48 protein-coding genes and 1 pseudogene (2 of these 49 cut by a window edge) are annotated in these 57,180 nt (G+C 65.8%); 31 read left to right on the top strand and 18 right to left on the bottom strand.

What is annotated here, in order from left to right; genetic code table 11:
• The 4 genes from DCG74_RS30445 to DCG74_RS30430 all read left to right on the top strand — a co-directional run.
• On the top strand, positions 1–549 hold the end of the coding sequence (locus DCG74_RS30445) for an O-antigen ligase (protein WP_172785300.1). The gene continues 738 nt to the left of window position 1, outside the view; 549 of the gene's 1,287 nt are visible here — the last part of the coding sequence; the start codon falls outside the window, past its left edge; its stop codon occupies positions 547–549.
• 84 nt (positions 550–633) lie between these two features.
• A complete protein-coding gene (locus tag DCG74_RS30440) occupies positions 634–2,547 on the top strand; it encodes an SDR family NAD(P)-dependent oxidoreductase (RefSeq protein ID WP_172785299.1) in 1,914 nt (637 codons plus the stop codon).
• Positions 2,548–2,549: 2 nt separating this feature from the next.
• Positions 2,550–3,782: a glycosyltransferase family 4 protein gene (locus DCG74_RS30435; RefSeq protein ID WP_172785298.1), complete on the top strand. Its 1,233-nt coding sequence runs from the start codon at positions 2,550–2,552 to the stop codon at positions 3,780–3,782.
• Positions 3,779–4,726 (top strand): NAD-dependent epimerase/dehydratase family protein, encoded by a 948-nt coding sequence (locus DCG74_RS30430; protein ID WP_172785297.1) that lies wholly within the window; start codon positions 3,779–3,781, stop codon positions 4,724–4,726. The genes DCG74_RS30435 and DCG74_RS30430 overlap by 4 nt, the downstream gene beginning before the upstream one ends.
• Here DCG74_RS30430 and DCG74_RS30425 read toward each other — a convergent pair.
• Together DCG74_RS30425 and DCG74_RS30420 are read right to left on the bottom strand one after the other, a co-directional pair.
• A complete protein-coding gene (locus tag DCG74_RS30425) occupies positions 4,714–5,733 on the bottom strand; it encodes a glycosyltransferase family 4 protein (protein ID WP_172785296.1) in 1,020 nt (339 codons plus the stop codon). The genes DCG74_RS30430 and DCG74_RS30425 overlap by 13 nt on opposite strands.
• Positions 5,730–6,689, bottom strand: coding sequence for a lysylphosphatidylglycerol synthase transmembrane domain-containing protein (locus DCG74_RS30420; RefSeq protein WP_172785295.1), 960 nt, complete (start codon positions 6,687–6,689; stop codon positions 5,730–5,732). The genes DCG74_RS30425 and DCG74_RS30420 overlap by 4 nt, the downstream gene beginning before the upstream one ends.
• 236 nt (positions 6,690–6,925) lie before the next feature.
• Here DCG74_RS30420 and DCG74_RS30415 point away from each other — a divergent pair, with 236 nt between their 5' ends.
• From DCG74_RS30415 to DCG74_RS30365, 11 genes are all read left to right on the top strand, one after another.
• Positions 6,926–7,915, top strand: a complete 990-nt coding sequence (locus DCG74_RS30415; RefSeq protein ID WP_172785294.1) for an SDR family NAD(P)-dependent oxidoreductase — start codon at positions 6,926–6,928, stop codon at positions 7,913–7,915.
• A 7-nt stretch (positions 7,916–7,922) separates the two neighbouring features.
• Complete coding sequence (locus DCG74_RS30410) at positions 7,923–9,335, top strand: mannose-1-phosphate guanylyltransferase/mannose-6-phosphate isomerase (RefSeq protein WP_172785293.1); 1,413 nt, start codon at positions 7,923–7,925, stop codon at positions 9,333–9,335.
• Between the two features lie 181 nt (positions 9,336–9,516).
• Positions 9,517–10,521 carry a Gfo/Idh/MocA family protein gene (locus tag DCG74_RS30405; protein WP_172785292.1) on the top strand — a complete coding sequence of 335 codons (1,005 nt, stop codon included), beginning with the start codon at positions 9,517–9,519 and terminating at the stop codon, positions 10,519–10,521.
• A 51-nt stretch (positions 10,522–10,572) separates the two neighbouring features.
• Entirely contained in the window at positions 10,573–11,724 is a 1,152-nt protein-coding gene (locus DCG74_RS30400) for a DegT/DnrJ/EryC1/StrS aminotransferase family protein (RefSeq protein ID WP_172785291.1), read from the top strand.
• Between the two features lie 189 nt (positions 11,725–11,913).
• Positions 11,914–13,443 carry a murein biosynthesis integral membrane protein MurJ gene (gene murJ / locus DCG74_RS30395; RefSeq protein WP_172785290.1) on the top strand — a complete coding sequence of 510 codons (1,530 nt, stop codon included), beginning with the start codon at positions 11,914–11,916 and terminating at the stop codon, positions 13,441–13,443.
• 131 nt (positions 13,444–13,574) lie between these two features.
• Entirely contained in the window at positions 13,575–14,027 is a 453-nt protein-coding gene (locus tag DCG74_RS30390; RefSeq protein WP_172785289.1) for a DoxX family protein, read from the top strand.
• A 987-nt stretch (positions 14,028–15,014) separates the two neighbouring features.
• The gene (locus tag DCG74_RS30385) at positions 15,015–15,452 is read left to right on the top strand and encodes a DUF1127 domain-containing protein (protein WP_246708804.1); all 438 of its coding nucleotides are present in this window, start codon (positions 15,015–15,017) and stop codon (positions 15,450–15,452) included.
• A 116-nt stretch (positions 15,453–15,568) separates the two neighbouring features.
• On the top strand, positions 15,569–15,868 hold the full coding sequence (locus DCG74_RS30380; RefSeq protein ID WP_172785288.1) for a putative quinol monooxygenase: 300 nt from the start codon (positions 15,569–15,571) through the stop codon (positions 15,866–15,868).
• Between the two features lie 59 nt (positions 15,869–15,927).
• On the top strand, positions 15,928–18,237 hold the full coding sequence (locus DCG74_RS30375; RefSeq protein ID WP_172785287.1) for a xanthine dehydrogenase family protein molybdopterin-binding subunit: 2,310 nt from the start codon (positions 15,928–15,930) through the stop codon (positions 18,235–18,237).
• Between the two features lie 126 nt (positions 18,238–18,363).
• Entirely contained in the window at positions 18,364–18,813 is a 450-nt protein-coding gene (locus tag DCG74_RS30370; RefSeq protein ID WP_172785286.1) for a cytochrome c, read from the top strand.
• A 241-nt stretch (positions 18,814–19,054) separates the two neighbouring features.
• Positions 19,055–20,338: a cystathionine gamma-synthase family protein gene (locus DCG74_RS30365; protein ID WP_172785285.1), complete on the top strand. Its 1,284-nt coding sequence runs from the start codon at positions 19,055–19,057 to the stop codon at positions 20,336–20,338.
• An 87-nt stretch (positions 20,339–20,425) separates the two neighbouring features.
• Here the strand turns inward: DCG74_RS30365 and DCG74_RS30360 are convergent, their stop codons facing one another.
• Positions 20,426–20,845 carry a CHRD domain-containing protein gene (locus DCG74_RS30360; RefSeq protein WP_172785284.1) on the bottom strand — a complete coding sequence of 140 codons (420 nt, stop codon included), beginning with the start codon at positions 20,843–20,845 and terminating at the stop codon, positions 20,426–20,428.
• Between the two features lie 148 nt (positions 20,846–20,993).
• Here DCG74_RS30360 and DCG74_RS30355 point away from each other — a divergent pair, with 148 nt between their 5' ends.
• Entirely contained in the window at positions 20,994–21,917 is a 924-nt protein-coding gene (locus DCG74_RS30355; protein ID WP_172785283.1) for a cytochrome c, read from the top strand.
• Between the two features lie 38 nt (positions 21,918–21,955).
• Here the strand turns inward: DCG74_RS30355 and DCG74_RS30350 are convergent, their stop codons facing one another.
• Positions 21,956–22,201, bottom strand: a complete 246-nt coding sequence (locus DCG74_RS30350; protein ID WP_018642903.1) for an Lrp/AsnC family transcriptional regulator — start codon at positions 22,199–22,201, stop codon at positions 21,956–21,958.
• Between the two features lie 96 nt (positions 22,202–22,297).
• The gene (locus DCG74_RS30345; RefSeq protein ID WP_246708803.1) at positions 22,298–24,223 is read right to left on the bottom strand and encodes a PAS domain-containing sensor histidine kinase; all 1,926 of its coding nucleotides are present in this window, start codon (positions 24,221–24,223) and stop codon (positions 22,298–22,300) included.
• Positions 24,224–24,575: 352 nt separating this feature from the next.
• Here DCG74_RS30345 and thiD point away from each other — a divergent pair, with 352 nt between their 5' ends.
• The 4 genes from thiD (at position 24,576) to DCG74_RS30325 (ending at position 28,686) form a co-directional block, all read left to right on the top strand.
• A complete protein-coding gene (gene thiD / locus DCG74_RS30340) occupies positions 24,576–25,376 on the top strand; it encodes a bifunctional hydroxymethylpyrimidine kinase/phosphomethylpyrimidine kinase (RefSeq protein WP_172785282.1) in 801 nt (266 codons plus the stop codon).
• A 313-nt stretch (positions 25,377–25,689) separates the two neighbouring features.
• Positions 25,690–26,502, top strand: a complete 813-nt coding sequence (locus DCG74_RS30335; protein WP_172785281.1) for a UDP-2,3-diacylglucosamine diphosphatase — start codon at positions 25,690–25,692, stop codon at positions 26,500–26,502.
• On the top strand, positions 26,502–27,545 hold the full coding sequence (locus DCG74_RS30330; protein WP_172785280.1) for a glycosyltransferase family 1 protein: 1,044 nt from the start codon (positions 26,502–26,504) through the stop codon (positions 27,543–27,545). The genes DCG74_RS30335 and DCG74_RS30330 overlap by 1 nt, the downstream gene beginning before the upstream one ends.
• Positions 27,546–27,702: 157 nt before the next feature.
• Positions 27,703–28,686 carry a threonine/serine dehydratase gene (locus DCG74_RS30325; protein WP_172785279.1) on the top strand — a complete coding sequence of 328 codons (984 nt, stop codon included), beginning with the start codon at positions 27,703–27,705 and terminating at the stop codon, positions 28,684–28,686.
• A gap of 269 nt (positions 28,687–28,955) precedes the next feature.
• On the opposite strand, the gene DCG74_RS30320 is transcribed toward DCG74_RS30325, so the two are convergent.
• Positions 28,956–30,764, bottom strand: coding sequence for a caspase family protein (locus DCG74_RS30320; protein ID WP_172785278.1), 1,809 nt, complete (start codon positions 30,762–30,764; stop codon positions 28,956–28,958).
• 166 nt (positions 30,765–30,930) lie between these two features.
• On the opposite strand from DCG74_RS30320, the gene DCG74_RS30315 reads away from it, so the two are divergent.
• Positions 30,931–31,374, top strand: a complete 444-nt coding sequence (locus DCG74_RS30315) for an RbsD/FucU family protein (RefSeq protein WP_172785277.1) — start codon at positions 30,931–30,933, stop codon at positions 31,372–31,374.
• A 131-nt stretch (positions 31,375–31,505) separates the two neighbouring features.
• Entirely contained in the window at positions 31,506–31,865 is a 360-nt protein-coding gene (locus DCG74_RS30310) for a hypothetical protein (protein WP_246708802.1), read from the top strand.
• Between the two features lie 11 nt (positions 31,866–31,876).
• Here the strand turns inward: DCG74_RS30310 and DCG74_RS30305 are convergent, their stop codons facing one another.
• Positions 31,877–32,230: an ADP-ribosylation/crystallin J1 gene (locus DCG74_RS30305; RefSeq protein ID WP_172785275.1), complete on the bottom strand. Its 354-nt coding sequence runs from the start codon at positions 32,228–32,230 to the stop codon at positions 31,877–31,879.
• Positions 32,231–32,354: 124 nt separating this feature from the next.
• Positions 32,355–33,785: a hypothetical protein gene (locus DCG74_RS30300; protein ID WP_172785274.1), complete on the bottom strand. Its 1,431-nt coding sequence runs from the start codon at positions 33,783–33,785 to the stop codon at positions 32,355–32,357.
• Positions 33,786–33,860: 75 nt separating this feature from the next.
• Here DCG74_RS30300 and DCG74_RS30295 point away from each other — a divergent pair, with 75 nt between their 5' ends.
• Positions 33,861–35,057 (top strand): major facilitator superfamily domain-containing protein 6, encoded by a 1,197-nt coding sequence (locus tag DCG74_RS30295; protein ID WP_172785273.1) that lies wholly within the window; start codon positions 33,861–33,863, stop codon positions 35,055–35,057.
• Here DCG74_RS30295 and dgcA read toward each other — a convergent pair.
• A complete protein-coding gene (dgcA, locus tag DCG74_RS30290; protein WP_172785272.1) occupies positions 35,027–36,022 on the bottom strand; it encodes an N-acetyl-D-Glu racemase DgcA in 996 nt (331 codons plus the stop codon). The two genes, DCG74_RS30295 and dgcA, sit on opposite strands and share 31 nt — an antisense overlap.
• Positions 36,023–36,153: 131 nt before the next feature.
• Here dgcA and DCG74_RS30285 point away from each other — a divergent pair, with 131 nt between their 5' ends.
• From DCG74_RS30285 to DCG74_RS30275, 3 genes and pseudogenes are all read left to right on the top strand, one after another.
• On the top strand, positions 36,154–37,287 hold the full coding sequence (locus DCG74_RS30285) for an ABC transporter permease (protein WP_172785271.1): 1,134 nt from the start codon (positions 36,154–36,156) through the stop codon (positions 37,285–37,287).
• Positions 37,288–37,289: 2 nt separating this feature from the next.
• Complete coding sequence (locus DCG74_RS30280; RefSeq protein WP_172785270.1) at positions 37,290–38,060, top strand: ABC transporter ATP-binding protein; 771 nt, start codon at positions 37,290–37,292, stop codon at positions 38,058–38,060.
• Between the two features lie 29 nt (positions 38,061–38,089).
• Positions 38,090–38,961, top strand: a pseudogene (locus DCG74_RS30275) (MlaD family protein).
• Positions 38,962–39,324: 363 nt separating this feature from the next.
• Here the strand turns inward: DCG74_RS30275 and DCG74_RS30270 are convergent.
• Positions 39,325–45,033: a negative regulator of septation ring formation gene (locus tag DCG74_RS30270; RefSeq protein WP_172785269.1), complete on the bottom strand. Its 5,709-nt coding sequence runs from the start codon at positions 45,031–45,033 to the stop codon at positions 39,325–39,327.
• 396 nt (positions 45,034–45,429) lie between these two features.
• Here DCG74_RS30270 and DCG74_RS30265 point away from each other — a divergent pair, with 396 nt between their 5' ends.
• The gene (locus tag DCG74_RS30265) at positions 45,430–45,804 is read left to right on the top strand and encodes an Hpt domain-containing protein (protein WP_172785268.1); all 375 of its coding nucleotides are present in this window, start codon (positions 45,430–45,432) and stop codon (positions 45,802–45,804) included.
• Positions 45,805–45,969: 165 nt separating this feature from the next.
• Positions 45,970–46,290 (top strand): 2Fe-2S iron-sulfur cluster-binding protein, encoded by a 321-nt coding sequence (locus tag DCG74_RS30260; protein ID WP_008143731.1) that lies wholly within the window; start codon positions 45,970–45,972, stop codon positions 46,288–46,290.
• Positions 46,291–46,318: 28 nt separating this feature from the next.
• Here DCG74_RS30260 and DCG74_RS30255 read toward each other — a convergent pair whose 3' ends face one another.
• Positions 46,319–46,786: a thioesterase family protein gene (locus DCG74_RS30255; RefSeq protein WP_172785267.1), complete on the bottom strand. Its 468-nt coding sequence runs from the start codon at positions 46,784–46,786 to the stop codon at positions 46,319–46,321.
• A gap of 182 nt (positions 46,787–46,968) precedes the next feature.
• On the opposite strand from DCG74_RS30255, the gene DCG74_RS30250 reads away from it, so the two are divergent.
• From DCG74_RS30250 to DCG74_RS30240, 3 genes are all read left to right on the top strand, one after another.
• Positions 46,969–47,997 (top strand): NAD(P)/FAD-dependent oxidoreductase, encoded by a 1,029-nt coding sequence (locus DCG74_RS30250; protein ID WP_172785266.1) that lies wholly within the window; start codon positions 46,969–46,971, stop codon positions 47,995–47,997.
• 206 nt (positions 47,998–48,203) lie between these two features.
• Positions 48,204–48,797, top strand: coding sequence for a DUF2147 domain-containing protein (locus DCG74_RS30245; RefSeq protein ID WP_172785265.1), 594 nt, complete (start codon positions 48,204–48,206; stop codon positions 48,795–48,797).
• A 277-nt stretch (positions 48,798–49,074) separates the two neighbouring features.
• Positions 49,075–49,428 carry a hypothetical protein gene (locus DCG74_RS30240; protein ID WP_172785264.1) on the top strand — a complete coding sequence of 118 codons (354 nt, stop codon included), beginning with the start codon at positions 49,075–49,077 and terminating at the stop codon, positions 49,426–49,428.
• 55 nt (positions 49,429–49,483) lie between these two features.
• On the opposite strand, the gene DCG74_RS30235 is transcribed toward DCG74_RS30240, so the two are convergent.
• The 7 genes from DCG74_RS30235 to DCG74_RS30205 form a co-directional block, all read right to left on the bottom strand.
• Positions 49,484–49,753, bottom strand: coding sequence for a hypothetical protein (locus tag DCG74_RS30235; protein ID WP_246572062.1), 270 nt, complete (start codon positions 49,751–49,753; stop codon positions 49,484–49,486).
• Positions 49,754–49,941: 188 nt separating this feature from the next.
• Complete coding sequence (gene garD / locus DCG74_RS30230; RefSeq protein WP_172785263.1) at positions 49,942–51,483, bottom strand: galactarate dehydratase; 1,542 nt, start codon at positions 51,481–51,483, stop codon at positions 49,942–49,944.
• Between the two features lie 111 nt (positions 51,484–51,594).
• Positions 51,595–53,043: an aldehyde dehydrogenase family protein gene (locus DCG74_RS30225; RefSeq protein WP_172785262.1), complete on the bottom strand. Its 1,449-nt coding sequence runs from the start codon at positions 53,041–53,043 to the stop codon at positions 51,595–51,597.
• 23 nt (positions 53,044–53,066) lie between these two features.
• The gene (gene gudD, locus DCG74_RS30220) at positions 53,067–54,425 is read right to left on the bottom strand and encodes a glucarate dehydratase (RefSeq protein ID WP_172785261.1); all 1,359 of its coding nucleotides are present in this window, start codon (positions 54,423–54,425) and stop codon (positions 53,067–53,069) included.
• Positions 54,426–54,442: 17 nt separating this feature from the next.
• A complete protein-coding gene (kdgD, locus tag DCG74_RS30215) occupies positions 54,443–55,387 on the bottom strand; it encodes a 5-dehydro-4-deoxyglucarate dehydratase (RefSeq protein ID WP_172785260.1) in 945 nt (314 codons plus the stop codon).
• Positions 55,388–55,510: 123 nt separating this feature from the next.
• A complete protein-coding gene (locus DCG74_RS30210) occupies positions 55,511–56,416 on the bottom strand; it encodes a LysR substrate-binding domain-containing protein (RefSeq protein ID WP_172785259.1) in 906 nt (301 codons plus the stop codon).
• A gap of 469 nt (positions 56,417–56,885) precedes the next feature.
• A protein-coding gene (locus DCG74_RS30205; RefSeq protein WP_172785258.1) for a hypothetical protein crosses the window boundary here: on the bottom strand, positions 56,886–57,180 show its 3' end. 1,655 nt of this gene lie beyond the right edge of the window; only the last 295 of its 1,950 coding nucleotides appear in the window; the start codon falls outside the window, past its right edge; it ends in the stop codon at positions 56,886–56,888.

The raw sequence follows: 57,180 nt of genomic DNA, 5'->3' as shown, positions 1-57,180 counted from the left end.
GCCTTGCTGGTCGCCGCAATTCTCGCCTGGCAGGCCTCGCCGTATTTGCGCCATACCGCCGAGCGGTTTTCCGACGACTACACCCGCTACATCGAGAGAGGCGAGCCGACCTCGCTCGGGCTGCGGCTCGAATTCTGGCGGAAGTCGCTCGGCTTCTTCGCGGAGGCGCCGATCATAGGGCACGGCACCGGCTCCACGCGCGGATTGTTCGAGCGCGTCGCGACGCCCGCCGGTCAGTACCAGGCGTCCGCCGAAGTGATCGGCAACCCCCACAACCAGACGCTGAACGTCGCCGTGCAATGGGGCGTGATCGGCGTCGCAGTCCTCTACGCGATCTGGATCCTGCATCTCCTGTTGTTCCGGGGCGACGGGCTTGCCACCTGGATCGGGCTCCTGGTCGTGGTGCAGAACGTCTTCACCTCGCTGTTCAACTCGCATTTGTTCGACTTCCACGAGGGCTGGATGTACGTCATCGGCGTCGGCGTGGCCGGCGGCATGGTGATCCGGGCACAACAGGCCGAGGCGAAGATGGGCGAAGGCGGTCCGTGAGCGGCCGCGCGGCTGGCAAGTCTTGTCCAGATGGGCTATCAGCGCGGTCAGGTTGTATCTAACTGGGTCTTCATCGGTCGGCGGATGACGCGTTTTTCGCATCTCACCTTGCGCAATTTTCTGATCGCGCTCCACGACCTGCTCGCGACCGCGGCGGCGCTTTTTGCCGCGTTCTATCTTCGATTCGAGGGCGGCGACGGCTTCTTCGACCGCCTGCCGCTGCTGTTCCAGATCCTGCCCTACTTCCTCGCCTTCAGCGTGGTGGTGTTTTTCATCTTCAACCTGACCACGACGAAATGGCGCTTCATTTCGCTGCCTGACGCGCTGAACATCATCCGCGTCGCGACGGTGCTGACGGTCGCCCTGCTCGTGCTCGACTACATCTTCGTCGCCCCCAATGTCCGCGGCGCCTTTTTCCTCGGCAAGGTGACGATCGTCCTCTACTGGTTCCTGGAGATATCCTTCCTCAGCGCGCTGCGCATGGCCTACCGCTACTTCCGCTATACGCGCGTGCGCCGCCATGCGAGGACCGATGATGCTGCGCCGACCCTGCTGATCGGCCGCGCCGCGGATGCCGAGGTGCTGCTGCGCGGAATCGAGAGCGGGGCGATCAAGCGGATCTGGCCGGTCGGCGTGCTGTCGCCGTCGAGCTCCGACCGCGGCCAGTTCATCCGCACCGTGCCGGTGCTGGGCGGTATCGACGACGTCGAGGACGTCATCGCCGATTTCGCCAAGCGCAACAAGCCGATCGCGCGCCTCGTCATGACGCCGTCGGCGTTCGAGCCGGAAGCTCGTCCGGAATCGATCCTGATGCGGGCGCGCAAGCTGGGCGTCATCGTCAACCGGATGCCCTCGCTGGAGAGCGGCGACACGCCGCGGCTCACGGCGGTCGCGGTCGAGGACCTCCTGCTGCGGCCGAGCGAGAAGATCGACTATGCACGCCTCGAGGCCCTGATCAGGGGCAAGGCCGTGCTCGTCACCGGTGGCGGCGGCTCGATCGGCTCGGAGATCTGCGAGCGCGTCGTGGCCTTCGGCGCCGCGCGGCTCCTGATCGTGGAGAACTCGGAGCCGGCGCTCTACGCGATCACCGAAGCGCTCGCCGCCCGCGGGACGGCGGCCGCGATCGAAGCCCGGATTGCCGACATTCGCGATCGCGAGCGCATCATGCGCTTGATGGCGGAGTTCAAGCCGGACATCGTATTCCACGCCGCGGCGCTCAAGCACGTTCCGATCCTCGAGCGCGACTGGAGCGAAGGCGTCAAGACCAACATCTTCGGCTCGATCAACGTTGCCGATGCCGCGGTGGCGGCCGGCGCCGAGGCGATGGTGATGATCTCGACCGACAAGGCGATCGAGCCGGTGTCGATGCTCGGCCTGACCAAGCGCTTCGCGGAGATGTACTGCCAGGCGCTGGATCACGACCTCGCCGCCGGTGCGCGCGGGGGCAGGCCGCCGATGCGGCTGATCTCGGTGCGGTTCGGCAACGTGCTGGCCTCGAACGGCTCGGTGGTGCCGAAGTTCAAGGCCCAGATCGAGGCCGGCGGCCCGGTGACCGTCACGCATCCCGAGATGGTGCGCTACTTCATGACCATCCGCGAGGCCTGCGATCTCGTGATCACCGCGGCCACGCATGCGCTCGGAACGCAGCGTGGCGACGTCTCCGTCTACGTGCTCAACATGGGCCAGCCGGTGAAGATCGTCGATCTCGCAGAGCGCATGATCCGCCTGTCGGGACTGCAGCCCGGCTACGACATCGAGATCGTGTTCACCGGCATGCGCCCGGGCGAACGCCTGCACGAGATCCTGTTCGCTTCGGAGGAGCCGACCCGCGAGATCGGCGTCGCCGGAATCATGGCCGCGCAGCCGAACGAACCGCCGATGCAGACGCTGCGCAAATGGATTGCGGCGCTGGAGCAGGCGATCGCGCGCGACGATCGCGCCACCATCAGGACCATTCTCAAGGACGCCGTCCCCGAATTCGGGTCGACCGCGGCCTGACCATGCAGCCGCAAGACAAGATCGCTGGCAAGATCGTCGTCGCGAGCCAGCACTACCCGCCTGACCCGAGCACGACGGCGGCGATCATGGCCGAGATCGCCTGCCGTCTCGCCGCCGAGCACGAGGTCGTCGTGCTCTCGGGCTCGCCGGGCGCATCGCCGGCGGCGCAGACCGGCCCGGGCAAGCCGCGCGTCGTCGTGGTCAGGAACAGGATGGCGGGCAAGGCGGCACTGGTGCGGCGCGCCGCCTCCGAGCTGTTGTTCGCAGCGCGCACGTTCCTCGCGTTGGTGCGGGAGCTGAGGCGAGGGGACGTCGTGCTCACGGTCACCGCGCCTTTCATGCTGCCCTATGCGGTGGCGGCGGCGGCACGGGTGAAGGGCGCGCGCTCGGCGCTGATCATGCACGACCTGTTTCCCGACGTGTTGGTGATGGCCGGCCTGTTGAAGCCCCGCTCCGTCGTGACGCGGACGATGCGCGCCGCCAACGGCCTGATGTTCCGTGCCCTCAACGCCGTCATCACCATCGGCCGCGACGCCGAGCGGCCGCTGCTCAGCTATTCGGGGATGAGGCGGAACAAGATCCGCTTCATCCCGAACTGGGCCACGCTCGTGCCCGCGCCGCGGCCGGTCACGCCGGACAATCCGTTCCGCAAGGCAATTCCGGCGCGCTTCATCGTCGGCCTGTCGGGCAATCTCGGTTTCACCCACGATCCCGAGATCGTGTTCGAAGCGGCGCGGCTTCTGAAGGACGAGGCGGACATTCACTTCCTGCTGTCCGGCTGGGGCATCGGTTTCGAGCGGCTGAAGCAGTTGCAGGCGGCGGCGAACCTCGCCAATGTCTCCTTTGTCGGGCGCGTCGAGGATTCCGAGCTCGAAGCGTTCCTGGCCTCCGCCGATCTCTGGATCATTCCGTACCGGAAGAACGTTGCGGGCGTGTCGGTGCCGAGCCGGTTCTACAATCTGCTGGCGGTCGGCCGTCCCGTGGTGCTGGTGTCCGAGCCGGAGGCCGAGGCCGCGTTGACGGTGGTGGAGAGCAGGCTCGGCTGGGTGGTGCCGCCGGGCCGTGCCGACCTGCTCGCCGAAGCGATCCGCGCCGCGTTCCGTTCCGACGACGGCGCCATCGCGGCGCGGGCGGTGAAGGCAGCATCGCGGTTCGACAGGACCAACGCGATGAACGCCTATGCCGCGCTGATCGACGAATTGTTGCGCAACCCGGACCTGTCGGAGCAACGATGAGCGAACGTAGACCGGTCGTGCTAGTGACGGGAGCGAGCGGCTTCGTCGGCCGTCATCTCGTGCCGGCGCTCGAGGGCGCGGGATGGTCGGTCCGCCGTGCGGTCCGCGCCCCGGCAGGCGTCGACGGCGAGGTCGTGATCGAGACGATCGGTCCCGACACCGACTGGAGGGCGGCGCTCGAAGGCGTCGACGCCGTCATCCATCTTGCCGCGCGCGTGCACCACAAGCACGAGGAGCACGCGGTCCAGCTCTACCGCAACGTCAACATCGCCGGCACGCTGCATTTGGCGCGCTGCGCGGCGGCGGCCGGCGTGCGCCAATTCGTCTTCATCAGCACCGTTCTCGTGCACGGCCGCAGCAATGAAGGCCGCGCGCCGTTCAGCGAAAGCGACGTGCTGACGCCGCGCGGCCTCTACGGCATGTCCAAGGCCGCGGCCGAGGCGGGCCTGAGGACGCTGGCGCGCGACAGCGACATGAAGATCACGGTGATCCGGCCGCCACTGGTCTATGGCGCCGGGGCCAAGGGCAATTTCGCGCTGCTGACACGTGCGGTGAGCCTGGGGCTGCCGCTGCCCTTTGCGGCGATCCGCAACCAGCGCGCCTTCCTTGCCGTGCAGAACCTGTCGTCGTTCATCCTGCGCCGGCTCAGCCATCCTGATCCCACGAGCAATTTCGAGATCTTCCTGGTGGCCGACCGGGAACAGGTCTCGACGCCCGAATTCATCAGGCGCCTGGCCATTGCGTCCGGCAAGAACCCCGTTCTGTTCGGCATGCCGCCGAGACTGCTCGCGACGCTGCTCAGCGTGATGGGCCGGCAGGATACGCATGACAGCCTGATCGGCTCGCTCGAGCTCGACGTCTCCAAGGCGCTCGCGACCGGCTGGCAGCCGCAGGTCTCGCTCGACGAGGGGCTGCGGCAGGCGCTGGCGGCTCAGGACGCCTGAGGGCGGGAGAAGCGCCAGAGCAGGAGGGCGACCGCACCCGCGCCCGCAAGCAAGGCGAGGATCGTGATCGCCGTCGAGCCGGTGCGAACGGTCGCGACGGCGAGCAGGGCCAGCACGAGATTGAGCGCGAATGCCTCGCCGACGACCCGCTTGACCGTGAACCCGTTGTCGGTTGCACGCTGATAAAAGTGAGTGCGGTGCGCCGACCAGAACGGCTCGCGCCGGATGATGCGCCGAAACAGCGTGATGGTGGAATCTGCAAGATAGTAGGCGGGCAGCAGCAGCGCCGCGGCCGGCTCTCCCCGAAACGCGAGCTCCAAAAGGCACCAGCCGAGCAGCAGGCCGATCGGCAGGCTGCCGACATCGCCCAGGAAGACTTTTGCGACCGGACGGTTGAAGGGCGCAAAGCCGAGCATGGCGCCGCATAGCGCGGTGGCGACCAGCACGGCCGGCCATGAGAGATACCCGAGCATTCCCAGCAGCAGCAGCGCGGCGGTGACCGGCACGACCTCCGCCACCGTCATCAGGTCGAGCCCGTCCATGAAGTTGACGAGGTTCACGAACCAGACGCCGGCAAGCACGACGAGGCCGCGCTCCAGCGCAAGCGGCAGCGTCGGCACGATGCGCGCGGTGTCGGGCGCGGTGAACACCACCGCGCCGACGCAGGCGGCCTGCAGCACCAGCCGCACCAGCACGGGCAGCGACACGATGTCGTCGGCGAAGCCGACCAGGGCGATCACGATTGTCGCAGCGACCAGCGCCGGCGGGATCGCGACATTGGCCGAGACCCCCCACAGCGAGGCGACGATCAGCGTCGCGGCGATCACCGCGATGCCCGCGCCCTGCGGGGTCGGGATGCGATGCGAGGACCGCGCATTCGGTCGCGCCAGCGCGTAGCGCTGCAGCAGGGGCCGGCTGGTCCAGGTGACGAGCGCCGAGATCAGCGCGGCGGCGGCAACGGCAAGCAGCAGGGCCGCGCCGGCGAGCGCATCGGCAGCCGCGCTCACTCCCGCACTCCGATCGGGGTCGACCCTTGCGCGGCTTTCTCCGCGCTGAGGATCCAGACCAGACCGCCGACTGCCCCGACGATGAAGAACACGGCGCCGAACAGCAGCGAGACGTTGACGCCCTCGTTGGCGGAAAGCCCCGCAAAGCCGAACGCAAGGCTCATCGTGGCTTCACGCACGCCCCAGCCGGCGATCGAGATCGGCATCATCGTGATCAGCATCACCGGCGGCACGAGCAGAAAGACGTCGCTGAAACGAACCGGAGCCGCAATCGACTGCACGACGCACCACGCGGTGACGACGGCGAGCACGTGAACGAGGACCGACAGGATCGCGATGAGGGGGCCGCGGGTGCGGCTGAAGATCACGCGATTGGCGATCACGGCGCAGGCGTGAATGTGGTGCGTTGCCCACCAGGTCTTCAGCCAGCGCCATTTCAGCGCGCCGAAGATCAGGAAGCCGACGCCGGCGGCCAGCGCCAGGAGGTCGATGAGCAGCAGCGCCGAGCGCCCGTGCGGATCGGTGATGAGGGTGTAGCTCCAGGGCAGGCTCGCGACGATCACGATCGCGAGCGCGATGAGGCCGATGGCGCGGTCGACGAAGATCGAGTAGGTCGCCGCGCGCCAGCCGGCGCCGGCGCGTGCGACCAGCCACAGCCGGACCGCATCGCCGCCGATCGCCGACGGCAGGGTCTGGTTGAAGAACGAGCCGATCACGTTGTAGCGCATGGCGCGGCTGAGTTCGAGCGGCGCGCCGCAGACGGCGCTGATCTCGCGCCAGCGCAGCACGCCGACGAAGATCTGCAGGAACGTGACCGCGATCGCCATACCGATCCAGAACAGGCTGGTCACGGTGAAGCGGGAAAACAGCTCGGACAGGTCGACCTTGCGCAGCGCCAGATAGAGCAGCGCCACGGAGATCAGGATTTTGGCCGTCGACAACAGGATTCGGCGCATCTCGTCCGCATGAACAGGGTTTGCGAGGATTGAGGCAACCCGACGCGAGGCGCCGAATTCGGCCGCTTTGGTATGGTTTTGGCGCCGATCTTGCAAGAGCCGTCGTAAGGACGCGTCGTTCAGGATGCGTCGTTAAGGACGCCATGACGAGACCTCGCGAAGGAGCGGGGAGCCTATTGCGACCCCGCCGAGGTGACGGCTAAACAGGTGCGGGCGAGGGATCCACAGGGAACAGGATGACGGATCAGGCGATTTTGGTCACGGGTGCCGCCGGCTTCATCGGCTTCCACGTCGCCCGGCAACTGCTGGGCGAAGGCCGCGCCGTCGTCGGACTCGACAATCTCAACAGCTATTACGATCCGGCGCTGAAGAAAGCGCGCCTTGCTCTGCTCAGGGACGAGCCCCGTTTCTCGTTCGTCGAGGCCGATCTCGCCGACCGCGAGACCATGGCGGCGCTGTTTGCGCAACATCGTTTTGCCAAAGTCGTGCATCTCGCCGCGCAGGCCGGCGTGCGCTACTCGATCGAGCAGCCGCAGACATACGCCGATTCCAATCTCGTCGGCTTTCTCAACGTGCTGGAGGGCTGCCGCAACAATGGCTGCCGTCATCTGGTCTACGCCTCGTCATCCTCCGTTTACGGCGCCAACACAAAACTGCCATTTGCGGTTGCAGACCGCACCGACCATCCCGTCAGCTTCTACGCCGCGACCAAGAAGGCGAACGAGGTGATGGCGCAGTCCTACAGCCATCTCTATCGCCTGCCGGTCACCGGGCTGCGCTTCTTCACCATCTACGGGCCATGGGGCCGCCCCGACATGGCCATGTTTCTGTTCGCGGGCGCCATCATGGCCGGCAAGCCGATCCGGATCTTCAACCATGGCAAAATGCGCCGCGATTTCACCTATATCGACGATGTGACGCGCGTCGTGTCCAAGCTGATCGATCTCGTGCCCGCGGACGATCCGGCTGCCGCAAATGCGCCGTTTAAGCTCTACAATGTCGGCAATCATCATCCGGAGGAACTGATGCACGTCGTCGGTCTTCTGGAGCGGGAGCTGGGCCGGACGGCGATCAAAGAATTGCTGCCGATGCAGCCGGGAGATGTGCTGGAAACGTTCGCGGATGTCGAGGATCTGATGCGCGACACCGGCTTTGCACCGTCAACGCCGATCGAGCATGGGGTTCATCATTTCGTCACCTGGTATCGGGACTATTTCAAGGTTTGAGATCACGATGGACAAACGCATAATCCCCCTGATCATGTGCGGCGGTGCCGGCACGCGGCTGTGGCCCGCTTCGCGCGAGGTGCGGCCCAAGCAGTTCCTGCCGCTGTTCGGCACGCGCTCGACGTTCCAGGACACGCTGCTGCGCGTGTCCGATCCCTCGCTGTTCGACCGGCCGATCGTCATCACCAACGCGTCCTATCGCTTCATGGTGCTGGAGCAGCTCGCCGAGATCGGCATCGATGCGGACGTGATCCTCGAGCCGATGCGGCGCGATTCCGGGCCTGCGATCGCCGCCGGCGCTGTGTTCGCGCAGAACCGCGTCAATGAGGCGATCGTGCTCGCGCTCGCCGCCGATCACGTTGTGCAGAATAATGCCGCCTTCGTCGCCGCCTGCCGCGAAGGCCTCACCGCGGCAAATGCCGGGCGCATCGTCACCTTCGGCGTCAAGCCGGAGCGGCCGGCGACCGAATACGGCTACATCAATCCGGGTGAGGTGATCTCGGGCGAGGTGCATGCGGTTACACGCTTCGTCGAGAAGCCGGATGCGGTGAAGGCCTCCGACTACGTCAATTCGGGCTATTTCTGGAACAGCGGCAACTTCATGTTCCCGGCGAGCGTGCTGCTCGACGAATATCGCAGGGTCGATGCGGCAAGCGTCGAGGCGATCACCAATGCGGTCAACAATGCCGGCCGCGATCTCGGCTTCGTCACGCTGGAGCCCGAGGCGTTCGGCGCGGCGAAAGCGATCTCGATCGACTATGCGGTGATGGAGAAGACCTCGCGCGCGGCCGTCGTGCCGGTGTCGTGCGGCTGGTCCGACGTCGGCTCCTGGCACGCGGTGTGGGAATTGTCCGAGAAGGACGCGCTGGGCAATGCCGCGCACGGCACCGCCGTGTTCGAGGATTCCCGCAATTGCAACGTCACCACCGATTCCGCGCTGGTCGCGCTCGAAGGCGTCGACGATCTCGTCGTGGTCGCCACCGCGGATGCGGTGCTGGTCTCGCGGCAGAAGGATGCCAACGGGCTGAAGCGCCTGGTGACGAAGCTGAAGGCGGTCGCGCCGAAGGTCACCGAGGAGCACCTCAAGGTGCACCGGCCCTGGGGCAGCTATCAGTCGGTCGACAATGGCGAGCGCCACCAGGTCAAGCGCATCGTGGTGAAGCCGGGCGGGCGGCTGTCGCTGCAGAAGCACCACCATCGTGCCGAGCACTGGATCGTGGTCCGCGGCACGGCCCAGGTCACCGTCAACGAGACCGTGAAGACGGTGCATGAGAACGAGTCGATCTACATCCCGATGGGCGCCGTCCATCGGATGGAGAATCCCGGCAAGATCCAGCTGGAGCTGATCGAGGTCCAGACCGGCTCTTATCTCGGGGAAGACGACATCATCCGGATTGAAGACGACTATCAAAGGTCGTAACCAGCAACTCCGAATCACGCGACCCGGGCCGAGAAGCGGTATCTTTTTCGGCCTAAGGCCCGGGGAACGTGTAACTTTTTGAATCAAATCGTGTCCGGACCGTCAGGCCGGCATTCGCCACAAATGTGGCGCCCGTGCTAGAAGCGGCCCGGGGATTTGCGTTGAATCGGGGTTTGCTCACATGAGTTCCAAAGGGTCTGCACCGGCAACGGCCGGCTTGCGCGTCGGTGTCATCGGTGCCGGCGTGATGGGCAGCAACCATGCGCGCGTGCTCAGCGGCCTGCCCGGCGTCAGCCTCGTGGGCGTCGTCGATCCCTCGCCGGCGCATCGCGCGCGGGCAACCGAACTCGCCAATTGCGAAAGCTTCGAGACGCTCGACCAGCTGTTCGCCGAAGGCGTCGATGCCGTTACCATCGCGGCGCCGACCCATCTGCATCACGAGATCGCGCTCGCCTGCATCGCCAAGAACATCCACGTTCTCGTCGAGAAGCCGATCGCATCCACGGTGGAAGAGGGCCGCGAGATCGTCGCCGCCGCACAGAAGGCCGGCGTGACGCTGATGGTCGGCCATGTCGAGCGCTTCAATCCGGCGGTTGCTGCGGTCAAGCAGGCGATCGCGGGCGAGGACATTCTCTCCATCGCGATCACCCGCGTCGGCCCGTTCCCGCCGCGCATGTCCAATGTCGGCGTCGTCATCGACCTTGCCGTGCACGACATCGATCTGATCCGCTGGTTCACCGAATCCGACATCGTCGAGGTGCAGCCGCAATTGTCGAGCGCGGTCGCCGAGCGCGAGGACATCGCGCTGCTGCAGTTCCGCACCGAGAGCGGCGTGCTCGCCCACATCAACACCAACTGGCTGACGCCGTTCAAGGCGCGCAGCGTCACGGTCGCGACGCGCGGCAAATACGTGATGGGTGATCTCCTGACGCGCCAGGTCACCGAATGCTTCGGCTTCAAACCCGACGGCAGCTACTCGATGCGGCATCTGCCGGTCGGCCATGACGAGCCGCTGCGCGCCGAGCTGATCGCGTTCCTCAAGGCGGTGCGCAACGGCGAGACGCCGGCGGTGACGGGCGACGAGGGCGTCGCCAGCCTCGAGATCGCCACGCAGTGTCTGGAGACGCCCTCGCGTCCTGCGGCGACGTCACCCGCGCGCAAGGCGCCGCGCCGCGTCGCCGGCTGATTCCTTTCCATGTCGACCGCTCAAACGTCACAAGGCGCCAAAAATCAGGTCATGAACCAGCATCTGCGTTCCGAACCCATTCCCTTCATCGACGTCGCCTCGCAGCGCCGCCGGCTCGGCGCCTCGCTCGATGCCGCCGTCAAGCGCGTGATGGACCATTGCCAGTTCGTCAACGGCCCTGAAGTCTTCGAGCTCGAGAAGCAGCTCGCGGCCTACGCTGGCGCCAAGCATGTGATCGGCTGCGCCAGCGGCACCGATGCGATCCTGATGGTGATGATGGCCAGGAATGTCGGGCCCGGCGATGCCGTGCTGTGTCCGTCCTTCACCTTCATCGCAACGGCCTCGCCGGTGGCGCGGACCGGCGCGACGCCGGTTTATGTCGACGTCGACGAGACCACCTTCAACATGAGCCCTGAATCGCTCAAGCGGGGCATCGCCACCGCCCGCAAGGCTGGTCTCAAGCCGGTCGCGGTGATTCCGGTCGATTTGTTCGGCCAGCCCGCCGATCACGACGCCATCGCCGAGATCGCCAGGGCCGAAGGCCTGTTCGTGCTCGACGACGCCGCGCAAGGCTTTGGCGCAAGCTACAAGGGCCGCAAGCTCGGAACGCTCGGGCACGCCACTGCGACCAGCTTCTTCCCGGCAAAGCCGCTCGGCTGCTTCGGCGACGGTGGCGCGATCTTCACCGATGACGACGAGCTCGCTGCCACCTTGCGCAGCATCCGCGTGCACGGGCAGGGCGTCGACAAATACGACAATGTCCGTCTCGGCCTCACCGGCCGGCTCGACACCATGCAGGCCGCGGTCCTGATCGAGAAGCTGAAGATCTTTGACGACGAGATCGCCGCCCGCAACAAGGTCGCCGAGCGCTATGCGCGCGGCCTGTCCAATGTCGTCACCGTGCCGCGCCTTGCGCCCGGCAACACCTCGGTCTGGGCGCAGTACACCATCCGTCTGCCCAAGGGGACCGACCGCGACGGCTTTGCCGCCGCGCTGAAGGCCCAGGGCGTGCCGACCGCGATCTATTACGGCAAGTCGATGCATCAGCAGACCGCCTACAAGCAATATCCGGTCGCCGAGGGCGGCCTGCCGGGTTGCGAGAGCCTGTCGCAGGACGTCATCAGCCTGCCGATGCATGCCTATTTGACCGAAGCCGACCAGGAGCGAATCATCGCCGCCGTGCAGGGCGCTCTGGCGAGTTGATCTTGTTTTCACCTCTCCCGCTTGCGGGAGAGGTCGGCGCGTAGCGCCGGGTGAGGGCTCTTTCCTCTTGGGGGCTCTCGCTTGCGGAGACACCCTCTCCCCAACCCTCCCCCGCAAGCGGGGGAGGGAGCTGACTTCCGCCGCGGTTTGCACCTAGACCTATTCCTGACATGCTCTAGAAGAGTCCGCATGCTCGGACGCATCTTCACGGTCGGTGGTTACACGCTGCTGTCGCGGCTGACGGGGTTTGCCCGCGACATCATGCTCGCGGCGATCCTCGGCGCCGGCCCGGTGGCCGACGCCTTTTTCGTGGCGCTGCGGCTGCCCAACCATTTCCGCGCGATCTTCGCCGAGGGCGCCTTCAACGCCGCCTGGGTGCCGGCCTATGCCCATGTCCATGGCGAGAAGGGCGAAGCGGCGGCAAAGCTGTTCGCCGACCGCATCTTCACGCTGCTCCTGGCCTCGCAGGTGGTGCTGCTGATCCTCGCCTGGCTGTTCATGCCGCAGGCCATGAGCATTTTGGCGCCGGGCTTTTCCGAGGATGCCGAGCAGCGCAAGCTCGCGATCGAGCTGACCCGGATCACTTTTCCTTATCTCCTGCTGATCACGCTGGTGACGCTCTATGGCGGCATGCTCAACGTGATGCAGCGCTTCGCCAGCGCCGCGGCCGCCTCGATCTTTCTCAACGTCGCGATGATGATGACGTTGGCGGTTGCCGTCTGGTTTCCGACCGCGGGCCATGCCGCCGCCTGGGGCGTGCTGATCTCCGGCTTCCTGCAATATTTCCTGCTCGCCGGCGATCTCGCCCGCCATGGCGGCCTGCCGCGCTTTGCGCCGCTCAAGCTCGACGAGGACGTTCGCGGATTCTTTAGGGCGTTGGGACCTGCGACGCTGGGCTCGATGGGCACGCAGGTCGCGCTGTTCGCCGACACCATCATCGCGACCTTCCTGCCGGCCGGCGCGCTGTCGGCGCTCTATTACGCCGACCGGCTCAACCAGCTGCCGATCGGCGTCATCGGCATCGCTATCGGCACGGTGCTGCTGCCGGAGATGTCGCGACGGATCACGGCGAACGACCACGACGGCGCGCTGAAGGCACAGCGCCGCGCCTTCGATTTCACGCTGCTGTTCTCGGTGCCGTTCGTCGCAGCGTTTCTCACCGTGCCCGACGCGATCATGCGCGCGCTGTTCGCCCGCGGCGCGTTCTCCAAGGCCGATGCCGCCGCCGCCGGCGCCACGCTCGCGGCCTATGCCATCGGCCTCATCCCCTTCGTATTGATCCGCAGTGCGGTTGCGACCTTCTATGCCCGCAAGGACACCGCGACGCCGGTGCGGGCGTCGCTGACCGGCATCGCCGTCAACGTCGCGCTCAAGGTCGCGTTGATGGGATCGCTCGCGCAGATCGGCCTTGCGCTCGCCACCGCCATCGGCGTCTGGACCAATCTCCTGCTGGTGCTCTTCTTCGCTGTTCGGCGCGGCTTCCTCGTGCTGGACCGCGCCTGGCTGTTGTCGCTCGCCAAATTCCTGCTGATCGGATTGATCCTCGCCGCGGCGTTCTGGCTGATTGCGCGCTTCAGCCCGGCCGCTCTTGCCTCGGTGCACGCCTTCCGGGACGAAGCGACGCTGGCCGTGCTGGCCGTCGGCGGCACGATCGTCTACGCGCTCGCAATCCTCGTGCTGTTCGGCGGCAGCTGGCTGGTCTCGCTGGTGCGCGGCTAGGATCGCATCCAGATTTATCCATTTACCGCTGCCTCACACGGACCGGCGACCGGAATCCTTCATAAGGTCGGCCGATCGTGATACGATTTTCCGATATTCGGGTGCCCTGCTCAGGAGACGAGGCAACTACCATGCCATTCCGCTCACCCTGGTCCACGCGGATCGACGAGTTCGCCACCAGCAACGCCGACCTGCTCATCCTCATCGGCCGTGTCCTGCTTGCATGGGTCTTCGTTGGAAGCGCCTATGGAGCACTCACCAACTTCAGTGGCTCGGTGAGTTATTTTCGGTCGCTGAACCTCCCGGTGCCCCAGCTGCTCACGGCGATCAACGTCGTGCTGGAAATCGTGATATCGGTTGGCTTGATACTCGGCATCGGCACGCGCTACTGCGCAATTTTGACGTTTCTGTTCGTATTGGCGGCCACTGCAATTGGACATCGTTACTGGGAGTATCCCGCTGGTCCGCAACAGATTGGCCAGTACAATCACTTCTTGAAGAACATCTCCATCATGGGAGGCGCTCTGTTGATCCTGGTCACCGGAGGAGGCCGGTTCTCCCTCGACCGGAGGGTGGGACGCTAAAGCGCGATGCGATTAGGAAGAATCGTCATCGCGCTTTAGGTTATTGTTTGAGCATGGTCTTCTCGGAAAACCGCTGCACACTTTTCCGGATCATGCTCTAGCAGCGTCACCGTACCCGCTGAGTCACGAAACATTGCGGCCGCAGGATGCGCGCGCCTGGTCCGTTCGCTTCACGCCAGCAACAACGTGACGAGCAGTTCTGCCAGTTTGACAGCTGCCAAGCCGCGCCGAGGCCGTTTTGCGTCACTTCGTCCTGAGTCTGAAAGCAACCGCGATCAGATGGCCGAGGTGTTTCGAGACGGGCTTGAGGTGTTCACCCAGGATCCTGGAGAAGAGCATCAGCCACGTCGCAAGCGCGGCACACCACAAAAGGCTTTCCAATGCTTCGGGCATGAGGTCACCCTTCCAAACAATTACTTGAAATGCGACGAGTGTGGCCGAACGGGAGCCGTGCGACAAGCCCTCCAGAAAGTGGCAAGCCGCCGAAATGCTCGGAAGCGCGTTAGCTCACCATGCGTCGCGGAAGCAGCGAATTGAGGGCAACGAGCTATCGTGCCCGCCGTTATGCGCGGCGCCTAACGTCAGCTATAGGACAGAGTTACCTACATAATGAGCGGACGTGCATATCGCATATCACGGGTCATCCTATCGCCTTTCGGTCAGTCGCCGCTCTGAACGATCGCGCGCCTCAAGCGCTCTTCGCGGGGCTGGTCCCTTATGCGCTGTTGCGGCTAACCTCCTTCGTCGCATTAGTTGGAAAGACGAATTGGCCGGCGTGGGGGTTCGCCTTCAGGATGCAATCGATCTCCATGCATCTCTTGATTTTGCGCGATTGCCGTGGTAGGAGTCGCTCATGATCAAATCGTCGCGCAAAGTCTCCTGCAACCACATCACCCGCTTCGGCTGGGCGGTGGGAGGAGTCGTGCGCTAGGATCTCGACGACATCTTTTCCACCAGGCCCCGCCGGCATCGGACGGGGCCTTTTGTTTGGCCACGCTCCTTGCCGGCTCACAGCAGGAGCGTCCGATGCCACCACAACTGTCGAAGATCTCATCCGAGGCCGAGCACGATGCCGCGGTGCTTCGCCTCGACCGATCCATTGCGCTGGCGAAGGAGGCCATGGACGAGGTCCTGGCGGCAGCGGCTCGCCTCAACGTGTCCGTTGCACCGCCGGGCCATGCCTTGTCGGGGAGGGAAGCAGCCGCAGCCGCGCCGGCGCAAAGCCTCCTGGACCTGCCCAGTCGATATTGGCATGCGTTTGGGGAGTGGCTCCTGCATCCGCGGGTCAGCTTGCGGGACCTGAGTGACAGGGCGCTGATGGACATCGGCCTGACGCGCGCCGAGATCGACCATCTCACAGCTGGGCGGGCGATCGATACGCTCAGAGATCGTACGAGCTATCTGATGAGCCGGGGCGGGATGTGAGTGATCGCCAATTCCAGGCGTCGGTCACCCGAAAGCGTCTGCCGTGATCCCCGTCGCTCGGCTGGACTCCCCGACCGGGTCCATGGGACACTCCACTGAGCGGACGGGGAGGCGACATGATCCTGGTGACCGGCAGCGCAATCGCAAGGCAGGACTCGATCGACGAGGTCCGGAGACTAAGCCTCGAACACGTCCAACGCTCGCGCGCCGAGCCCGGCTGCATCTCGCATGCGGTGCATGTCGATTGCGAGAACCCCCTCAAATTCGTGTTCGTCGAGCAGTGGGCCGATCGCGCTGCGCTGCTCGCGCACTTTGCGGTTCCGGCCTCGCGCGACTTTGTCCGTGCGCTGCAATCGCTCGTCTCGGAGCCGACGACCATCGAGATCTACGACGCCGCCAGGATGGCCGGGCTTTGACGCGCCAGTTTTTCCACGGCAATATGCCCACAAAACAACCATGAGAACGGGAAGATAAAATGGCGGCTCCCATCAAGTTCGGCGTTGGCCAAAGCGTGCTGCGCAAGGAGGATGACGCGCTCATCCGCGGCAAGGGCCGCTATACCGATGATTACGCGCCGCAGGCCGCGCTCCGCTGCCTGGTGCTGCGCTCGCCGCATGCGCATGCCAAATACACCATCGATGCGAGCCGGGCCCGCGGCCTGCCGGGCGTTGCGCTGATCCTGACGGCTGATGACGTTGGGGATCTCGGCAATCTGCCCTGCCTGTTCAATCTCGAGACCGATCCGTTCACCGGCCCGCCTTACCCGATCCTCGCCCAGGACGAGGTGCGACATGTCGGCGATGCCGTCGCCTTCGTGGTTGCCGAGACCATCGACCAGGCCCGCGACGCGATCGAGGCGATCGAGGTCAAATGGTCGCCACTGCCCGCCGTGACCGGCGTCGTCAACGCCGTGAAGAAGGGCGCACCGCAGGTCTGGCCCGACAAGCCCGGCAACGTGCTGTTCGACGTCTCGATCGGCGACAAGGCGGCGGTGGACGCGGCCTTTGCCAAGGCGCATGCCGTCGCCGAGATCTCCATCGTCAATCCGCGCGTGGTGGCAAGCTTCTTGGAGACGCGCGCGGCGGTGTGCGAATACGATTCCAAGCGCGACCATCTGACGCTGACGGTCGGCAGCCAGGGCAGCCACCGCCTGCGCGACATCCTCTGCCAGAACGTGCTCAACATCCCCACCGACAAGATGCGGGTGATCTGTCCCGACGTCGGCGGCGGGTTCGGCACAAAGCTGTTTCCGTACCGGGAATACGCCTTGATGGCCGTCGCTGCGCGTAAGCTGAAGAAGGCGGTGAAGTGGGCAGCCGATCGCTCCGAGCATTTCATGGGCGATGCGCAGGGCCGCGACAACGTCACCACCGCCAAGATGGCGCTGGCTGAAGACGGCAAGTTCCTCGCCATGGATTGCGACCTCATGGGCGACATGGGCGCGTATCTGTCGACCTTCGGGCCCTACATCCCGCATGGCGGCGCGGGCATGCTGCCGGGCCTTTACGACATCCAGGCCTTCCATTGCCGGGTGCGCACCATCTTCACCCACAGCGTGCCTGTCGATGCCTATCGTGGCGCGGGCCGGCCCGAAGCCGCCTATGTCATCGAGCGCCTCGTCGATGCCTGCGCGCGAAAGCTCGACATGACGCCGGATGCCATCCGCCGCAAGAATTTCATCCCGCCGAAGGCGCTGCCCTACAAGACCGCGACCGGGAAGGTCTACGATTCCGGCGACTTCGCCGCGCATCTGAAGCGCGCGATGGAGATCGCGGAGTGGAAGGAATTTCCCAAGCGCGCCAAGCTCGCCAAGAAGGGCGGCCTGATCCGCGGCATTGGGCTTGCGAGCTATGTCGAGATCTGCGGCGTGATGGGTGAGGAGACCGCCAATGTGCGGCTCGATGCCAATGGCGACGTCACCGTGCTGATCGGCACGCAATCGAGCGGGCAGGGCCATCAGACTGCCTACGCGCAGATCGTCGCCGAGCAGTTCGGCCTGGTGCCCGAGCGTGTGCATGTTCGCCAGGGCGATACCGACGAGATCGCGACCGGCCTCGGCACCGGCGGGTCGGCTTCGATTCCGTCAGGCGGCGTCAGCGTCGAGCGCGCCACGCGCGAGCTCGGGCAAAAGCTGAAGGAGATCGCGGCGCAGGCGCTCGAAGCAAGCGCCGGCGACTTAGAGATCACCGATGGCATCATCCGCATTGCCGGCACCGATCGTGCGATCTCGTTCGCCGATCTCACCAAGCGGCCCGGGGTCGATCCGTCGAAGCTGAACGGCAGCGCGACCTTTGCCAGCGCCGACGGCACCTATCCCAACGGCACCCATGTCGCGGAGGTCGAGATCGATCCAGCCACCGGCATCATCAAAATCGTCAACTACGTGATCGTCGACGATTTCGGCAAGACGCTCAACCCGCTGCTCCTGGCCGGCCAGGTGCATGGCGGCGCCATGCAGGGCATCGGCCAGGCCTTGATGGAGCAGGTGGTGTATGGACCGACCGACGGCCAGCTCATCACCGCGACCTTCATGGACTATGCGCTGCCGCGCGCGGCGGATGGGCCTGCCTTCGTGTTCGAAACCCACAACGTGCCCTGCAAGACCAATCCCATGGGCGTGAAGGGGGCCGGCGAGGCCGGCGCGATTGGCTCCTGTCCGGCCGTCGTCAATGCCATCGTCGACGCGCTCTGGCGCGAATACAAGATCGACCACATCGACATGCCGGCAACGCCCGAGCGGGTGTGGATCGCCATCAACGAGCACCACCGCCGCCACAGCTTGTGAAGCCGCTCTCCGCGCGCACGGGAATAAACGCGCCGCGCGGGGTTCTACCCATGATGGGTCCCGGGTTCACGAGAAGCCGGTGACGTCTCATTCCCTGAACGTCTCGAGAGCCGGAGAAACGAACCAATGAAACGGACGATGATTGTCGCGGGCGTCCTCGTGCTGGGCGCGGGCGCCGTCATGGCGCAACAGGAGATTGCCGTCCAGCAGGACAATCTGATGCGCTCGCAGGCAAAGAGCCTGTACTCGGTCATTCAGAAGATGTCCAAGGGCGACATTCCCTACAACCAGAAGACCGTCGACGAGGCGATTGCCAACCTGGAGGCGGACGTCGCCAAGATCGCCAAGACCTTCGAGGTCAATCCCAAGCAGGACGTCGTGAATGCGTCCTACGGCTCCTCGCCGAAGGTCTGGCAGAACAAGGCCGATTTCGATTCCAAGATCCCGCCGGTGCAGAAGGCGATCGCCGACGTCAAAGGCAAGATCACCAATGTCGCGAGCCTGAAGGCGGCCTACACGGCGATCAACGACCGCTGCAATGATTGTCACGAAACCTATCGGTTGAAGTTGAAATAACGGGGCGACGAGGAAGCAGTGAAGGGGGCGGTTGCGAAGGCAGCCGCCTTTTTGCGTAGCCGCGAGCCGCAGCGAGGCAGTAATTCTGTCCGCAAGGCCTGACGGATTGCTCTCAGAGCAGCTATCTTTGTGGCAACGCGCCGTGCGCTCACACGAGTCGACGCATCCTCCTCCCGACACTCTCAGGACATCAGGGAGTTCCAGCGCGCGGCGAGCACCATAGTCAACAGCGAGACAGGCCATGGCAAAACCGTTCCCGTCGAAGACCCATATCGGCAATCATATGCTGCATCCGGAAACCTTGATGCTGACCTATGGCTATGACCCGCAATTGTCGGAGGGCGCCATTAAGCCGCCGGTGTTCCTGACCTCCACCTTCGTGTTCAAGACCGCCGAGGACGGGCAGGACTTCTTCGACTACGTCGCCGGTCGGCGCGAGCCGCCGGAAGGCATGGGCGCGGGCCTGGTCTATTCTCGCTTCAATCATCCCAACAGCGAGATCGTCGAGGACAGGCTCGCGATCTACGAGCGAACCGAGAGTTGCGCGCTGTTCTCGTCCGGCATGGCGGCCATCGCAACCACGATCCTGGCCTTCGTTCGCCCCGGCGATGTCATCCTGCACTCGCAGCCGCTCTATGGCGGGACGGAGACCTTGCTGACGAACACGCTCGCGCGCCTGTCGATCGGCGCCGTCGGCTTTGCCGACGGAATCGACGAGACGGCGGTCAAGCAGGCCTCGGAGGAGGCCATGGGCAAGGGGCGGGTTTCGATGATCCTGATCGAGACGCCCGCCAATCCGACCAACGGCCTCGTCGACGTCGCAATGATCCGCCGCACCGCCGATGCCATCGGCAAGGCGCAGGGACACACGCCGATCATCGCCTGCGACAACACGCTGCTCGGGCCGGTGTTTCAGCGGCCCATCGAGCACGGCGCGGACCTGTCGCTGTATTCGCTGACCAAGTATGTCGGTGGCCATTCCGACCTGATCGCGGGCGCCGCGCTCGGATCGAAAGCGATCATGAAGGGCATCAAGGCGCTGCGCGGCGCCATCGGCACCCAGCTCGATCCGCATTCCTGCTGGATGATCAACCGCTCGCTCGAGACGCTCAGCCTGCGGATGGAGAAAGCCGATGCGAATGCGCGGCTGGTGGCGGACTTTTTGCGCGACCACCCGAAGGTCGCCAAGGTCCATTACCTCGGTCATCACGAAGAGGCCTCGCCATCGGGGCGTGTGTTCGCGCGGCAATGCCTCGGCGCGGGGTCGACCTTCTCGTTCGACATCGTCGGCGGCAAGGAGGCGGCGGTGAAATTCCTCAACGCGCTGCAGATTCTCAAGCTGGCGGTGAGTCTCGGCGGCACGGAATCGCTCGCAAGCCTGCCGGCGACGATGACCCATTCCGGCGTTCCCGCCGACATCCGCCGGAAAATCGGCGTGCTCGATTCCACGATCCGGCTCTCGATCGGCATCGAGAACCCGTCGGACCTGATCGCCGACCTCGCGCAGGCGCTGAACGCGGCTTGAGCGAGGCAGGTTCTCGCCCCGAATCGAAAAGGCCGAACGCTCCCTCCTTGCGTCCGGCCTTTCCGCGACGAAGCCTGCGTTTTCGCTTTACTTCGTCACCTGACCGCGGATCTCGCCGCCCGGGTTCGCCGCGGTGTGGATGTTGATGTAGTACTTGCCGCCGAGCAGATCGGCGGCCTGCGCTTCGGTGAGCGTCGCTTCGCCCTTGACCGGGCTCGAGGCGGCATTCGGGATCGCGACGGCGACGCCGGCGTTCTTGCCGGCTTCGGCAGGCCCGTGGAAATGCGCGGCGGTGGCGGGGCCCGAGAGGCCGGAATAGGTGACGGTCCAGGACAGCTTCTTGCTGGCAGCGTCGTAGTCCAGATCGGCCGTTCCGGTGGCGCTGCTGGTGTTGGCAGGGACTTCGGATTTGCCGTCCAGCGTCGCCTTCAGTTTTTCCGCGCTGGCCGGGGCGGCGAACGCAACGGCAGCTCCGAGTGCCAGTGTGGCAAAAACGGCTTTGGTCATGGGTCTCTCCCTGTTCAGGCCTGATTGCTCTTCAAACAGTTGGTCATGCGGTTTATTCCGGCATTACAGCCGGACCGTCTAAAATATTCGTGGTTGGATCGGGCGCGGCATGACCCTTAAGTTCGCGCGCTCACGATGGAATGATCGAATGCTGCGACGAATGCTTCTTGCCGCCCTGATCGCCGCCGCCGCGGCGTTCGGCCTCTATTGGTGGTTGACCGCCCCGGCCGCGCTGGCCTTGCCGGCGCCGACACGGAGCCCGGATCTTGCCAACGGGCAGGAGCTGTTCAACGCCGGCGGCTGCTCGTCCTGTCACGCCATCCCCAATCAGCCCGATCGCCTGCGGCTCGGCGGCGGGCTGGCGCTGGGCTCGCCGTTCGGGACGTTCTACGCGCCCAACATTTCCCCCGATCCGGCCGACGGAATCGGCCGCTGGAGCGAGGCTGATTTCGTCAACGCCGTGTTGCGCGGCATCTCGCCCGCGGGCGCGCACTATTTCCCCGCGTTTCCCTACACGTCCTATCATCTGGCAAGCATCGACGACGTTCGCGACCTCTTTGCCTACCTGAAGACGCTGCCGCCGGTGTCCGGCAGAGTGCGCGACCACGCGCTGCCGTTTCCGTTCAACATTCGCCGCAATGTCGGCATCTGGAAACTGCTGTTCATGGACACCGCGCCGTTCGTCGCGGACGCCGCGCGCTCGCCGCAATGGAATCGCGGGGCCTATCTCGTGAACGGTTTCGGCCATTGCGCCGAATGCCACAGCCCGCGCAATGCGCTCGGCGGCATCATCGCCGGCCAGCGCTTTGCCGGTGGGCCCAATCCGGAAGGTGAGGGCTGGGTGCCCAACATCACGCAGCAGGGCATCGGCAGCTGGAGCGAGAAGGATATCGCGGATTTTCTCGAGACCGGCGACATGCCCGAGGGCGACAGCGCTTCGGGTGCGATGCGGCCGGTGATCAAGAATCTGGCGCAACTGACCGCGGAAGACCGCGCCGCGATGGCCGCGTATCTGAAGTCGCTGCCGCCGGTGCAGGGACCGACACCGCCCAAACGCAAGGAGGGCGGCTAGCGCTGCCGGCGCGCTTCGGCCGTTGTTAGGCGCATGCTCTAGCCGGTGCCGAACGCCTTGAAGGTGATGATGGTGAGGGTGTCCTGGATGCCCGGCAGCACCTGCACCTTCTCATTCACGAAATGGCCGATGTCGGTATCCTTGTCGACGTAGAACTTCACCAGGAGGTCGTATTGGCCGGCCGTGGAATAGATCTCGGAGGCGATCTCGGCTTCGGCAAGCGCATTGGCCACCGTATAGGACTGGCCGAGCTTGCATTTGATTTGGACGAAGAAAGGAACCATCGCGGGCACTCCGAAAGCGGATCTGGCGGCTAATAGGCCAAAACCGGCCGGATTTAGCAAGCCAGCTTGCGGCTCCTGCGCGGCGCATTCGCAAGTCTAGGATGGGACCACCGCTGCGGCCAATGCATCCCTGAGCCGCTGGGCGAGCTCGACCTTGCGATAGGGCTTGGTCAGCACGATCGATTGCGGCCGCGCGTGGCCCTGGGCGACCAGGGTCTCCAGCGCGTAGCCCGAGGTGAACAGGACCGGCAGGCCGGGACGCAGCCGCCGCGCCTGATCGGCGAGGTCCCAGCCGCTCATGCCGCCGGGCATCACGATATCGGTGAACAGCAAGTCGATGCCGGGATCGCCCTGCAGCTGCTGCAGGGCATCCTTGCCGTTGACCGCGGCAACGACGCGATATCCGAGCGCTTCCACCCTGCGAATGACGGAGGAGCGGACGAACGGATCGTCCTCGACGATCAGGATCGTCTCGTAGCCTCGCGGCGCCGTGTCCTCGCCGTCGGGAAGATCGGCCTGCGACCCGCCGGTGTTCGCGCGCGGCAGGTAGATCCGGACCGTGGTTCCAAGACCTGCCTCGCTGTAGATCGAGACATGGCCGCCCGATTGCTTGGCAAAGCCATAGACCATGCTGAGGCCGAGGCCCGAACCCTTGCCGACCTCCTTGGTGGTGAAGAACGGCTCGAAAGCGCGTGCGGTGATCTCGGGCGTCATGCCTTCGCCGTCATCGGTGACCGAGATCAGGGCGTAGCTGCCGGGCGCGACCTCCGGGTGAAGGGCGCGATCATCGTCGATCGTGACCAGCTCAGTGGCCAGCGTGAGGTGGCCTCCCGATGGCATGGCATCCTGCGCATTGAGCGCAAGATTCAGCACGGCGGATTCGAGCTGGGCGCGGTCGGCAAAGGCCAGGACCGTGCCGGGCCCGGAGCTCGTCCTGATCTCGATGTCTTCGCGCAAGGTGCGCTTGAGCAGCTTGAACATGGAATCGAGCAGGCTGCGGCAATCGATCGTCTGAGGCCGCAGCAATTGGCGGCGGCTGAAGGCGAGCAGGCGCTGCGTCAGCTCGGCGCCCTGTTCGCCCGATTGGCAGATGTCCTCGGCAAAGCGCTTGAGGTCCGGCCTCGCCTTGAGCTGCTCGCTCAGGTGCTCGGCATTGCCGATGATGACGGTCAGCAGATTGTTGAAGTCGTGCGCGATGCCGCCGGAGAGCTGGCCGACCATCTCCATCTTCTGCGCCTGCTGGAGCTGCTGCTCGGTCAGCTTGCGCCCGGTGAGGTCGTGGACGATGCCGACGAAGATCAATTCGCCGTCCTGCCGCGCCTGGCCGACCGAGAGGTCCATCGCAAACGTCGTGCCGTCCTTGCGCAGGCCGATGGCCTCGCCGCCTATCGCGAAATGCCGCGCCGCATCCGCCTCGGGCATCAGCATGCCGACGTTGCGGTTCATCACCTCGTCGGCGCGGTAGCCGAACAAGCGCTCGCAGGCCGGATTGAACAGCAGGATGCGGTCCTGCGCATCGAACAGGATGACGCCGTCGACGGCGGTCTCGACGATCGCGGTGAGGCGCGCCACGCTCTCGCGCATCGCGCGCTGGGCATCGCGGACCTGCTGCAGCAGCAGCGCGGCGTCACGGCTCTTGATTTCCTCCTCCTCGAGCGCGGCCTGGACCTGTCGCAGCTCGAACGGCGAGGGGATTGTCAGGATCTTCGGCAGCAACGGCCAGAGTGCGGCGGCGGTGAAGACCGAGGCGACCGCGGTGGCGGCCTTGACCATGCCCTCGATGCCGTAGACCGGAACCCAGAGCGTGTAGATCGACAGCACGTGAGTCAGGCCGCAGGCCATGATGAAGATCGCGAACGCCCAGAAGACCCAGCCGAACTTGAGGTCGCGCCGCTTGGTGACGAGGATGGCGAGGGCGAACGGGATCGAGAAATAGGCGGCGGCAATGCAGGCGTCGGAAACGACGTGAAGCCAGATCAGCTCAGGCTCCCACAACAGGCAGATGCCGTGCGGCGACAGCATGGACGAGTCGAGGAGACGTTCGAAGAAGGCCCACATCATTCCACCCCAAGAGTCTTTTCAGATGGCTTGCGGGCCGGGCGACCTGCAAGATCGGGTCGTCGGACGGTTCCACCACCTGACGTCTCGCCTGACCGGCGAAGCACGTTAAGGTACACAACTATACCAAGGGTCCGGCGCCGTTGCATTTTCAAGCCCGCATCATTGCGGGCCTTTGACCGCGCCGTGTCCGACTGATTCGCAAGGCGCAATTGATTCGCGAATCACGCTCGGCGGCGATTCGGCGCGCTTGCTGGCGTTCCGCGGTCGCGCTAGGACAGGCCATGGCGGCGTCCTCAAGCACATGTCCCCCGCGATGACGACCCCGGTCGCACTCACCATCGCCGGTTCCGATTCGAGCGGCGGCGCCGGCATCCAGGCGGACCTGAAGACCTTTGCCGCGCTCGGCGTCTACGGCGCCTCCGTGATCACGGCGCTAACGGCGCAGAACACGCGCGGCGTGACCGGCATTCACGCGGTGCCGGCCGGGTTCGTCACCGAGCAGATCGACGCGGTGTTCTCCGACCTCGACATCGGTGCGGTGAAGATCGGCATGGTGGCCCAGGCCGCCAGCATCGACGCCATCGCGGCCGCGCTGTCGCGCTGGGCACCGCGGCACGTCGTGCTCGATCCCGTCATGGTGGCGACCTCCGGCGATCGCCTGCTCGCCGCTGAAGCCGTCGACGCCCTGCGCACCAGGCTGATGCGGCTGGCTGCCGTGATCACGCCGAACCTGCCGGAGGCCGCGGCCCTGCTCGATGAGCCGGTGGCGGCGAGCGAGGCCGAGATCGAAAGCCAGGGACGCCGCCTGCTGGCGCTGGGCTGCCGCGCCGTCCTGATCAAGGGCGGGCACGGAGAGGGTGCCGAGAGCACCGACTATCTCGTCACTGCCGCGACCACGATCGCGCTCGCCGCGCCGCGCGTGGCCACCCGCAACACCCACGGCACCGGCTGCTCGCTGTCCTCCGCCATCGCGGCGGGGCTGGCCAAGGGCGAGGACCTCGAGGCCGCCGTGCGCAACGCCAAGGCATGGATCAGCGCCGCGATCGCCGCCGCCGACCGCTTCAGCGTCGGCCACGGCCACGGGCCGATCCATCATTTCCACAAGTTCTACTGAGGCGGGCTTGCTTCGCCTCTCCCGCTTGCGCTTGCGGGAGAGGTCGCGCCGAGGGCCTTTCTCCTCTTGGGGATTGTCCCATTACGGAAGCACCCTCTCCCCAGCCCTTCCCCGCAAGTGGGGAGGGAGCGCACCTACCTGGCTTCCGGCCGGGATCTGATCTCCAGAGCCCCCTGCGGCGCGATGTCGCCTGATTGTCGCATGCGACTGATATTCGCGGGGAGGGCGAGGCAAGGCGTGATTCGTATTTCAAGGTGCCTCGAGGGTTCAATCGGTCATCCCCCTGTCACGGGACATTGTTACAGGCTGGCGCATGGGAAGTTACGATGTGAGTGACGAGAGCCCGGAGCGGCGCTTTCGCACGTTGTTCATCTCCGACGTCCATCTCGGAGCCCGCGGTTCTCAAGCCGATCTTCTGCTCGACTTCCTGCGCTACCATGATGCCGACACGATCTATCTCGTCGGCGACATCGTCGACGGCTGGGCGCTGAAATCGAGCTGGCACTGGCCGCAATCGCATAACGACCTCGTCCAGAAGCTTTTGCGCAAGGCGCGCAAGGGCGCCAAGGTCATCTACATTCCCGGCAATCACGACGAGTTCCTGCGCAACTATTACGGCACGCATTTCGGCGGCATCGACGTGGTCGAGAACACGGTTCACACCGGCGTCGACGGCAAGCGCTATCTCGTCATTCACGGCGACATCTTCGATCTCGTGGTGCAGAACGCGCGCTGGCTCGCCCATCTCGGCGACAAGGCCTACGACTTCGCGATCCAGATGAATCGCTTCGTCAACTTCTTTCGCCGCCTGTTCGGCGTGCCTTATTGGTCGCTGTCGCAATGGGCCAAGCAGAAGGTCAAGAACGCCGTCAACTATATCGGCGCGTTCGAGCAGGCGCTCGCCGCCGAGGCACGGCGTCACGAGGCCGACGGCGTGATCTGCGGCCACATCCACTACGCCGTGATCCGCGACGAGGCCGGCATCCGCTACATGAATTGCGGCGACTGGGTGGAGAGCTGCACCGCCCTGGTCGAGCATGACGACGGCCATTTCGAGATCATCACCTGGGCGGATCAGTTGCAGAAGCCCGCGCAGGTGCCACAGGTCGCGGCAAGGGCGGCCTGATGCGCATCCTGGTCGCGACCGACGCCTGGCACCCGCAAGTCAACGGTGTGGTTCGGACGCTGACCAAGCTCGCTGACGCTGCCAAAGAGCTCGGCGTCGAGTTCACGTTCCTGACGCCTCAATCGTTCCGCACCTTCGCCATGCCGAGCTATCGCGACGTGCGCCTCGCCATGCCGCGCCCGGCCCGGATCGCAAGGCTGATCGAGGAGGCGCGGCCCGACAGCATCCACATCGCGACCGAAGGGCCGATCGGCTTGATGGTCCGGCGCTATTGCCGTCAGCGCAAGCTGCCGTTCACAACCAGCTTCCACACCCGTTTCCCCGAATATGTCCGCGCCCGCGTGCCGGTCCCGGGCTCGCTGATCTGGCGGGCGCTGCGCCGTTTCCATGCGCCCAGCCGCGCGGTGATGGCGGCGACGCCGGCGCTCGCCCGCGAACTGACCGAGCGCGGCTTCGACAATGTCGTGCTGTGGCCGCGCGGTGTCGACACCGGCCTGTTCCACCCCCGCGCAGTCGATCTCTGTCTGCCGGCGCCGGTGTTCCTGTCGGTCGGCCGCGTCGCGGTGGAGAAGAATCTCGAGGCCTTCCTCGACCTCGACCTGCCCGGCACCAAGGTGATTGTCGGCGACGGCCCGGCGCGCGCCGCGCTCGAAGAGGCCTATCCCGATGCGATCTTCCTCGGCGAGAAGCACGGCGAGGAACTGGCCGATATCTATGCCGCCGCCGACGTGTTCGTGTTCCCGAGCAAGACCGACACCTTCGGCCTGGTGCTGCTGGAGGCGCTGGCGAGTGGTCTGCCGGTCGCGGCTTTCCCGGTGAAGGGACCCCGCGACGTGATAGGCGATGCGCCGGTCGGCGCGCTTGATCACGATCTGCGCAGCGCCTGCTTCGCCGCGCTCGACATCTCCCGGCAGGATTGCGTCGCGTTTGCCGCCAAGTACACTTGGGAAGCCTCGGCGCGGGTCTTCATCGACAGCATTTTGGCGGTCGGGGCGGTATTGCCCGGCAGGGCCGGCGCGGAACAGCCGCGGTTCGTGGCCTAGAGCGATCTCGATCCGATGGATCGAAATGGCTCTAGATTCTTGTTTTGACGCGTTTTCTTCACGCGAACCGGTAGCCACTTCGCCTAAAACGCTGTGGGGGAAATCATCGCGCGGAGGTGTCTTGCCCGGGCCTGATCGGCCGCGATAACATTCCGCCATGACCGAACAGCTCCTTCCGGTCGGCCCTGCCGACATCGACGCCGCGGCGCGCGTGATCGCGCCTTACGCCATCCGCACCCCGCTGTTGTCCTTCCCCGTGCTCAACGAGCGCGTCGGTGCCAAGGTGTTTCTGAAACCGGAGATGCTCCAGCGCACCGGCTCGTTCAAGTTCCGCGGTGCCTTCAACAAGGTGTTCTCGATCCCGCAGGACAAGCGCGCCGGCGGGGTCGTCGCGTTCTCCTCCGGCAACCACGCGCAGGGCGTGGCGGCGGCGGCAAAGATCCTCGACATGCAGGCGACCATCGTGATGCCGGCGGATGCCCCGCTGTCGAAGCGCGAGCGCACCAAATCCTACGGCGCCGAAGTCGTGCTGTACGACCGCGACAAGGACGACCGCGAGGCGATCTCGCGCGGCATCGCCGAGAAGCGTGACGCGACGCTGGTCAAACCCTACGACGATCCCTTCGTGATCGCAGGGCAGGGCACCGCCGGCCGCGAGATTGCCGAGGACATGGCAACGCTCGGCCTCAGCCCCGACATCGTGGTGGCGCCGGCCTCCGGCGGCGGCCTGATCGCGGGCGTTGCCACGGCCGTGAAGGCGCGCTATCCGCAAGCCGAGATCGTGGTCGCCGAGCCTGAGGCCTTCGACGACCACGGCATCTCCCTGACCGCCGGCCATCGCGAGCCGCATCCGCCGGCTGGCCGCACCATCTGCGATGCGCTGATGGCGCTGATGCCGGGCGAGATGACGTTTGCGATCAACAGCAAGCTGCTCGCGCGCGGCGTCACGGCTTCCGATGCCGAAGTCGGCGCGGCCGTCGCCTTCGCCTATCGCGAGCTGAAGCTCGTGGTGGAGCCCGGCGGCGCGGTGGGTCTTGCCGCGCTGCTCGCCGGACGCCTGGACGTGACGGGGAGGAACGTCGTCATCGTGCTGTCAGGCGGCAATGTCGACGCGGACCTGTTCGCCGAGCTGGTGGCCTGATCGCCTCCTCCTCACGGCGCATCCCGGAATTAGAGGAACTAATATGAAGAAGGGGCAGAGCGTCGCCGCTCTGCCCCTTCTGTGTTTCTGTCGATCTTGAGGATCGAACTTTCCGCTTGCTCAGTGCAACCTCTCCCGCTTGCGGGAGAGGTCGGCACGCAGTGCCGGGTGAGGGCTTCTTCCTCTTGGGGATTGTCCCGTTGTGGTGAGACCCTCTCCCCAGCCCTCCCCCGCAAGCGGGGGAGGGAGCAGACCGACTTCCTGCGCAATCAGTGCATGAAGCCGCCGCGACGGTTGCCGCCATTATTCATGCTCGGCGCCTGGTTCATCGACTGCCGGAAGTTGTTGTTGCTGCTGACCATGCGGTTCGGCATCGTGTTGAGCTGCGGACGGTTGGTCTGCACGTTGGTCTGCACCTGCACCTTGTTCACGGGGATAGTGTTGGGCTTCACGATGCCGGTGTTGCCGTTGTTGACGCGGATCGGCTGGTTCTGCGTCTGAACGTTGACCGGCTTCACGTCGATCTTCGTGCCGGGATTCACCGGCACGCTCACGGTCTTGCCAGAAGAGCCGTTGGTCGTGCCGACGTTCTGCGGATTGTTGGTCGCAGGCAGGGTCACGATCTTGCCGATGCCCACCTTGCCGTTGGTCGTGTGGGTCGGCGCAGGCAGCGTGACGATCTTGCTCGGGGTCTGCGACGGCGTGCCGTTCTGCGGGTTCGGCTGGTTGTTGCCCGCAGGCAGGGTGACGATCTGGCCGCCATTGCCGAGCTTGCCGACGACGTTGCCGTCGACCGGCTTCTGCACGACCGGCAGATTGCCGTTCACCTGCACGCCATTGCCCTGCTGCATCAGCGGCATGTATTTGGGCTGGCCGAGATTGCCGATCTTGATGGTCGGGGCAAAGTTCTGCGGCGCCAGGAACTTGGTCGCCTGCATCAGGGGGATCTGCTTCGGCTGCGCCTGCAGCTTCAGCGCGACCTGCGCATAGGGGCTGTTGCCGTAGCTGTCATAGAAGCTCTTGTAGGCAAGCGGGGAGTTGGCGAGCACCGCCTTGTGCCAGGCCTGCGAGATCAGCAGGTTCGTGAGCAGCCAGCGGATGTGGTCGCACAGCGGGTCGTGCGGATACATCTGGATGAACTCCTGATAATATTCCGGACGGCCCTCGGACACGACGTAGTCATAGGCCTGACGCGTCGAGCGGCTCGGCAAATTGGAGGCCATCTGCACGACCGGCGTATTCACCGGCGCGCGGTTGGCGGCAACCGCAGTGTCGCCGAAGAACGTAAAGTCGCTCGTCAGCGACGAGCTCTCCCAGGGGATCTGCGCGCCGCTGGTGGTCTGGTTGACCTGCAGGCGCACGCGCTTGAACAGCTGCTCGATCGGCACGTTGGGCTCGCGCGCGACGTTCAGGAACGCCTGCGTGTAGGGGCTGTGACCATTGGTGCCGTCGAGCGCCTCAGCGCCCGGCGCGGTCGAGTAGCCGACGATCGAACCGTTCGGCGCATCGACGATTGCCAAGCCGCGGCCGGCGTCGTTGACTTCAGGGAACGGGTTGTTGCGGCAGGCATCGAGGATGACGATGCGCATGCGGCTCGGGATCGTCTCCAGCGTCGACATCACGTCGACGAGGCGCACCGAATTGTTGACGAGCTCGGTGGGGTTGGAGACCTTGGCATCGACCGGAACGAGATAGTTCTCGCCGGCGAGCTGCACACCGTGACCGGCGTAATAGACCATTGCCACCGTGTTCGGACCGCGCGAGGCGACCTTGGCGGAAAAGTCCTGGACGACGCGGAGCATGTCGTTCTGGGTCAGGTCGGTCGCTGCGACCACTTCGAACCCGGCGGAGTTCAGGAACTGCGCCATCGACTGGGCGTCATCGTCGGGATTCGCAAGCTGCGGCGCGTTCTTGTAGTTCGCATTGCCGATCACCAGCGCCACCCGCTGCTCCGGGCCTTGCAGCGCGGTGGGGGCAGGCTGCACCGGGGCGACCTGCGCGGAAACGGGCCCGCAGGCGAAGCCGAACAGGCTTCCCAACAGGCTCGCTGTCATGAAAAAGGGCTTTAGGCGGAACATGGCGTGCTCCTTTGGCACTCATCTCGATGCGAGATTGGTTGCGCGCAAGCTTGGCCGCGTTCGAGCCCTGCGGTCCGTGATCCCTGTCACCATGGCGGCCTCCGTGATCTGAATCACGCTCGGAACCTGTTATGGTTAGCGATCAATTGGGAGGAACCGCCGTCACATGCTGAAATCGATCGATCCGATCCTGACGCCAGACCTGCTCTGGCTGCTCGCCTCCATGGGCCACGGCGACGACCTCGTTTTCGTCGATGCCAATCACCCGGCCACCCGCATCGCGCAGAGCACCTCGTCGCAACGCTTGATCCAATTGCCGGGCATGACGATGGAGGTCGCCGTCCGCGCCATCATGTCGGTCTATCCGCTCGACGATTTCGATCCCGATCCGGTGCGTGTGATGATGCCGGTCGACGATCCCGACCGCGTGCCCGAGGTGCAGCGCGCCGTGCTCGCCGAGATCGAGCGCGCTGTTGGCCGCGCCGTTGCACCCGGCAAGCTCTCCCGTCCGGATTTTTATCGCGCGGCGGCGGCAGGCTTTGGCGTCGTGCAGGTCGGTGACAGCAGGGGCTATGGCTGCTTCCTGATCCGCAAGGGCGTGATCGGTTAGCGCGGCTGCGTTCGATCGACGCACCGCGTGATCGAAGCGGATGCGACATCGTGTGCGATGCTCCCACGCGACCATCTGCCAGCACTCGAATTTGAATGGTCTTCCGCCAGGCGAGCGTCTATCGTCGATCCATGTCTCGCCTTCTGTGTCTCTTCGTTGCTGTCATCCTGTCGTTGCTGCCCGCTGTCGCGTCCGCCGAGCCCGTGCAAAAGCGTCCCAAGCCGGTCTGGAAGGGCTATGGGTTTCTGCCGGGCTATCGGCAGCCGCTCAGCAACAGCATCCCGCTCTACAAGCAGAAAGACGCCATGCGGCGCCTCGCGCGGACTGAACGTCGCCATTGGTACATCGATCCGGTTCCGCAATATTATCGCTGGGACGGCGAGTGGCACTATTTCGGCCGCCCCGGCTTTGGCGGCGGTCGCTACAATGGCGGCAGCTTTGGCCCGTGCTGGACGCGCACGCCGATCGGGGCGGTGTGGAATTGCGGGTGATCGCGCGACGGTCAGGGAAAGCTACGGACGACCTCGATCAAGCCGACGATTGCGGCATTGAACGCACCGAGGTCCTCGGCCGGAATCCAGTACTCCAGGTGTGAGCGTCCGCCCGCTTCTTGCACGTCGTATTGTTCGATGAAACTGCGTTTGACTTCGAAACGGGTCACGAAGCCCGATCCGCTCGCCGGGACATTCCAGTCCCGCGCGATCTTAATGGCGTAGTCTTCGGTCAGCACCGGATAGAAGATCGGCTGGTCAGGCAGGCGCGGCGGAAACGTGCGCATGCCGGACTGCTGGATCAACTCCAGCTCTTTCGGACCAACGGGGCGCCAGAGGGTGAGGGTGTCTTCGGTGGAGGACATGTCGTGAGTCCAAGATCGAGCGTCGTCATTGCGAAGCAGCGAAGCAATCCAGAATCCCTCCGCTGAGACAGCCTGGATTGCTTCGCTGCGCTCGCAATGACGGCGTGGGGAGAGCGCGCGCCCCTTACGAAAAGAACGCGATCTTCTCGGCCTGGGTCATGCGGCGGATGGGGGCGAGCGGGTCATTGGCCGGTGCACGCGGCTTTTGCAGGATGCCGCTGGCGAGGATGGTGGCGCCGAGTGAGGCCTCGGGCATGGACGCAGGCAGGGGCGAAGGCATCGGCAGCGTTGCGGCCGGTGCTGCGGCGAACGATGCTGCCGCTGCCATGGCCGGCGCCTGCTGCTCCATCACTTCGGCGGCGGCTTCCGCGATGGCATCGGTGAGGCGCGCGAGCGAATCCAGCGCGATCGGTGCGTCCGCGGCGGGCTCTTCCGCGACGGCTGCGACGACCGGCTCGGCTGCGATCGGCTCCGGAAGCGCGGCGGCAATGGGCGCTGCGACATCCGAGGGCACCGGCTCCGGTGTTGCGGCGGCCATCTCGACCGCGTCGATGATCTCGTCGAAATCGGGATCGGGCGCGGCCATCTCCAGCGCGATGGCTTCGAGAATGGCTTCGTCCTCGGCCTCGGCGGCGGCATCGAGCGAGAACTCCTCGCTTGCTTCCGTCAATGCCTCGGGCTCAGCGGCCGGCTCTTCAAACGCGACGGCTTCGAGTTCGGCATCATCAGGCGCGACGTTTTCGAGCACCGCGCTTTCAGCAGGTATCTGGCTGTCGGCCGCGATCTCCTGTGCAGCAGCCGCGTCCATGGCCTGCTCGGCGATGACGGAGGTCTCAGCGACGGCCGTTGCTTCGACAGCCGCCGCCTCGGCTTCCGGAGCTGCGGCGATCTCTTCGCGCGTCTCCGTAAAAGCCACTGCTTCGCCGGCCATCGCCGCCGGCGCCGCCTCGACGGGCGAGGCTTCCGCAGCGGATGACGGCACCTCCTGCGCCGGAGCCGGAGCCGCCTGCGGCGGTGCGCCGCCGTCGAGCTGCTCGACCCGATCCTTCAACAAATCGAACGCGGCCTTGAGCTCGACGCGGGGATCGAGGGTCGAGATCTGCCCGCAGGCGGCCGCGATCGAGGCCAGCTGCGAATCAATGAGGTCGCAGATTCGCCCGTCGGCGCCGATCTCGCGCCAGCGCCAGGAGATCTCCTTGATGATGCGCACCCCGCGCGGGATCGGTGCGAGGCTCGCCTCGATCGCGGCGGGATCGAACGCGGCGAGTGCGATCGTCTCCGCCTCGCGGATGGCGCGGCGGATTTCGACCAGCGCCTCGGGCAGGCGGTCCTCGACGACCGGTTGCCGCTGTGCCGCAAGGGTTTCCTCGATTCTAGCGACCGCATCCAGCACCATGCTTGTGTCGGCATTGCGGTTGCGCTTGGCATATTCGCCGAGGAACCAGCGGCCGCGCGCGGTCTCCATGAAGGCTTCGCGGATCGCTTCGTAATCCTGCTCGTTCGGCTCCGCGGCGCGGGCAGACATGGGCGAGAGGGCGAATGCTTCGTTGGCCATGACAATCTCGTCGCGCAAATCAGTGCGCGTTACTGTAACGATCACCACGATATCGACCGAATCGCAATTGGTTTGATGCAGTCCGAATCACAAATCCCCATCGCGGCAGCGACAAAGCGGCGATTCGCCGTGAGCCTCGCCGTGTTCTATTCGGCCTTCTTTGCGGTTCTGGGCACGCATATGCCGTTCTTCCCGGTCTGGCTGAAGGCGATCGGCGTCGACGCGGCCTGGATCGGCATCATCAACGCGCTGCCGGCGATCACACGTTTCACCACGCTGCCGCAGGTCACGGCCTTTGCCGAAAAGCGGCATGCCATCCGCGCCGCCATCATGGTGTCGGCGCTGGCGACGGCGATCGGATTTTCGGTCGTCGGCCTGCAGCAGCAGCCGCTGGCGCTGTTCGTGATCTACGCGCTGACCTGCATGATGTGGACGCCGACGATGCCGCTGACCGATGCCTATGCGCTGCGCGGTGTCGCCCGCTACGGGCTCGACTACGGACCCTTGCGGCTGTGGGGCTCGGCGGCGTTTGCCGCCGGCTCGCTCGCCTGCGGCTATCTCGTCGACGTCATTGCTCCGCGCGACCTGATCTGGGTCATCGTGGCCTGGGCCGTCGTTGCGGTTCTCGCCAGCCTGCTGCTCCAGCCGCTCGACGATCTCAGGCGCAGGACGTCGGAGCGGCACGCCGGCAAGGCACTGTTGCGCGATGCCGGCTTCTGGGCCGTGATCGCGTCGGCCGCGCTGATCCAGAGCAGCCACATCGCGTTTTACACCTTCTCGGCCATCAACTGGCAGCTCCATGGCATCAGCGGGCTCACCATCGCGGTGCTGTGGACGCTGGGCGTGATGGCCGAGATCGTGGTGTTCGCGCTGTCGCCGCGCTTCTCGCTACATCCGTCCACGCTGATGGCGATCGGCGGCTTGATCGCCGTGCTGCGCTGGATCATCACCGCCAGCGAGCCGCCGCTCGTGCTGCTCGCGATCGCCCAGCTCGGCCACGGCTTCAGCTTCGGCATGACCATCCTCGGCACCATGAACCTCCTGGTGCAGCGCGTGCCGTCGCATCAGATCGCGCGTGGGCAGGGCTATTACGCCGCCTGCAACGGGCTCCTGGGCGCGGCGACGTCGATCGCATCGGGCGCGATTTATGCCCGCATCGGCGACGGTGTCTACTACGTCATGGCCGCGATGGCCGCTGCCGGCGCGATCCTGATCTGGTCGGCGCGGCATCGCCTCACCGCTCAGCCCCAGAGCGAAGCGTCCGGCGGATAGACCAGGCTGTCGTCGTAACGCAGGCCGTGATCGCGGTCGCGCGCGAGCAGCAGTGGGCCGTCGAGATCGACGAAGCGCGCCTGCGGCGTCACCAGCATCGCCGGCGCCATCGACAGCGAGGTTGCGACCATGCAGCCGATCATGATCTCGAAGCCGAGCGCCTGGGCGGCATCGGCCATGGCCAGTGCCTCGGTGAGGCCGCCGGTCTTGTCGAGCTTGATGTTCACGGCATCGTAGCGGTCGCGCAAGGGCGCGAGCGAAGAGCGGTCGTGCACGCTCTCGTCGGCGCAGACCGCCAGCGGGCGCCTGATCCGCGCCAGCGCCTCGTCTCTGCCTGCCGGCAGCGGCTGCTCCACCAGGGTAACGCCGGCCACGGCGCAGGCAGCGAGATTGTGTTCGAGATTGGCCTCGGTCCAGGCCTCGTTGGCATCCACGATCAGCTCGGCTTCGGGGGCGGCCTTGCGCACGGCCGCGATGCGCTCCGGATCGCCGTCGCCGCCGAGCTTGATCTTGAGCAGCGGCCGGTGCGCCGCCTTGGCGGTCGCCGCGGCCATGGCCTCGGGGGTCCCTAACGAGATCGTGTAGGCCGTGGTGCGCTCCCCCGGGGCCGGGCGGTCGAGCAGGTTCCAGGCGCGCAAGCCGGCCGCCTTGGCCTCGAGGTCGATCAGGGCGCAATCCAGGGCGTTGCGGGCCGCCCCGGGCGCCATTGCGGCCTGGAGGGCCTCTCGCGTCAGCCCGCCCGCGACGGCCTCCTGCATGGCCTCAATCGCGGCCAGTGTCGCCTCCGGCGTCTCGCCATAGCGGGGATAGGGCACGCACTCGCCGCGGGCGGTCAGGCCGTCCCGGCTGACCTCCGCCACGACGGTGACGGCCTCGGTTTTGGCGCCCCGGCTGATGGTAAAGCTGCCGGCGATCGGGAAGCGCTCGATTCGCGTCGCCAAAGCTGCAAATTTCATGGAAGTCATTTTGAACTCTGGCGAAATCTGAACCTGCTAGTTACCTCTAGCAACTAACATTAACCACTTGGGGATACCTTCTCTGGGTAAGGGCGCGTGCGCAACCATCTGATTTTCTCCGCCCCGGCACGGGAGCGGACATGAGTGGCGATCCGAAGCTGGAACGGATTGCCAGGGGCAACGCGCTGGCGCTGTGCGCCACCGGGACCTGGACCGCAAGCTTTGCGCCGGTCCTGGAGCGGATGGTGACTGAGGCCGAGAAGCTCGCAGGCACTCCGCAAAGCATCTTCATCGACGTCTCCGAAATCGCCAAGCTCGACACGTTCGGCGCCTGGCTGATCGAGCGGCTGCGCCGCAGCCTGACCAAGGGACCTGTCGAGGCGCAGATTGCGGGTCTGTCCGCCAATTATTCCAGCCTCGTGGACGAGGTGCGGCGGGTCAGGGCGGCGGCCGTGGTCGACAGCAACCCGATCACCATCTCCGGCATGCTGGAGCAGATCGGCCGGGCCGTGGCCGGCGTCGCCGGCACGGTGGCGGGCCTCGTCGACATGCTCGGCGCCGTGCTCGCGGCGTGGTTTCGCGTCCTGATTCATCCGCGCTCGTTCCGCCTGACCTCGACCGTGCATCACATGGAGCAGGTCTGCTGGCGCGCGGTGCCGATCATCGTGCTGATCACCTTCCTGATCGGCTGCATCATCGCGCAGCAAGGTATCTTCCATTTTCGCCGTTTCGGCGCCGACATCTTCGTCGTCGACATGCTCGGCGTCCTGGTGCTGCGCGAGATCGGCGTGCTGCTGGTCGCGATCATGGTCGCGGGCCGTTCGGGGAGCGCCTACACCGCCGAGCTCGGCTCGATGAAGATGCGCGAGGAGATCGACGCGCTGCGCACCATGGGGTTCGATCCGATCGAGGTCCTGGTGCTGCCGCGCATGATGGCGCTGGTGCTGGCGCTGCCGATCCTGGCATTCCTCGGCGCCATGGCCGCGCTCTATGGCGGCGGTCTGGTGGCCTGGCTCTATGGCGGCGTTCAGCCGGAGGCGTTCCTGTTGCGCCTGCGCGACGCCATCTCGATCGATCATTTCATCGTCGGCATCGTCAAGGCGCCGGTCATGGCGGCCGTGATCGGCATCGTCGCCTGCGTCGAAGGGCTGGCCGTGCAGGGCAGCGCGGAATCGCTGGGTCAGCACACCACCGCGTCGGTGGTGAAGGGCATCTTCTTCGTCATCGTCATGGACGGCATCTTCGCCATCTTCTTCGCCTCGATCGGGATGTGACGATGGCAGGCGAGATACAGGATCCGATCATCCGCGTCCGCGACATCACCGTGCAGTTCGGCGCGACGCGCGTGCTCGACGGGCTCAACCTCGACGTCAAGCGCGGCGAGATCCTGGGCTTCGTCGGTCCCTCCGGCGCGGGCAAGTCGGTGCTGACGCGCACCATCATCGGCCTGGTGCCGAAGGTCGCAGGCTCCATCGAAGTGTTCGGCGTCGACCTGGATTCCTCGAGCACGTCGCAGCGGCGCAACGTCGAGCGGCGCTGGGGCGTCCTGTTCCAGCAGGGCGCGCTGTTCTCCTCGCTGACCGTGCGGCAGAACATCCAGTTTCCGATGCGCGAATATTTGCGCGTCTCGCAGCGGCTGATGGACGAGATCACCATGGCCAAGCTCACCATGGTCGGCCTCAAGCCCGAGGTCGCCGAGCGTTTCCCGTCGGAGCTCTCCGGCGGCATGATCAAGCGCGTGGCCCTGGCGCGCGCGCTGTCGCTCGATCCCGACCTCGTCTTCCTGGACGAGCCGACCTCCGGCCTCGACCCGATCGGCGCCGGCGACTTCGACGAGCTGGTCCGGACCCTCCAGCGCACTTTGGGGCTGACCGTTTTCATGGTAACCCACGACCTCGACAGCCTTTACACCGCATGTGACCGCATCGCCGTTTTAGGGAACGGTAAGATCATTGCGGCAGGGTCGATCGCCGACATGCAGGCCTCGCAGCATCCCTGGCTGAGGCAGTATTTCCATGGCAAGCGCGCCCGCGCGGTCATGGGTTGAGTAGCTGGGTTGAGTAGCCGGAGCACCTGATGGAAACGCGGGCGAATTACATATTGATCGGCTCGTTCACGCTGGCGGTGATCGCCGCCGCGATCGGCTTCGTGCTGTGGTTTCAGTCGCTGCACACCACCAAGCAGCGCAGCCCGCTGCGCGTCGTGTTCGAGGGGCCCGCGGCGGGCCTGCGCAACGGCGGCAGCGTCAATTTCAACGGTATCAGGGTGGGCGAGGTGGTCTCGGTCAAGCTCGACAACCCGCGGCGGGTTGTCGCACTCGCGATGATCGAAAACAACGCTCCGATCCGCAAGGACACGCTGGTCGGCCTCGAATTCCAGGGCCTCACTGGTGTCGCCGCGATCTCGCTCAAGGGCGGCGAAGAGGCTGCAGCCCCGCCGCCGCTCGACCAGGACGGCATCCCGACGCTGACCGCCGACCCCAACAAGCTGCAGGACGTCACCGAGGCGATCCGCGCACGCTGCAGAACATCAACAAGATCGTCGCCGACAATCAGGACTCGGTGAAGAACTCGCTGAAGAACCTCGAGACCTTCACCAACTCGCTGGCGCGCAATTCCGAGAAGATCGACGGCGTGATGGCGAAGGTCGACGGCGTCATGCTCAAGGCCGACAACCTCATGCTCGGCCTCAACACGCTGGCCGGCGGCAAGGACGGCGGCGAGCTGTTCCAGGCGGTGAAGTCGATCCGCGAGCTGGCCGACGATTTCGACAAGCGCTCCGGCGCATTGATGGCCGACGGCCGCCGCACCCTCGGCGACATCAGCCGTGCCGTGAACAATTTCGACCGCAACCCGACCCGCGTCCTGTTCGGCGCCAGCAATTCATCGCAACCCGCCCCGCCGCCCGAGCCGCCCAAGCCGGCGCCCGCCGCGAGCGGCAGGCGGTAGGTGGCGGGAGCGTTCGCACGAGATGAGAGAGGGCGCATGCTCTCTCCGCCGTCATTGCGAGCGAAGCGAAGCAATCCAGACTGTCTCTGCGGCGGCAGTCTGGATTGCTTCGTCGCTTCGCTCCTCGCAATGACGAGCTTGCGACCCGTGTCCCGGACGCGCTGCAACGCTCTTGGCGTTGCTGCGCAGAGCCGGGACCCAGAAAGCCACACCGTACGATGCCGCGTGGGCCCCGGCTCTGCAGCGCACCGCTAAAGAAGCGCTGCGCTGCGTCCGGGGCACGAGAGCGCGGATGACGCACTCAAACAAAAACGGAGGCCGAGAGGCCTCCGTTTTCTTTCGCTGTTCGTTGCTATCGGCCGCTTACCCCAGGCGGCCCGCCGCGTGCGCTAGCAGCGTGTACACCAGGCCCGTCTCCGAGATCAGGTGGCTGCGCAGCTCCTGCGGGCCGCGGCCGTCGCGGGCGACTTCGTCGAGCAGGCGCTCGAACTCGGCTACGTAGCGGTCGACCGTGCCCTTGAAGTTGCGGTCGGCGCGGTACTTGCGGGCGACCTCGTCGAAGGCCTTCTGGCCGGCGGGCGTGTAGAGGCGCTTGGTGAAGGCCTTGTTCTCGCCGCGCTGGTAGCGGTCCCACATCTCGGCGGCGAGGTTGCGGTCCATCAGCCGGCCGATGTCGAGCGACAGCGATTCCAGCGGATTGCTGCTCGCCTGCGGGGCCTGCGGCTGCGGTGCAGGGGCAGCAGCACGGCCACGGGGAGCCTCACGGCCGTTCGGAGCGCCCTGGTTGGCGTCCGTGCGGTTGAGCAGGTCCGACAGCCAGCCGTCACGGTTCTGGTCGTTGTTGCCGGGCGCGACCGGCGGCGCTTCGGTGCGGCGCGCGGCCGGCATGCCGAGGTCCGGCGGCGGCAGCGTCGAAGCGCTGCCGATGTCGCGCATGCGGGTCTCCGGCGCGCGGCTGCCGACGGCGGCCAGCACCGGCTCTTCCTGGCGCTGCACGCTGGCGCGGCCCGCCGTGGTGACGTCGAGCCCGCGGCCGTGCTGGGCCACGATGCGGTTGAGCTCGGCGAGCGCCTCGATCTGGTCGACGATCACCTTGCGCATCTGCGCCGTGCTCTCGGCGGCCTCCTGCGGCATCTCGAGCACGCCGCGGCGCAGCTCGTTGCGGGTGGCTTCGAGCTCGTTGTGCATCTCGAAAGCCATCTGCTTCATGCTGGCGACGAGGTTGGTGAACTTCTCGGTCGACTGCTTGAACATCGCATCCGCCTCATCGGTGGTCTGGCGGTAGATGTCGTGCATGGCCTCGATGGTCTGCCGGTGCTCCTCTTCGGATGCCGCGCGCACCGCCTCGAACTGGCGGGTGATCGCAGCCGAGCCGGCGCCGGCGGTCTCGGCGACGACGCGGGCGATGTCGCGGGCGCGCTCTTCGGCAGCCGCCAGCGATTCATCGAGCAGGCCGGTGAAGCGCGACAGCCGCTGGTCGAGATCGGCCGTGCGCAGGTCGATCGTGGTGACGAGCGATTCCAGCGCCTGCTTGCGCTCGGCGAGCGAGGCGGTGGTGTTCTTGTTGCTCTGCTCTACGACCTGGGCGGCCTCGACCAGCGCCTGGCCGTGCTTGTCGAACTGGGTCGACAGCTCGCCGAGATCCTGCAGCGCCTTCGTGGTCTTGCTGTTGAAGACGTTGAGCTGCTCTTCCAGGTTCTGCGTCGCCGCGCCGTTGCGCGAAGTGACGTCGTTCATCGCCGAGACGAAGTCGGCGACGCGGGTCACCAGCGCCCGCTCGAGCGAGTTGAGGTTGTCGTGCGCACCGGTCAGCACCTCCTGAAGCAGGATGTTGCCTTCGCGCAGGCGCTCGAACAGGGCGACCGTGTCGGTGCGCAGGATCTTGCTGGTCTCCTGCATCTCGGTGACGGCCGCAATCGAGACCTGGCGCGACTGGTCGATCGCGGAACGCGACGACTGCTCGAGATCCTTGAGCGACTTGCTGACCGCACTGGTGGCGACCTCGCTCGCGGCGTTGATGGTGCGGGCGACTTCCGAGCCGTTGCCCATCATGGTCTGCGAGAAGGCCTGGCCGCGCGTCTCGATCGACTTCAGCGCGTCGGAGGTGACGCGGTCGATGTCGAGCGTGAGCTGGCTCGTCTTCGTGCCGATCGCGTCGACCAGCGCGCCGCGCTTGGCGTCGATCATGTTCGACAGACGGTCGGCCTGCTGCTGCACATAGGTGACGATCTCGTCGGTCTTGCCGGTCATGGCCTGGCCGAAGCTGGAGCTGGCGGCGAGCACCGAACGCTCGACGTCGGCCGAGCTCGACTTGACGCGCGAGCTCGCCTCGTTGGAGGCGGAGATCAGCGCGTTCTGGGCGTTGAGCGCGCTGGTCTGGATGTCGTTGGTGGCGTTGGCGGTGGCCGCGCTCAGCGTGCGCTCGATCTCGGTCGAGATCGTGCGGATCTGGCTCGCGGCGTCGGCCGAGGTCGAGGTCAGCGAGATCTGGGCCTCACGCGCGCTGTTCAGGATGGTCGAGGCGGTGTCGGCGCCGACCGCGGTCAGCGTGCGCTCGATATCCGTCGTCAGCGACTTGATCTGGCTCGCCGCGTCGGTCGAGGCGGAGATCAGCGTGCCCTGGGCCTCGCGAACGCCGCTGGTGAGCGCCTCGATGGTGGCGCCGCCGGCGGTCGCCAGCGCGCGCTGCATCTCGGCCGCGAGCGAACGGACCTGGCTGGTCTGCTCGGCCGAGACCGCGAGCAGGGTGCTCTGGGCGTCGCGGGCGCTGGTGGTGATCGTCTCGGCGGTGGACTGGCCGACCTGCGAGAGCGAGCGATGCACTTCGGCCGCGAGCGACTTGACCTGGCTCGCCGCGTCCGAGGACGCCGTCACCAGCGTGCTCTGGGCCTCGCGGGCGCCGCTCATGATGGTCTCGGCCGTCGAGGTGCCCGCCATCGTCAGCGAACGCTGTACGTCCGAGGACAGCGCCTTGATCTGGTTGGCGGTCTCGGTCGAGGCCGCGATCAGCGTGCTCTGCGCATCGCGGGCGCCGGCGGTGATCGACTCCGCGGTGGCGGTGCCGGCCATCGACAGCGAGCGCTGAACGTCGGCGGTGAGCGTCTTGACCTGGTTGGCCGCATCCGACGACGCGGTGACGAGGGTGGTCTGCACCTCGCGCGCGCCGGCCAGGATCGAGGCCGCGGTGGCGGAGCCCGCCGCCGACAGCGTGCGCTCGACGTCGGCCGCGAGCCCCTTGATCTGGGTGGAGGCTTCGCCCGAGGCCGCGACCAGCGTCGACTGTGCTTCGCGCGCGCTGGTCAGGATCGAGTTCGCCGCACCGGTGCCGACCGCGGTCAGCGCCTGCTCGACCTCGGCGGAGGTCATCTTGAGCTGGGCGTTGACGTCGGAGGAGACCGTCAGCAGCGACTGCTGGGCGGTGCGCGCGCCGGTCTGGATTGTCTCGCTGGTGTTGACGACGAGGTTGGTGAGCGAGCGCTCGGCGTCCTCGACATGCGAGCGGATCGCGGTCGAGATCATCTCGGCGCGGGACATCATGTCCTCGCTGGCCTGGCGTCCGCTGCTTTCGATGCGGCCGGCGACGGCCTCGACGCGCGAGCCGAGCAGGTCCTCGAATTGCGCCACGCGCACGTCGATGTCGCTGGCGACCGTGCCGACCTTGGTCTCGATGGCCTGCTGGATCTCCTGGAAGCGTGCCGTGACCGTGTCGGTCAGATGCGTGCTGCGGCCGTCGATGATCTCGGCGACGCCAGTGATGCGGCGGTCGACGGCCTCGATCGCCTGCGCGGTGCCGTCCGTGAGCGTCGAGCTCAGCAGCGTCAGGCGGGTATCGATCGACTGCACGGCCTGCGAGGCGCCGTTGGTCACCGACGTGGTCAGGTAGGTGAGGCGGGCGTCGATGGATTCGAGCGCCTGCGTGGCGCCGCCGGTGAGGGTCGTCGTGAGGTGCGTCAGCCTCGAGTCGATCGACTGGATGGTCTGCGACGCACCATCGGTCAGCGACGACGTGAGGTGATTGAGGCGTGCATCGATCGTTTCGATGGCCTGCGATGCGCCGCCGGTCAGCGAGGTCGTGAGGTGGGTGAGGCGCGAGTCGATCGACTGGATGGCCTGCGCGGCACCGTCGGTCAGCGACGTCGCCAGCGTGTTGATGCGTCCGTCGATGGTTTCGGTCATCGACTTCGCGCGGCCGTCGAACGACTGCTCGAGCGCGGCGACGCGGCCGACGAGCTGCTCGTCGAAGGTCCTGATGTGGCCTTCGATGGTGCCGTCGAGGCTGGCGATCTTGCCGTTCAGCGAGGCGTCGATATTGCCGACACGTTCGCCGATCGTGGTCTCGAACTGCGCGAGGCGCTGGTCGAGCACCGCCGTGATCTGGCCGCCGTTCGACGTGAAGCGGGTGTCGAAATTGTCGACATAGGTCTTCAGCGTCTCGGCGATGTCCTGCGTGCGCTGGCCCATGCGCTCGACGATCTCGCCGCCGAAGGTCTTCACGGTGCGGTCGAACTCGGAGATGTGGCGGGTGATCAGCGCGCCCAGCGTGCCGGAGTCGCGGGCGAACTTCTCGACCAGCTCGGTGCCCTGGTTCCTCACCAGCTCGTCGAACGCGCTCATCTGCAGCGACAGTGAATCGTGCGCGGTCTCGGTCTGGCTGACGACCTTGGCGACCAGGGAGTTGACGGTGGCGTCGAGCGCTTCGCTGGCCTTGTCGCCGCTCGTCATGATCTGGCCGGCGAGGCGGTTGCCGGCATCATCGATCTTGGCGGAGATGTCGTTGGAACGCAGCTCGAGCTCGAGCAGCAGCGAGTCCGACGAGTTCTTCAGGCTGTCGTGCACCTGCTCGGTGCGCTCGGAGATGCCGTCGACGATCGCGGCGGAACGCTGCTCGAACTCGCCGGTGATGCGGTCGATGCGCTCGTTCAGCATCTCGTGGACGCGATCGGCGAGGTCGACGAACTCGTCGTGGACGTGGCCGGTCTTGAAGTTGAGGCTGGTGGTCAGCCGCTCGCTGGCGTCGAGCACGGCGCGCGTGGTCTCGTTGCTGGCTTCCTCGAGGCGGTCGAGCAGGTCGCCGCCGCGCTCGCCGAGCGCCAGGATCATGTTGTCGCCGGCGTTGCTCAGCGCCTGGGTGATGTGGGCGCCGCGCTCTTCCAGCGCGCCGGTGATCGACTTAGCGACCTCGTCGACGCGGGAGGCGATCGCGTCCGAGATCAGCGCGATGTCGTGGCGCAGGTCGATCTGCACGCCGGAAATGGCGCTGCGAACCTGCTCGGCCTGGCCGACCAAATTGTCGCGCTGATGCGCGATGTCCTGGAGCAGGGCACGGATGCGGACCTCGTTGTCGGAATAGGCGCGTTCGAGCGCGGCGACCTCGTTGGCAACCAGCGTCTCGAGCTCGCCGGCGCGCGCAATCGCGCGCTCGATGCCGTCGCCCATCGCCGCGACCTCGCGGCGGATGGCCTGGCCGACGGTGACCATGGAATCGGCGGCCGAGCCTTCCGGCTCGGAGAAGCGGATCGCGACCTGCGCCATCGCCTGCGCGATCATGCGCATTTCCTGGCCGCGCCAGACGAGGCTGGCGAGGAAGTAGAACAGCATGATCGGCGCGAAGAACATCGCAACGAGGCCGGCGATGACGAGCACGCCGCCGCTCTGGCCCATGGCGGCCTGGATCGAGGGCAGGAAGCCGACGGTCAGCGCGGCGCAAGCGGCGAGCCAGATGCCGGCGAAGATGGTCGCGAAGGTGTAGACGTTGCGGGCAGGGCGGCCCTTCTGCAGCGCCTGGAGCAACTGACCGATGGTCTCGCGGTCGTCATTGGCGGGACGGCGCGCGGTGCGCGGCTCCTCGACCGGGTCGAACACGGTCGACCGTTCGTTGGCGGCGGGGCGCGGCTCGAAGTTCGGATCGTCGAACACCGGTGGCGCGGCTGGCGGCACCGGGGGTGCCGTTTCGTTGCGCATCGCGGCGTTGCGGCTGGTATCGGCCGCCGTGTCGCTGATGTTCAGGGCTTCCTGAATCGCAGAAAGCGCAACTTCTGTAGGGTCTTTGACCTTTTTCGGAGTGTTCGCCATGTTCAGTCCGAGCCCTCGTTACTTGTACGCGTCCCCCCGCGAGCCCTGCGCGCGGCGCAAGCCCACAGACCGGATCATGCCGCTTGCGCGGATCTCCGAGCCGTCCCCACCCGAACGGCTTGTCCGCCAATTTCTGCAACATCCTATTGGCAGAGCGTCGCGAATGAAATGCCCGCGATTAAGACATTCTTAATCATCGTTAACAGGATCGGGCCGTAACGCCTTAGCAATCAATGCAATTCTCCACTGAACTCGGCGGATTGCGGCAACTTTTCGTCAATAAACCGGCGGATCTGCGTCAATTTCCCCAAACATTTCGTTAACCATTTCCATGCTTGGGTGAGGGGAACCTGACCGCCGGACCGGCGGCCGTCGCGCGATGCCGGGGCCTGCGCCATGACGCCTGAACTGCAACGGATGGACTGGATGCCCTCGCCCCCGCTTGCGCCGATCGACAGCCCGCTCGACCTCGATCACCTCTCCCGGATGACGCTCGGCGATGCCGAGCTGGAGCAGGAAGTGCTGGCCATGTTCGCGGAGCAGGCGGCCCGTCTGCTCGCGGCGATGACAGCGTTGCCGGCCGAGACCGGCGCGCTCGCGCACAAGCTCAAGGGCTCGGCGCGCGGGATCGGCGCCTTTGCAGTGGCCGATGCCGCAGCCAGCCTGGAGACTGCGATCCGGACCGGCCATGGCCGGCCCCATGCCTTGGCCGCGCTGAAAGAGGCGGTGGCCGAGGCTCGCGCCGCCATCGCGGCGATGCTGAAGCGTTGAGCCGATACGGCCGCAGCCGGGCTCTAGTCGCTTGTTTTGACGCGTTTTCTTCCCGCAAAGCGGGATTCAATTCGCAACAAAACGCTATGGCGCCGGGCTGATCGACCCGTTATAGGACAGCCGGGACCCTCCTTCATTCAAAGCACCGCGGCAGCACGAGCACACATGGCCAAGATTCACTTTGTCGACCACAAGGGCGAAACCCGCACGGTGGAAATCGAGAACGGCGCAACCGTGATGGAAGCTGCGATCCGCAACAGCATTCCCGGCATCGAGGCCGAATGCGGCGGCGCCTGCGCCTGCGCGACCTGCCATGTCTATGTCGACGAAGCCTGGCGCGAGAAGGTCGGCAGCCCGACGCCGATGGAAGAGGACATGCTCGACTTCGGTTTCGACGTGCGCCCGAATTCGCGCCTGTCTTGCCAGATCAAGGTCTCCGACGAGCTCGACGGTCTCGTCGTGGCGACGCCCGAGCGCCAGGCCTGATCGTCTCCAAGCAGGCTAACCAAGTAGACTAGATGCTCGGCGGCGCGACCTCGATGCCGCGCTTGTGCCAGGGTCTGAGCTTCTCGATCACCTCTGCGGTCAGCGGCGCGGGTCGCCGCGTGGCCTCGTCGAGCAGGACGCCGACCGACGTCGCCGACGCAATGCACGTGCCGTTCGAGAACACGACCTGCTCGAATGTCACCGACGTTCGCCCGAGCTTGACCACGCCGAGGCCAAGCTCGATCGTGCTCGGCCAGTGCAGCTCGGCGCGAAAGTGCATGTCGAGCCGCACCATGATCCAGGCCAGGCCCGGCGGGGTCAGCCCGTATTCGGGAAGCTTCATCAGCGTGACACGGCCGGTCTCGAAATAAGTGGCGTAGACCGCGTTGTTGACGTGCTGGTTCGGGTCCAAGTCGCCGAACCGGACGTTGTCGCTGAGGCGAAACGGAAAGTCCTCGAGGTGCGGGGTCGTGTCGAGGCGGGCTGGTGCGTTCACCGGTTGATCTCCGTCATATCCATGCTCGTTACAGCCCAGTTATTCTGGCTCGGCAAGTGGGCGCGGCTGCGGGGCGAACCCGCTTTTATGCCTTCCCTGTTCCATCCCCGTTGGCTAGACAGGCAGGGTCACCTCTGCCCAACGGGCGCCGTCCAACCGATAACGACCGATAAAGAGACGACATGAGCGACGTGATCAAAACCGATGTGCTGATTATTGGCGCCGGCCCGTGCGGTCTGTTCGCCGCCTTCGAGCTCGGCCTTCTCGACATGAGGGCGCACTTCGTCGACATCCTCGACAAGGTCGGCGGCCAGTGTGCCGAGCTCTATCCGGAAAAGCCGATCTACGACATTCCCGGCATTCCGCATGTGTCGGGGCAGGGGCTGACCGACGCGCTGATGGAGCAGATCAAGCCGTTTCATCCGACCTTCCATCTCGGCGAGATGATCGAGACCGTGGAGAAGATCGGCGATCCCTTGTTTCGCTGTACCACGGATGCCGGCAAGGTGTTCGAATGCAAGGTGGTGGTGATCGCGGCTGGCGGCGGCTCGTTCCAGCCCAAGCGTCCGCCGGTGCCGGGCATCGAGGCCTATGAAGGTACTTCGGTGCACTACGCGGTGCGCAAGATGGAGACGTTCCGCGACAAGAACGTGCTGATCGTCGGCGGCGGCGATTCCGCGCTCGACTGGACGCTCAATCTGCATCCGATTGCGAAGCGCATCACGCTGCTGCATCGGCGCGACGAGTTTCGCGCAGCGCCCCACAGCGTCGAGCAGATGCGCGCGCTGGTTGCCGGCGGCAAGATGGATCTGCGGCTCGGCCAGGTCACCGCGCTCTCCGGCGCCGACGGCAAGCTCGCCGGCGCGACCGTCAAGGGCAACGACAACAGCATCACCGAAATCGCCTGCGACACCATGCTGCCGTTCTTCGGGCTGACCATGAAGCTCGGCCCGGTCGCGAACTGGGGCATTGCGCTGGAGAACAATCTGGTGCCGGTCGAGACATCCGCGTTCGAGACCAACGTATCAGGCATCTTCGCGATCGGCGACATCAACACCTATCCCGGCAAGATCAAGTTGATCCTGTGCGGCTTCCACGAGGGCGCGCTGATGTCGCAAAAAGCCCATCGTTATGTCTATCCGGAGAAGCGGCTCGTGTTCCAGTACACGACCTCGTCCTCCAGCCTGCAAAAGAAGCTCGGTGTCAACTGACGGAAGCGTTCCGGGGCGGCGATGCCCCATGTTTCTGGTGCTGGAACCGTTCGCGAAATCGCCGTAGTCTGCGGCCATCTCGGTCGTGGGCTTGGCCAGGTTTTTGGCTTAGCAAAGTGTTGGCTTAGCAAGGTCTTGGCCCAACGAAGTCTTGGCTCAACGAAGTCTTGGCTCAGCAAGGTGATTGGCTCAGCAAGGTGATGATAATGCGGACTCTCGTTTCCAGCTCTCGGCTGCTCTCCTTCCTCGCGCTCGCATTGTCACTCGCGATGGTGAGGCCGTGCGCGGCGCAGACCGCCGAGCCCACGGCGGCGGGCCTCTGGCAGAAGGTCGAAGACGGCAAGACGGTCGGATGGTTTCTCTTCATTGATCGCAATGGCGTGTTCGAAGGCGTGATCGCCAAGACCTTCCCGCGGCCGACCGACGATCCGAACGAGGTCTGCTCCAAGTGCACCGACGATCGCAAGAACGCGCCGGTGCTCGGCATCTCCTTCGTCCGCAACATGAAGCGCGAAGGGTTGAAGTACGAGGGCGGCAACGTGCTCAATCCGCGCGACGGCCAGATCTGGAAGGCCAACATGCGGGTCAGCCCCGACGGCCAGACCCTGACGCTGCGCGGCTATCTCGGCATCGCGCTGCTCGGCAAGGACGAGACCTGGACGCGCCTGCCGGATGCCTACATCGCGCAGGTCGATCCTGCCATCGTCGCAAAATACTTGCCGGCGCAGGCCGCAGCCGCGAAGCAACCCGCGCCCGCGGCGAAGAAGGGCGGTGCCACAATGGCGCCGGCGAAGCAATAAGGGCGCAGGCCGGCACTGCGCGGCCTCAATAGCTCTCGCCCTGGCGTAGGGGCCTTCCCCGCCACCGGATCTCCAGCCTGTGCGACCACCTTCGCCGAAGGGCGAATGCGCCTCGGAACCTTGCCAGTAGTTCCCCGGAATGCGCGCTGGCGCTGGATTTGCATAGCTGTTGGCAAAGCTGCTGGGGGAGCGAGTCGCCGTCTCCACGCCCGCGCACCATGCGGAGGGCGGACGGCAGCGTTTGCCCCGCGGTGATCACTTCGATCGCGGAGACCACATGAGACCTGCAAGACAGTGTGCCGCCGTGCTGCTGGGGCTGACGGTACTGACGCATTCGGCGTTGGCGCGCGACGACGGCCGCTTCGCCAACTCGCCCTTAAAGCCCTGGTTCGAGAGTCTGCATAGCGAATTCGGGCAATGCTGCTCGGATGCCGACGGCTATGTCATTGCCGATGTCGATTGGGAGTCCGATCGCGGCCGCTACCGCGTGCGCATCGACGAGGAGTGGGTCGTGGTGCCCGACGGCGCCCTGATCACCGTGCCGAACAAGATCGGCCGCACCATGGTGTGGAAGCACTATGTCGACGGCCATCCGCGCGTGCGCTGCTTCATGCCGGGCAGCATGACGTAGACGCGCGTCATTCCGGTCGGCGCGCGGCGCCGAACCCGGAATGACAAAGGCGAGCTTAGTGCGCCTGTTTGTTCGAACCCGCGCTCGCGAGCTGCTTGATCCGGGGCGACAGCACGGAGACCTGCACCGGCGAGGCCGGCATGCCGGCGACGGTCATCGCAGGGCTTGCAGACTGCTCCTCGACGCCGGCGCCGCCGAGCACCTGCACCTGCGTCGCCGTGATCGGAAACGACGTCACTTCGTAAGAGGGAAGCTCGCTGGCGAACGCGGCGGCCGAGCTCGCAATCATGGCGCCGGCAACGGCAATCATCGAGAGAACGCGCATTGGAAAATCTCCGTGGAAAATGTCAATCGGAGGTTTGGTCGCCGCGGTGCCGCGACAGGTTCGCTCGTGCGCGAACAATCCCGTTGCCTTCGGCGCAGATATTGATTGCTTGATGCGAAGGGACGAAACGCGGAAGAAGTTTTCCGCGCCAATATTTCCGGACGGTTTCGCGAAAGGCGCTTGCGGTCTCAGGTCACCGGCGCGGGATTGAACAGTGTAAGGTCGTTGTGGATGCCCCAGCGATCCGACCACGGCTTGGTGCGGCCAGAGGCGACGTCGAGGATCAGGCGGAAAAGGTCCCAGCCGGTCTCCTCGATGGTCTTCTCGCCGGTTGCGATCTTGCCGGCGTCGAAATCGATCAGGTCCTTCCAGCGCCGTGCGAGCTCGCTGCGCGTCGCGACCTTGATCACCGGCGCTGCCGCAAGGCCGTAGGGCGTGCCGCGGCCGGTGGTGAAGACTTGCAGCGTCATGCCGGAGGCGAGCTGCAGCGTGCCGCAGATGAAGTCGCTTGCGGGCGTCGCCGCGAACAGCATGCCCTTCTGCGTTGCCTTCTCGCCGGGCGAGAGCACGCCGGCGATCGCGCTCGAGCCGGACTTGACGATCGAGCCCAGCGACTTCTCGACGATGTTGGCAAGGCCGCCCTTCTTGTTGCCGGGCGTGGTGTTGGCGCTGCGGTCGGCGCCGCCGCGGGCAAGATAAGAATCGTACCAGGCCATCTCGCGCACCAGTGCGCGGCCGACGTCCTCGTTGATGGCGCGTCGCGTGAGCAGCTGGATGGCGTCGCGCACCTCGGTGACTTCCGAGAACATCACGGTGGCGCCGGCGCGGACCAGCAGGTCTGCGGCGAAGCCGACGGCGGGGTTGGCGGTGACGCCGGAGAAGGCATCGCTGCCGCCGCATTGCAGCCCGATGACGAGGTCGGAGGCGGGGCAGGTCTCGCGCTTGCGGGTGTTGAGAACCTTCAGCCGCGCTTCCGCCTGGGTCATGATCGCATCGACGATGGCGCCGAAGCCATCGAAGGCTTCGTCCTGCATGCGGACGATGGCATCGCTCACGCCTTCGGGCACCAGCCGCTCAGGCGCCAGCTTCTCGCAGCCGAGGCCGACCACCAAGATCTCGCCGCCGAAATTGGGGTTGAGCGCGAGGTTCTGCAGGGTGCGGATCGGCACGACAGCGTCGGGCGCGGTGATGGCGACGCCGCAGCCATAGGCATGCGTCAGCGGCACGACGTCATCGACGTTGGGATATTTCGGCAGCAGCTCGGCGCGGATGCGCTTCACCGCATATTCCATCGTGCCCTTGACGCATTGCACGGAGGAGGAGATGCCCAAAATATTTTTCGTGCCGACCGAGCCGTCCGGATTGCGGTAGCCCTCGAAGGTGAAGCCTTCGAGCGGCGGCAGCGGTGCGGGGACGGCGGTGGAGATCTCGAGCTTGTCGAGGGCAGGGGCCTCCGGCATGCGGATGCGCGCCTCGTCCACCCAATCACCGGCCACGATCGGCGACAGCGCGTAGCCGATGATCTCGCCATAACGGATGATGGGTTCACCTTCGGCGATGTCGACCAGCGCGGTCTTGTGTCCCTGCGGCACGAAGGCGCGGAGCGTCAGGCCGCTGGCGAAGCGCGAGCCGGCGGGGAGCCCGAAATCATTGACCACGATCGCGACATTGTCGCGCTCGTTGAGCTTGATGTAGCGGGGTTGCTCTTTCGCTGCGACGTCCTGGTCCATCTGCGCTTGCCTCAGAAGTCGTAGGGTGGGCAAAGGCGCAACGCGCCGTGCCCACCATCTTTGCCGAACGTAAGCGGTGGGCACGCTTCGCTTTGCCCACCCTACGATATCTCAACCCGGATACGTATAAGCCGTCTTCACCGTGGTGTAGAACTCGCGTGCGTAGGAGCCCTGCTCTCGGGCGCCGTAGCTCGAGCCCTTCCGGCCGCCGAACGGCACGTGATAGTCGACGCCGGCGGTCGGCAGATTGACCATCACCATGCCGGACTCGCTGTTGCGCTTGTAGTGCGAGGCGTATTTCAGGCTGGTGGTGCAGATGCCGGAGGCGAGGCCGAACTCGGTATCGTTGGAGATGGCAAGCGCCTCCTCGTAGTTCTTGGCACGAATGACGGCGGCGACCGGGCCAAAAATCTCCTCACGCGCGATGCGCATGTTGTTGTTGGCCTCGGTGAACAGCGCCGGCTGCAGGTAGTGGCCGGGATTCTCGCGCTTCAGCAGCTCGCCGCCGAAAGCGAGCTTGGCGCCTTCGTCCTGGCCGATCTTGATGTAGCGGAGGTCCTGGTCGAGCTGGTTCTGGTCGACGACGGGGCCGATATGCACGCCGGCCTTGAGCGCATCGTCCACCGACAGGCTGTTCAGGCGCTCGGCCATGGCGGCGACGAAGCGGTCGTGGATGCCTTCGGTGACGATCAGGCGCGAGGACGCGGTACAGCGCTGGCCGGTGGAGAAATAGGCGCCGTTGACGGCGACCTCGACGGCGGTCTTGAGGTCGGCGTCATCGAGCACGACCAACGGGTTCTTGCCGCCCATCTCGAGCTGGAACTTCTTCATGGGGTTCGAGAGCACGCAGGCCTGCGCGATCTTGCGTCCCGTCTGCACCGAACCGGTGAAGGAGATCGCGGCGACGTCAGGATGCTCGAGCAGGGTCTGGCCGACCACCGAGCCGGAGCCGACGACGAGATTGAACACGCCCGCGGGAATGCCGGAGCGGGTGATGATCTCGGACAGCGCGTGCCCCGAGCCGGGCACCAGCTCGGCCGGCTTGAACACGACGGTGTTGCCGTAGCAGAGCGCCGGCGCGATCTTCCAGGCGGGGATCGCGATCGGGAAATTCCAGGGCGTGATCATGCCGATGACGCCGACCGGCTCACGGGTGAGCTCGACGTCGAGGCCGGGACGCACCGAAGCGCCCTTCTCGCCGATCAGGCGCAGCGCTTCACCGGCGAAGAACGCGAAGATCTGGCCGGCACGGGCGACCTCGCCGATGCCTTCAGGCAGGGTCTTGCCTTCCTCGCGCGCGAGCAGGCGGCCGAGCTCTTCCTTACGGGCGAGGATCTCGAGCGAAATCTTGTTCAGCGCGTCGAAGCGCGCCTGCGGGGTCGACTGCGACCAGGCGGGGAAGGCGGCCTTCGCGGCGGCGATGGCCTTCTCGGTCTGCGCCTTGTCGGCCTTGGCGTATTCGCCGACGAGATCATTGGTGTTGGAGGGGTTGATGTTCCTGGTGATGCCGGAGCCGTCGACCCATTCGCCGCCGATGAAGTTCTTCAGGATTGCTGTCATCTTTTTCCTCCAGGGGAACGCTTTTAACGGACGAGACAGGGACGCTTGTCGTCAAACGTCCAGCCGGGGATCAGGTCCTGCATGGCCATAGCGTCATCCCGGCCGCCGAGTCCATGCTTCTTGTAGAGCTCGTGCGCGGCCTCGATGGCGGTGCGGTCGATCTCGATGCCGAGGCCCGGGCGGTCCGGGACGGCGATCTTGCCGCCCTTGATCTGGAGCGGCTCTTTGGTCAGGGCCTGGCCGTCCTGCCAGATCCAGTGGGTGTCGATCGCGGTGACCTTCCCTGGAGCGGCGGCGCCGACATGGGTGAACATGGCGAGCGAAATGTCGAAATGATTGTTGGAGTGCGAGCCCCAGGTCAGGCCGTTGTCACGGCAGGTCTGGGCCACGCGCACCGAGCCTTGCATGGTCCAGAAATGGGGATCGGCCAGCGGGATGTCCACCGCCCCGAGCCGCAGCGCATGGGAGAGCTGCCGCCAGTCGGTGGCGATCATGTTGGTGGCGGTCGGAAGGCCCGTTGCGCGGCGGAACTCGGCCATGATCTCGCGGCCGGAGAAGCCGGCCTCGGCGCCGCAGGGGTCTTCGGCGTAGGCGAGGATGCCGTGCATGTTCTTGCAGAGGCTTATCGCCTCATCGAGCGACCAGGCGCCGTTGGGGTCGAGCGTCACGCGTGCGTTCGGGAAACGTTTTGCGATGGCCGTGACGGCCTCGATCTCCTGCTCGCCGCGCAGCACGCCGCCCTTGAGCTTGAAGTCGGCGAAACCGTAATGATCGTGGGTGGCCTCCGCCAGCCGCACCACGGTCTCGGGCGTCATCGCCTCCTGGTGGCGGAGGTTGAACCAGTCCGCCTTGCCGGTCTCGCCGGTGACATAGTCGAGCTTCGACCTGCGGCGATCGCCGACGAAGAAGAGATAGCCGAGCGTCTCGACGCTGCTCCGCTGCTGGCCTTCGCCGAGCAGCGCGGCGACGGGCAGTCCGAGATGCTGGCCGAGCAGGTCGAGCAGCGCGGATTCGATCGCGGTGACCGCGTGGATCATGACGCGGAGGTCGAAGGTCTGCTTGCCGCGGCCGCCGGCGTCGCGATCGGCGAAGGCGGTGCGGACGTCGGCGAGGATGTTGTTCATCGCGCCGACCGTCTTGCCGATCACGAGGTCGCGCGCGTCCTGCAGGGTCTGCCAGATCTTCTGCCCGCCCGGCACCTCGCCGACGCCGGTGCGACCGGCATTGTCGGTGAGGATGACGATGTTGCGGGTGAAGAACGGTGCATGCGCGCCGCTCAGGTTGAGAAGCATGCTGTCGCGGCCCGCGACCGGGATCACCTGCATTGCCGTGACCACAGGTGCACCGGCGACTGACGCGCCGGAAATCTCAGTCTGGGCCATCGCACGCTCCTCGTTGTCTATTCTGCAGCCTGTTGTGACGATCGTGCGGCGGGCAGCTTCTGCACCAGCGCGGTCAGCTCCGCCATCTCCTGCTCGGTGAGATCGGTCAGCGGCGGACGGACCGGGCCGGAATCGCGGCCGATCACCTTCATGCCGGCCTTGATGATCGAGACCGCGTAACCCTTCTTGCGGTTGCGGATCGCGATCAGCGGCAGGATGAAATCCTTCAGGCCGGCCTGGATCGTGGCGTGGTCGCGCTTGCGCACCGCGGCGTAGAAGTTGGTGGCGAATTCCGGCACGAAGTTGAACACGGCCGAGGAATAGGTCGTCACGCCCACGTCGAGATAGGGCAGCGCGAAGGTCTCGGCGGTCGGCAGGCCGCCAACATAGGTGAGGCGGTCGCCGAGCTTGGTGTAGACGCGGGTCATCAGCTCGATGTCGCCGATGCCGTCCTTGTAGCCGACGAGGTTCGGGCAGCGCTCGGCAAGGCGTGCGAGCGTGTCGGGCTGCAGGATCGCGTTGTCGCGGTTGTAGACGATCACGCCGATCTTCACGGCGGCGCAGACCGCCTCGACATGGGCGGCAAGGCCTTCCTGTTCGGAATGGGTGAGGTAGGGCGGCAGCAGCAAGAGGCCGTCGGCGCCGGCCTTTTCCGCACCGATGGCGATCTCGCGGGCGATCGCGGTGCCGTAACCGGTGCCGGCGAGCACGGGCACGCGGCCCTTGGTCTCGTCGACGGCGACCTTCACGACCTGCGGAACCTCTGATGGCGTCAGCGAGAAGAACTCGCCGGTGCCGCCTGCGGCGAAGAGACCTGCTACGTCATAACCGCACAGCCAGTCCATGTTGGCGCGGTAGGTCGCCTCGTCGAAGGAATGGTCCGCCCTGAACGGCGTGACGGGGAAGGACAGGAGGCCCGATCCGATCTTCTGGGCCATTTCCTGCGGGGTCATCTTGCTCATGGGCGCTCCCTTGTCGTGTTGCGGAGGACGCAAGCAGAGGCCGCGCGTCCATGCGCCGTGGTTTAGGAGACCGTTCGATGCGCGTCCAAGCCAAAGCCTATATCGACCGATGCGGATTGAGCATCAATCCTCGGCCGGCTCCGCGGAGGACAATTCGCCGGCGATCTTGACCAGCGCCGACAGCAGCGGGTTCTCGTCCTCGCGCCGCCACACCATGAACAGCTCGACGGGCACACGGGTGCGCAGTTTCAGCGGCCGCAGCCGCACGTCGGAGATCTTCAGGTTCGCCGCCGCCGCCGGTACGATGGCAAGGCCGAGGCCGGCGCGCACCATCGCGAGGATGGAGTGGATCTGGCTGAGATGCTGGACGTAGCGCGGCAGCACGTCGGCGCGGGTGAACAGCGCCACCAGCAGATCGTGGAAGTAACGGCTCTCATAGGGCGAGTACATCACGAAGGGCTGGTCGTCGAAATCCTTGATGGTGATGCCGTCGGCATTCGCCAGCGGATGTTTTTTCGGAATCGCGGCGAGCAGCGGCTCGGCGACGACGCGGCGGCTGGCAAGTTCGGGCCGCGCGATCGGCGGCCGCAGCAGGCCGGCGTCGATCTGGCCCGAGGTCAGCGCCTCGAACTGGTCGCCCGACACCATCTCCTTCAGCGAGAAGTCCACCTCGGGCAGCTTGGCACGGCATGCGGCGACGAGCTCGGGCAGGAAGCCATAGGCCGCGGCCGCGGTGAAGCCGATCTTGAGCGAGCCGGTCTTGCCGAGCGCGATACGACGGGCGACCTGCGAGGCGCTCTCGGCAAGCTTGAGGATGCGCCGCGCCTCCGGCAGGAAGCTGCGCCCCGCGGGCGTCAGGCGCACCGAACGGCTGGTGCGCTCCAGCAGCGGCGCATCGATGATGTGCTCGAGCACCTGGATCTGCCGGGACAGCGGCGGCTGGGTCATGTTCAACCGTGCGGCGGCGCGGCCGAAATGCAATTCCTCCGCCACCGTGACGAAACAGCGGAGCTGGTTGAGGTCGAACATCGATACATGCCTTAGATGGATAAGGCGTTTCCCCGGCACTTCTAGCATCGATCACCCCCAAAACAAAGACGGCGGCTTTGTGGGCCGCCGTTGAGTTGCCTGGTCAAGCTCCCATGGGAGCCCTCAGGAGGAACAGCCTGATGCGAGACCGCCTCACGTCCGCTGCGGACACCACTGCGCTCATCACGCGCTTCCCTTAAGTCTCGGCCCGTTTTCCCCGACACGAGTCCTAGAGGCGCGCGCGGCGAAGTGTCCAAGTTCAAGGCGGCATCGATCGATGCCGTTTTTGGATTGATGGAACGGCAGGTAAGGGGAACGACCGTGAGGCGGCGAGAATGCGCGTCACGGGCTCGTCATCGCGAGGAGCCCTTGCGACGAAGCAATCCAGAGTCCTGCCGCGGAGCGACTCTGGATTGCTTCGCTGCGCTCGCAATGACGGGTGAAGCGGCAGCTGCGGCGCTTGGGCGCGCTACTGCTGTGCGCTCGGCAGCAGCTGCGGCAATAGTCCGCGCGTCACGTTCGGCGGCACCGCATCGAGCCCGAGCGCGGCGCTCGCCGCCGGCAGCGCCGCATCGGCCATCGCGGCGTGACCCTCGGCGCTCGGATGCACCGCTCCGCCGTAGACGGCGGAGAGCACGCCCCAGGTCGCGTCGTGGATGTCGGTCGGCTGGCTCGCCGCCGGCAGGCCCTGCGGGTAGGTCATCGCGGCGAAATAGCTGTCGTTGGCGTCGCGGACCCAGCGCGCGCGGGGCAGGTAGGCGCGG

The sequence above is a fragment of the Bradyrhizobium sp. WBAH42 genome, from assembly GCF_024585265.1.
GTDB lineage: Bacteria > Pseudomonadota > Alphaproteobacteria > Rhizobiales > Xanthobacteraceae > Bradyrhizobium.
The sequence above is the reverse complement of the archived record's forward strand: the minus strand, read 5'-3'. Positions and strand labels throughout refer to the sequence as shown.

What these genes read in the sequence shown, in the direction of transcription:
- DCG74_RS30325 (WP_172785279.1), top strand. Translation starts at nt 27,703, where the DNA reads ATGACCGAACAGCTCCTTCCGGTCGGCCCTGCCGACATCGACGCCGCG.
- DCG74_RS30355 (WP_172785283.1), top strand. Translation starts at nt 20,994, where the DNA reads ATGCTGCGACGAATGCTTCTTGCCGCCCTGATCGCCGCCGCCGCGGCG.
- DCG74_RS30210 (WP_172785259.1), bottom strand. Translation starts at nt 56,416, where the DNA reads ATGTTCGACCTCAACCAGCTCCGCTGTTTCGTCACGGTGGCGGAGGAA.
- DCG74_RS30245 (WP_172785265.1), top strand. Translation starts at nt 48,204, where the DNA reads ATGCGGACTCTCGTTTCCAGCTCTCGGCTGCTCTCCTTCCTCGCGCTC.
- DCG74_RS30280 (WP_172785270.1), top strand. Translation starts at nt 37,290, where the DNA reads ATGGCAGGCGAGATACAGGATCCGATCATCCGCGTCCGCGACATCACC.
- DCG74_RS30315 (WP_172785277.1), top strand. Translation starts at nt 30,931, where the DNA reads ATGCTGAAATCGATCGATCCGATCCTGACGCCAGACCTGCTCTGGCTG.
- DCG74_RS30350 (WP_018642903.1), bottom strand. Translation starts at nt 22,201, where the DNA reads ATGGTTCCTTTCTTCGTCCAAATCAAATGCAAGCTCGGCCAGTCCTAT.
- DCG74_RS30225 (WP_172785262.1), bottom strand. Translation starts at nt 53,043, where the DNA reads ATGACAGCAATCCTGAAGAACTTCATCGGCGGCGAATGGGTCGACGGC.
- DCG74_RS30295 (WP_172785273.1), top strand. Translation starts at nt 33,861, where the DNA reads ATGCAGTCCGAATCACAAATCCCCATCGCGGCAGCGACAAAGCGGCGA.
- DCG74_RS30270 (WP_172785269.1), bottom strand. Translation starts at nt 45,033, where the DNA reads ATGGCGAACACTCCGAAAAAGGTCAAAGACCCTACAGAAGTTGCGCTT.
- DCG74_RS30380 (WP_172785288.1), top strand. Translation starts at nt 15,569, where the DNA reads ATGATCCTGGTGACCGGCAGCGCAATCGCAAGGCAGGACTCGATCGAC.
- DCG74_RS30335 (WP_172785281.1), top strand. Translation starts at nt 25,690, where the DNA reads ATGGGAAGTTACGATGTGAGTGACGAGAGCCCGGAGCGGCGCTTTCGC.
- DCG74_RS30250 (WP_172785266.1), top strand. Translation starts at nt 46,969, where the DNA reads ATGAGCGACGTGATCAAAACCGATGTGCTGATTATTGGCGCCGGCCCG.
- murJ (WP_172785290.1), top strand. Translation starts at nt 11,914, where the DNA reads ATGCTCGGACGCATCTTCACGGTCGGTGGTTACACGCTGCTGTCGCGG.
- DCG74_RS30370 (WP_172785286.1), top strand. Translation starts at nt 18,364, where the DNA reads ATGAAACGGACGATGATTGTCGCGGGCGTCCTCGTGCTGGGCGCGGGC.
- DCG74_RS30390 (WP_172785289.1), top strand. Translation starts at nt 13,575, where the DNA reads ATGCCATTCCGCTCACCCTGGTCCACGCGGATCGACGAGTTCGCCACC.
- DCG74_RS30440 (WP_172785299.1), top strand. Translation starts at nt 634, where the DNA reads ATGACGCGTTTTTCGCATCTCACCTTGCGCAATTTTCTGATCGCGCTC.
- DCG74_RS30310 (WP_246708802.1), top strand. Translation starts at nt 31,506, where the DNA reads ATGTCTCGCCTTCTGTGTCTCTTCGTTGCTGTCATCCTGTCGTTGCTG.
- DCG74_RS30375 (WP_172785287.1), top strand. Translation starts at nt 15,928, where the DNA reads ATGGCGGCTCCCATCAAGTTCGGCGTTGGCCAAAGCGTGCTGCGCAAG.
- DCG74_RS30330 (WP_172785280.1), top strand. Translation starts at nt 26,502, where the DNA reads ATGCGCATCCTGGTCGCGACCGACGCCTGGCACCCGCAAGTCAACGGT.
- DCG74_RS30300 (WP_172785274.1), bottom strand. Translation starts at nt 33,785, where the DNA reads ATGGCCAACGAAGCATTCGCCCTCTCGCCCATGTCTGCCCGCGCCGCG.
- DCG74_RS30410 (WP_172785293.1), top strand. Translation starts at nt 7,923, where the DNA reads ATGGACAAACGCATAATCCCCCTGATCATGTGCGGCGGTGCCGGCACG.
- DCG74_RS30235 (WP_246572062.1), bottom strand. Translation starts at nt 49,753, where the DNA reads ATGCGCGTTCTCTCGATGATTGCCGTTGCCGGCGCCATGATTGCGAGC.
- DCG74_RS30360 (WP_172785284.1), bottom strand. Translation starts at nt 20,845, where the DNA reads ATGACCAAAGCCGTTTTTGCCACACTGGCACTCGGAGCTGCCGTTGCG.
- kdgD (WP_172785260.1), bottom strand. Translation starts at nt 55,387, where the DNA reads ATGAGCAAGATGACCCCGCAGGAAATGGCCCAGAAGATCGGATCGGGC.
- DCG74_RS30240 (WP_172785264.1), top strand. Translation starts at nt 49,075, where the DNA reads ATGAGACCTGCAAGACAGTGTGCCGCCGTGCTGCTGGGGCTGACGGTA.
- thiD (WP_172785282.1), top strand. Translation starts at nt 24,576, where the DNA reads ATGACGACCCCGGTCGCACTCACCATCGCCGGTTCCGATTCGAGCGGC.
- DCG74_RS30400 (WP_172785291.1), top strand. Translation starts at nt 10,573, where the DNA reads ATGAACCAGCATCTGCGTTCCGAACCCATTCCCTTCATCGACGTCGCC.
- DCG74_RS30420 (WP_172785295.1), bottom strand. Translation starts at nt 6,689, where the DNA reads ATGCGCCGAATCCTGTTGTCGACGGCCAAAATCCTGATCTCCGTGGCG.
- DCG74_RS30405 (WP_172785292.1), top strand. Translation starts at nt 9,517, where the DNA reads ATGAGTTCCAAAGGGTCTGCACCGGCAACGGCCGGCTTGCGCGTCGGT.
- DCG74_RS30305 (WP_172785275.1), bottom strand. Translation starts at nt 32,230, where the DNA reads ATGTCCTCCACCGAAGACACCCTCACCCTCTGGCGCCCCGTTGGTCCG.
- DCG74_RS30345 (WP_246708803.1), bottom strand. Translation starts at nt 24,223, where the DNA reads ATGCTGTCGCCGCACGGCATCTGCCTGTTGTGGGAGCCTGAGCTGATC.
- DCG74_RS30415 (WP_172785294.1), top strand. Translation starts at nt 6,926, where the DNA reads ATGACGGATCAGGCGATTTTGGTCACGGGTGCCGCCGGCTTCATCGGC.
- DCG74_RS30430 (WP_172785297.1), top strand. Translation starts at nt 3,779, where the DNA reads ATGAGCGAACGTAGACCGGTCGTGCTAGTGACGGGAGCGAGCGGCTTC.
- gudD (WP_172785261.1), bottom strand. Translation starts at nt 54,425, where the DNA reads ATGGCCCAGACTGAGATTTCCGGCGCGTCAGTCGCCGGTGCACCTGTG.
- DCG74_RS30320 (WP_172785278.1), bottom strand. Translation starts at nt 30,764, where the DNA reads ATGTTCCGCCTAAAGCCCTTTTTCATGACAGCGAGCCTGTTGGGAAGC.
- DCG74_RS30285 (WP_172785271.1), top strand. Translation starts at nt 36,154, where the DNA reads ATGAGTGGCGATCCGAAGCTGGAACGGATTGCCAGGGGCAACGCGCTG.
- garD (WP_172785263.1), bottom strand. Translation starts at nt 51,483, where the DNA reads ATGGACCAGGACGTCGCAGCGAAAGAGCAACCCCGCTACATCAAGCTC.
- DCG74_RS30365 (WP_172785285.1), top strand. Translation starts at nt 19,055, where the DNA reads ATGGCAAAACCGTTCCCGTCGAAGACCCATATCGGCAATCATATGCTG.
- DCG74_RS30435 (WP_172785298.1), top strand. Translation starts at nt 2,550, where the DNA reads ATGCAGCCGCAAGACAAGATCGCTGGCAAGATCGTCGTCGCGAGCCAG.
- dgcA (WP_172785272.1), bottom strand. Translation starts at nt 36,022, where the DNA reads ATGACTTCCATGAAATTTGCAGCTTTGGCGACGCGAATCGAGCGCTTC.
- DCG74_RS30260 (WP_008143731.1), top strand. Translation starts at nt 45,970, where the DNA reads ATGGCCAAGATTCACTTTGTCGACCACAAGGGCGAAACCCGCACGGTG.
- DCG74_RS30265 (WP_172785268.1), top strand. Translation starts at nt 45,430, where the DNA reads ATGACGCCTGAACTGCAACGGATGGACTGGATGCCCTCGCCCCCGCTT.